Below are 57449 nucleotides of genomic sequence, written 5' to 3'. Positions count from 1 at the left end.
GGCGCGCTGGCGCCGGACGCCTCGGTGCGGGACCTGCTGGTCTCGGTCGCCCCGCCGCGGATCGCGGTGGCCGCCAAGGCGGTGGACGCCGCGGAACTCGCGATGATGGCCCAGGACGACGAGAAGTCGCAGATGGCCTATGCCCAGGCGCTCTCCGACTGGGCGGACGCCGGCGGCTACGACTACGAGACCGACTGGGACGTCTGCACCACGGCGGCCCTCGGGATGCCCTTCGACCGGGCCCAGTTCCGCGGTCTGAACACGCTCTCCGGCGGTGAGCAGAAGCGGCTGGTGCTGGAGAGCTTGCTGCGCGGCCCGGACGAGGTGCTGCTGCTCGACGAGCCGGACAACTACCTCGACGTGCCGGGCAAGCGCTGGCTGGAGGAGGCCATCAAGGCCACCTCCAAGACCGTGCTGTACATCTCGCACGACCGCGAGCTGCTCTCCCGCACCGCCGACAAGATCATCAGCGTCGAGTCGGGCTTCGGTGGCGGCGGCAGCACCGTCTGGGTGCACGGCGGCGGCTTCGACTCCTTCCACGAGGCCCGCAAGGAGCGCTTCGCCCGGTTCGAGGAGCTCGGCCGCCGCTGGGACGAGGAGCACGCCAAGCTGAAGAAGCTGGTGGTCACGCTGCGCCAGGCGGCCTCGGTCAGCCACGCGCTGGCCACCCGCTACGCCGCCGCGCAGACCCGCCTGAAGAAGTTCGAGGAGGCCGGCCGGCCGGAGGAGCCGCCGCGCGAGCAGAACATCACCATGCGGCTCAAGGGCGGCCGCACCGGCGTGCGGGCGCTCACCATCGAGCAGTTGGAGCTCACCGGCCTGATGAAGCCCTTCGACCTGGAGGTCTTCTACGGCCAGCGGGTCGCGGTGCTCGGCTCCAACGGCTCCGGCAAGTCGCACTTCCTGCGGCTGCTCGCGGGCGACGAGTCGGTCAAGCACGGCGGCGGCTTCAAGCTCGGCGCCCGGGTGGTGCCCGGCCACTTCCGGCAGACCCACGCCCACCCCGAGCTGTTCGGGCGCACGGTCCGCTCGATCATCGAGCAGGAGCACGCGCTCAGCCGCGGCGCCGCGATGGGCGCGCTGCGCCGGTACGAGCTGGACCGGCAGGAGGAGCAGAAGTTCGAGTCGCTCTCCGGCGGCCAGCAGGCCCGGCTGATGATCCTCAAACTGGAGCTGGACGGGGTGACGGCGCTGCTGCTCGACGAGCCCACCGACAACCTGGACCTGGACAGCGCCGAGGCCCTGCAGGAGGGGCTGGAGGCCTTCGACGGCACGGTGCTCTGCGTCACCCACGACCGCTGGTTCGCCAAGACCTTCGACCGCTTCCTGGTCTTCGGCGCCGACGGCCGGGTCTACGAGTCGCCCGAGCCGGTCTGGGACGAGGAACGGGTGCGGCGCGAGCGCTGACCGGAGCGCTGACGGGAGCTCCGGGCGGCACGGGTTTGGAGCTGGCAGCCGGTAGCGGGTAGTGTGGGCCCTTGTTGTGCGTATTGGCTCGCTCCATCTCACGTGAGAGGTCGGTACGCCGGAGATACCAGGCCGATGACCAGCGGCTCCCCTTGAATTGCGTCCAAGTGGACCAGGCTGATCTCTCGTCCAGGTGCTCCTGTCAGGACTCACTCACTGAAAAGCGAAGGCTACGACCGTGCGTACGTACAGCCCCAAGCCCGGCGACGTCCAGCGTCAGTGGCACGTCATCGACGCGACCGACGTCGTGCTCGGCCGCCTGGCCTCTCAGGCCGCCAACCTCCTGCGGGGCAAGCACAAGGCGATCTACGCGCCGCACGTTGACACTGGTGACTTCGTCATCATCATCAACGCCGACAAGGTGCACCTGTCCGGTAACAAGAAGACCCAGAAGCTGGCCTACCGCCACTCGGGCTTCCCGGGTGGTCTGCGCTCGGTGCGCTACGACGACCTGCTGGACAAGAACCCGGAGAAGGCCGTCGAGAAGGCCATCAAGGGCATGATCCCCAAGAACAGCCTGGGCCGTCAGATGATCTCGAAGCTGAAGGTCTACTCGGGCGACCAGCACCCGCACACTGCCCAGCAGCCGGTGCCGTTCGAGATCACCCAGGTCGCGCAGTAATTCCGGCCACCAAGCCCCTTAACTAAGAAAAGCTGAGGAACATCGTGGCCGAGAACGCTGCCATCGAGACCCCCCTGGACATCGAGGTCGACGAGGAGTACACCGAGTACACCTCCGAGGACACCGAGTCGTACTCCACCGAGTCGCTGGCCGGCCGCTTCGCCGAGGCCGTCCCCGGCGCCGGCCTCGGCCGTCGCAAGGAGGCGATCGCCCGCGTGCGCATCGTCCCCGGCACCGGCGTGTGGAAGATCAACGGTCGCACCCTGGAGAACTACTTCCCCAACAAGGTGCACCAGCAGACCGTGAACGAGCCCTTCAAGCTCCTTGAGCTGGACGGCCGTTACGACGTCATCGCGCGCATCGCGGGCGGCGGCGTCTCCGGTCAGGCCTACGCGCTGCGCCTCGGCGTGGCCCGCGCCCTGAACGAGGCCGACGTGGACAACAACCGCGGCGCCCTCAAGAAGGCCGGCTTCCTGACCCGTGACTCGCGCGCCGTCGAGCGCAAGAAGGCCGGTCTCAAGAAGGCCCGCAAGGCCCCGCAGTACAGCAAGCGCTAGTCACCCCCGGGGGTGCGTACCGCCCTTGGTGCGCACCCCGCAGGCGGGACCCACGCCCCGGGGCACTTCATGTGCCCCGGGGCGTTGTGCTCCCTGGGCCGGTCAGGCGGCCAGGGATTCCTCCCCACCGGTCGGCCCCTCCCCAGGCCGTCCGGTGGCCGGCAACGAAGGACGGGAACGTGGCACGACTCTTCGGTACGGACGGCGTACGCGGTGTGGCGAACATCGGACTGACCGCCGAACTGGCACTGGGCCTGTCGATGGCCGCCGCGCACGTGCTCGGCGACGCGGGCGACCTGGGCGGCCGGCGCCCGGTGGCGGTGGTCGGCCGCGACCCGCGCGCCTCCGGCGAGTTCCTGGAGGCGGCCGTGATCGCCGGGCTGGCCGGCTCCGGGGTGGACGTGCTGCGGGTCGGCGTGCTGCCCACCCCCGCGGTGGCGTACCTGACCGGTGTGCTCGGTGCCGACTTCGGCGTGATGCTCTCGGCCAGCCACAACGCCATGCCCGACAACGGCATCAAGTTCCTGGCCCGCGGCGGGCACAAGCTGGACGACGCGATCGAGGACGCGATCGAGGCCGACTACCGCCACTACCTCTCCGGCGACGAGCCGATCCGGCAGCGTCCCACCGGCAGCGTGGTCGGCCGGGTGCACGAGTACACCGAGGGCCTCGACAAGTACGTCGCGCACCTGATCGGCGTGCTGCCCAACCGGCTGGACGGCATCAGGGTGGTCATCGACGGCGCGCACGGCGCGGCCGCCCGGGTGGCTCCCGAGGCCTTCGCCCGGGCCGGCGCCGAGGTGGTCTACACGCTGGGCGCCGAGCCGACCGGGCTGAACATCAACGACGGCGTCGGCTCCACCCACCTGGGCGGGCTGTGCCAGGCGATGCGCGAGCACCAGGCGGACCTCGGCATCGCGCTGGACGGCGACGCCGACCGCTGCCTGGCCGCCGACACCGAGGGCAACGAGGTGGACGGCGACCAGATCATCGCGATCCTGGCGGTGGCCATGCGCGAGGCCGGCACGCTGCGCGGCAACACCGCGGTCGGCACCGTGATGGCCAACCTGGGCTTCAAGCTGGCCATGGAGCGCGAGGGCATCGACCTGGTCGAGACGGCGGTCGGCGACCGCTACGTGCTGGAGGCGATGAAGGAGCACGGCTACGCGCTGGGCGGCGAGCAGTCCGGCCACGTGATCCTGCTGGACCACGCGACCACCGGCGACGGCACCCTGACCGGCCTGATGCTGGGCGCCCGGCTGGCGGCCACCAAGCAGCCGCTGGCCGACCTGGCCGCCGTGATGACCCGGCTGCCGCAGGTGCTGATCAACGTCAAGGGCGTGGACAAGGCCCGGGTGGCCGACTGCGCCGAGCTGACCGCGGCCGTGGCCGCGGCCGAGGCCGAACTCGGCGGCACCGGACGGGTGTTGCTGCGTCCGTCCGGCACCGAGCCGCTGGTTCGGGTGATGGTCGAGGCCGCCGACCACGACCAGGCCGAGGCGGTGGCCGAGAAGCTGGCCGCCGTGGTCAGCGAGCACCTGGCGATCTGACGACGGCTCAGGCCGACCGGCGATCGCCGGTCGGCCTCAAGTCGCGGCAGGGCTCAGAGCTTGCGCAGCAGGGCGCGGCGGACCTTGTGGTCGGCGCCCTTCTGCAGGATCAGGGTGGCCCGGCCCCGGGTCGGCAGTACGTTCTCCAGCAGGTTGGGCTTGTTGATGGTGCGCCAGACCTGACGGCCGTACTCCATCGCCTCCTCCTGCGGCACCTCGGTGAACCGGCGGAAGTAGGAGCTGGGGTCGAGGAAGGCGGTGTCCCGCAGCTTCTTGAAGCGGGACAGGTACCAGTTCTCGATGTCGTCGGTCCGGGCGTCCACGTAGATCGAGAAGTCGAAGTAGTCGGCCACCGCGAGCCGGGTGCGGCCGTCGGTGCCGGGCAGCGCGGGCTGCAGCACGTTGAGGCCCTCGACGATCAGGATGTCCGGGCGCTGCACCACCAGTCGCTCGCCCGGCACGATGTCGTAGACCAGGTGCGAGTAGACCGGGGCCGAGACCTGCTGCTTGCCCGCCTTGACGTCCGCCACGAAGCGCATCAGGGCCCGGCGGTCGTAGGACTCCGGGAAGCCCTTGCGGGCCATCAGGCCGCGCCGGCGCAGCTCCGCGTTGGGCAGCAGGAAGCCGTCGGTGGTGACCAGTTCGACCCGCGGGTGTTCGGGCCAGCGGGCCAGCAGCGCCTGCAGCAGCCGGGCGGTGGTGGACTTGCCGACCGCCACCGAGCCGGCCACCCCGATGATGAACGGGGTGCGGGTGCGCTCGGTGTCCGGGGTGTCCAGGAAGGTGCCCAGCGCCCCGCGCAGCTCGTGGGTGGCGTGGATGTAGAGGTTGAGCAGCCGGGACAGCGGCAGGTAGACGTCACGGACCTCGTCCAGGTCCAATGCTGTGCCGAGGCCGCGCAGTTGCTCCACCTCGGCCGCGCTCAGCGGCAGCGGGGTGCGGTCGCGCAGGGCGCTCCACTCGGCCCGGGACAGATCGACGTACGGCGACGGCGACGGGCTGGGCGCCGAGGAGGCGCCCTGGCTACAGAGTTCGGTCAGCACATGGTCCATTGTGAGCCGTCCGAGGGCGCACGGGCGCTGTGGTGTCGGTCACCAGCTGTCGCCCCGAGGGCGGCCCTAGGGAAACCCGAGCACGGCTTTCGCCCAGGAAGCGCCCTTATGCTGATCCCTATGTGCGGAATTGTTGGTTATGTGGGCTCCCAGCCCGCGCTCGACGTAGTGATCGCAGGGCTGCAGCGCCTGGAGTACCGAGGGTACGACTCGGCCGGTGTGGCCATCCAGACGGCGGACTCCTCAGGGCAGTGGAGTCTCGCCACCGACAAGCGGGCCGGAAAGCTCGCCAATCTCGAGAAGTCGCTCGCCGAGACCCCTCTTCCCGGCGGCACCACCGGAATCGGCCACACCCGCTGGGCCACCCACGGCGGACCCACCGACGCCAACGCCCACCCTCATGTGGACGACCACTGCAAGGTCGCGGTGGTCCACAACGGCATCATCGAGAACTTCGCCCAGCTGCGGGCCGAGCTGGCCGAGCGCGGCCACACGCTGCGCTCGGAGACCGACACCGAGGTGGTCGCGCACCTGCTGGCCGAGGCCTACGACGGCGATCTGGCCGAGGCGATGCGCACCGTGTGCCGCCGGCTGGACGGCGCCTTCACCCTGGTGGCGGTGCACGCGGACGCGCCCGGCACGGTGGTCGGCGCGCGCCGCAACTCGCCGCTGGTGGTCGGGCGCGGGGTGGGCGAGAACTTCCTCGCCTCCGACGTGTCCGCCTTCATCGCGCACACCCGCGAGGCGATCGAGCTGGGCCAGGACCAGGTGGTCGAGCTGCGCGCCGACGCCGTCACCGTGACGGACTTTCACGGCGCGCCGGTCGAGGTCCGCGAGTACCACGTGGACTGGGACGCCTCGGCTGCCGAGAAGGGCGGCTACGACTACTTCATGCTCAAGGAGATCGCCGAGCAGCCGAAGGCGGTCGCCGACACCCTGCTCGGCCGGATCGGCACCGACGGGCGCCTGACCCTGGACGAGGTGCGGATACCGGACTCGGTGCTGCGCGAGGTCGACAAGGTCGTCATCGTGGCCTGCGGCACCGCCTTCCACGCGGGCATGATCGCCAAGTACGCGATCGAGCACTGGACCCGGATCCCCTGCGAGGTCGAGGTCGCCTCCGAGTTCCGCTACCGGGACCCGATCCTGGACGACCGCACGCTGGTGATCGCGATCTCGCAGTCCGGCGAGACCATGGACACCCTGATGGCGCTGCGGCACGCCCGCGAGCAGGGCGCCCGGGTGCTGGCGATCTGCAACACCAACGGCTCGACCATCCCGCGCGAGTCCGACGCGGTGCTCTACACCCACGCCGGACCCGAGGTGGCGGTCGCCTCCACCAAGGCCTTCCTCACCCAGCTGGTCGCCTGCTACCTGGTCGCGCTCTACCTGGGTCAGGTGCGCGGCACCAAGTGGGGCGACGAGATCACCGCGGTGATCAAGGAGCTGTCCGACGCGCCGAAGCAGCTCGAGCAGGTGCTGCGGACCATGGAGCCGGTGCGCGAGCTGGCCCGCTCGCTGGCCGACGCCAAGTCGGTGCTCTTCCTCGGCCGGCACGTCGGCTTCCCGGTGGCCCTGGAGGGCGCGCTCAAGCTCAAGGAGCTGGCGTACATGCACGCCGAGGGCTTCGCGGCCGGCGAGCTGAAGCACGGCCCGATCGCGCTGATCGAGGAGGGGCTGCCGGTCGTCGTGGTGGTGCCCTCGCCGCGCGGGCGGTCGATCCTGCACGACAAGATCGTCTCCAACATCCAGGAGATCCGGGCGCGCGGCGCGCGGACCATCGTGATCGCCGAGGAGGGCGACGAGGCGGTGGTCCCGTACGCCGACCACCTGATCTCGATCCCGGTCACCCCGACGCTGCTCCAGCCGCTGGTCTCCACCGTGCCGCTGCAGGTCTTCGCCTGCGAGCTGGCCACCGCCAAGGGCCACGAGGTGGACCAGCCGCGCAACCTGGCGAAGTCGGTGACGGTGGAGTGAGCGGAGCCGGCGCCGACCATCAAGCGCCGTGGTGACGGTGGAGTAGCCACCGGTTATGGTCGGCGGGTGATCATCGGAGTTGGTATCGACGTCGCCTCGATCGACCGTTTCGCCGAGGCGCTGGCACGTACGCCGGCCCTCGGCGACCGCCTCTTCACCGCGGCCGAGCGCGTGCTGCCTTCGGGCCAGCAGCGCTCGGCCGCCTCGTTGGCGGCGCGTTTCGCGGCCAAGGAGGCGCTGGCCAAGGCGCTCGGCGCGCCCGGGGGCCTGGAGTGGCACGACGCCGAGGTGCGCAGCGAGCCCTCGGGCCGCCCGACCCTGCACGTCACCGGCACGGTGGCGGCCCTCGCGGCGCGGCTCGAGGTGCGCTCCTGGCACCTGTCGCTGAGCCACGACGCGGGCGTGGCCTCGGCGGTGGTCATCGCCGAGGGGTAGTTTCACTGGCATGCGCCTAGCTCACACCGTCGCCCAGGTCCGGGCCGCCGAGGCGGAACTCGCCGGCCAGCCGCTGATGGACCGGGCGGTGGCCGGCCTCGCCGCCACCTGCGCCCGGCTGCTGACCCGCCGTCGCGGCCGGGTCTACGGCAGCCGGGTGCTGGTGCTCGCGGGCAGCGGCGACAACGGTGGCGACGCGCTCTTCGCCGGCGCCCGCCTGGCCCGGCGCGGGGCGGCGGTGACCGCGGTGCTGCTCAGCCCCGAGCGTGCGCACCGGGCCGCGCTGGCCGCGCTGCGGGCGGCGGGTGGTCGGCTGACGGTCGATCAGCGGGCGGGCCTGGCCGAGTTCCGCCGCGCCGACCTGATCCTGGACGGCATCGTCGGGATCGGCGGCACCGGCGGGCTGCGGCCGGCCGCCGAGCCGTACGCGCGCGAGCCGCGCCGCGGCGTGCTCGTCGCGGTCGACCTGCCGAGCGGGGTGGACGCCGACACCGGGGAGGTCGCCGGGGCGGCGCTGCGCGCCGATCTCACGGTGACCTTCGGCACGCACAAGCCCGGCCTGCTGATCGATCCGGGGGCCGGGTACGCGGGGCCGGTGCAGCTGGTGCCGATCGGCCTGCGCCCGCCCGCCGCGCCCGTCGAAGCCCTGCAGCACGCCGAGGTGGGCGCGCTGCTGCCGCGGCCCGGCGCCGAGAGCGACAAGTACCGGCGCGGCGTGGTCGGCCTGCTGGCCGGCTCCGAGCGCTACCCGGGCGCGGCGCTGCTCGCCGTCGCGGGGGCGCTGCACGGTGGTGCCGGCGCCGTCCGCTACCAGGGCCGACCCGCCGAGGAGGTGGTCCGCCGCCACCCCGAGGTGCTGCTGACCACGGGGCGGGTGCAGTCCTGGGTGGTCGGCCCCGGCTCGGGCGAGGACACCGCCGAGGCGCTGGACGACGCGCTGGCGAGCGAGGTGCCGGTGCTGGTGGACGCCGACGGCCTGACCGAGCTGGCCCGTCGGGGTCCGCGCGAGCTGGCCGGGCGCACCGCGCCCACCCTGCTCACCCCGCACGCGGGCGAGGCCGCCCGGTTGCTCGGCGCGGGGGTGACGGCCGACCAGGTGGCCGCCGCCCGGCTGCGGCACGCCCGCGAGCTGGCCGACCGGTACGGCGCGACGGTGCTGCTCAAGGGCTCGACCACGGTGGTCGCCCGCCCGGACGGCACCGCCCGGGTGAACTCCACCGGCAGCTCCTGGCTGGCCACCGCCGGCAGCGGCGACGTGCTGGCGGGCCTGGCGGGCGCGCTGCTCGCGGCCGGTCTGCCGCCCTTCGACGCCGCGCCGGCCGCCGCCTACCTGCACGGCCTGGCCGGGCGGCTGGCGGCGGGCGAACCGCACGGCGCGCCGATCACCGCGAGCGAGGTCGCCGCCGCCCTGCCGGCCGCCTGGCGCGACGTGGCGCAGGGGGGTCGGGCGGCCGACGCAGCAGGTCTGGGAGACTGAACCCGATGACAACTGCGAAGACGACCGGGACCGCCATGCTCGCCGAGGGACTGCGTGCCGAGGCGGCCATCGACCTGGCCGCGCTGCGCGGCAACCTCGCCTCGCTGCGCGAGCGCGCGCCGGGCGCGGACCTGATGGCCGTGGTGAAGGCCGATGCCTACGGGCACGGTGCGCTGCCCTGTGCCCTGGAGGCGCTGGCCGCCGGGGTGCGGTGGATCGGCACCGCCACGCCCGAGGAGGCGCTGGCGCTGCGCGCTGCCGGGATCGCGCCGGAGCAGGCCCGGATCCTGTGCTGGCTGTGGACGCCCGGCGGCCCGTGGGCGCAGGCGGTGCGGGCTCGGATCGACGTCTCGATCAGCGGTCAGTGGGCGCTCGACGAGCTGCTCGACGCGGTCCGGGCCACCGGCCTGCCGGCCCGGGTCCATCTGAAGGCCGACACCGGTCTCGGCCGCAACGGCTGCCAGCCGCAGGCCTGGCCCGACCTGGTGGACGCCGCGCTGCGGGCCCAGGCCCAGGGCCTGCTCCAGGTGGTCGGCCTCTGGTCGCACTTCGCCGCCGCCGACGAGCCCGGCCACCCGTCGATCCAGGCCCAGCTGGACGCCTTCGCCTCGATGCTGGCCTACGCCGAGCGGGCCGGGGTGCGTCCGGAGGTGCGGCACCTGGCCAACTCGCCCGCCACCCTGCTGCTCCCCGAGGCGCACTACGACCTGGTGCGCACCGGCCTGGCGATGTACGGGGTGTCGCCGGTGCCCGAGGTGGGCGCCCCCGCCGACTTCGGGCTGCGCCCGGTGATGTCGCTCAGCGCCCGGCTCGCCCTGGTCAAGGACGTTCCCGGCGGACACGGCGTCAGCTACGGCCACCAGTACCACACGCCGGGGGAGACCACGCTGGGCCTGGTCCCGGTCGGCTACGCCGACGGCATCCCGCGGCACGCCAGCGGCACCGGGCCGGTCCAGATCGCCGGCAAGTGGCACACGGTGGCCGGGCGGGTCGCGATGGACCAGTTCGTGGTGGACCTGGGCGGTGGCACCCCGCCGGTCGGCGAGGAGGTGCTGATCTTCGGCAGCGGCGAGCGCGGCGAGCCGACCGCCGAGGACTGGGCCCGGGCCTGCGGGACGATCGCGTACGAGATCGTCACCCGGATCGGCGCCCGGGTGCCGCGCCGCTACCTGGGCGGGACCGGAGCGCGGCTGTGAGCGAGGAGCCCGGCGGGGGGTCGGTGAGCCGGGCCGGGCTGATCGGCCTGTCGCTCGGCATGGCCGCCGCCGGGGCCGCGGCCGGCATCGCGATCGAGCGCCTGACGCTGGGCCGGGCGCGCCAGCGGGCCCGCGAGCGGCTGGACGCGGTCGCGCCGTTCGGCTCGCTGCGCGGGCGGCCGCGCACGGTGGCGGCCGAGGACGGCACCGAGCTGTACGTCGAGCTGGACGGCCTTGAGGACGCGCCGCTGACCGTGGTGTTCTGCCACGGCTACTGCCTCAACCAGGACGTCTTCCACTTCCAGCGGGCGGCGTTCCGCGGCGACCTGCGGCTGGTCTTCTGGGACCAGCGCAGCCACGGCCGGTCCGAGCGCTCCCGCTCCTACCTGGCCGGGCGGCCCGCCTCGATCGACCAGCTGGGCGGCGACCTCGGGGCGGTGCTCGACGCGGTGGTCCCGAGCGGGCCGATCGTGCTGGTCGGCCACTCGATGGGCGGCATGAGCGTGATGGCGCTGGCCGAGCAGCGCCCGCGGCTGTTCCGCGACCGGGTGGCCGGGGTGGCGCTGATCGGCACCACGGCCGGCCAGTGGGAGACGGTGACCCTCGGGCTGTCCCCGGTCGGCACCAGACTCTGGCGCCGGCTGGGCCCCGGGGTGGTCCGGCTCCTGGGCAGCCAGGTCGGCCTGGTGGAGACCACCCGGCGCCTCGGCGCCGACGTCAGCGCCGTCTTCTACCGGCGCTTCTCCTTCGGTGGCGACGGCAAGGACGTCGACCCGGCGGTCGCCCGGTTCGCCGACCAGTTGCTGGACAGCACCCCGATCGACGTGGTCGCCGAGTTCTACCCCGCCTTCGCCGCGCACGAGAAGACGGCGGCGCTCACCGCGCTGGCCGAGCTGCCGGTGCTGGTGCTGGCCGGCACCGAGGACCTGCTCACCCCGGTCGCGCACAGCGAGGCCATCGCCCGGGCGCTGCCGCGAGCCGAACTGGCGCTGCTCCCCGGCGCCGGGCACCTGGTGCTGCTGGAACGCCCGGAGGAGGTCAACGCCCGCCTGGCGGAGCTGATCCAGCGGGCGGGCGGCCCCGAGGTCTGACGACAGGACCTGGGACCGTGCGCGATGTGGCACGGTTGGCTCAACGTCCGTGCGGCAGAACAAGAGGAAGCCATGGCCCCCCAGACCACACTCACCGTCCGTACCCCCGAGCGGATGACCGGGCTCGGCCGGCGGCTGGCCGGTGTGCTGCGGCCCGGCGATCTGGTGCTGCTCTCCGGGGAGTTGGGAGCGGGCAAGACCACGCTCACCCGGGGGCTCGGCGAGGGGCTCGGGGTGCGCGGGGCGGTGACCTCGCCGACCTTCGTGATCGCGCGGGTGCACCCCTCGCTCGTCGGCGGGCCCGCGCTGGTGCACGTGGACGCGTACCGGCTGGGCGGCGGGCTGGACGAGATGGAGGACCTCGACCTGGACGTTTCGCTGCCGGAGTCGGTGGTGGTGGTCGAGTGGGGCGAGGGCAAGGTCGAGCAGCTCTCGGCGGACCGGCTGGAGGTGCGGATCGAGCGGGCGCTCGGGGGCGGCGAGCGGCCGGAGGCCGACGAGGACCCGCGCCGGGTCACGCTGACCGGTCTCGGCGGCCGCTGGGACGGGGTCGACCTGGCCGCGCTGGACGGCTGAGGTTTTTTCCGACAGCGTGTCGGCATCATGTTGCAGCCGGAGGTGGCGCCATGATGGGATGGGCTTTGCAGTTAGGTGTACCTAACTAGGGAGTCCGCCATGCAGAGCAGCACCCCCGTGACCAGGAAAGCCCCGGAGCCGGCCGAGCGGGTCCCGATGGACCGGCTGCTGGCCGCCACCGCCGCGGCGGTGGCCCTCTGCACGCCGCCGAAGCCCGGCGAGGCGGCTCAGCCGACGACCTGTACCCGGGTGCCGTCGGGGGCGAAGTCCCAGAGCGTCTGACCGTCGGCCCGGTCGAAGCGGATCCCGCCGGTCTTGACCTTCGGATCGGCAGGCGCGGTGGAGCCGTCGAGCGCCGCACTGAACCCGAAGACGACACCACCCTGCTGAGTGAACCGGACCACGTGCTCGATCTGCTTGCCGTCGGTCCCGGCCCCGGCGGGCGCCCGGCTGTAGACGGTGTAGCTGCCCGGCGCCGGGTTGACCGAGCCGGGCACCACCGGGAAGGCGGCCTGGATCTCGGGGGTCTTCTTCGGGTCGACCAGCCAGACCTCCTTGGCGCTCAGCGAGTAGACCACCCGCAGGGTGCTGCCCTCCGCCGACTTGGGCAGCGGCGGAGCGCTCGGGGAGGCGTCGGCGCTCGGGGTCGGCGAGCCGGCCGGTGCGGTGCCGGCGTTGGGCGGCGGCTGGGCGGCCGAGGCGCGGCCGGCGGTGCCGTCGGCCTGGACGGCCAGCAGGGCGACCAGCGCCATGGCGCTCAGGGTCAGACCGGCGACCGCGACTGCAGGACCCTTCATCGCCACCGCGCACTCCCGTCGTTCGTAGGGCCGTGAGCCCCATCGTGCCAGGTTCCGGGCGGGGCCCAGGGACCTGGAGAACGTGTGTTCCGTACGGGGACAGAGGGTCGACTCCGGCGACCCTCTAACCTGGACCCGTGCTGCTGCTCGCGTTCGACACCGCTACCCCCGCCGTCACCGCCGCCGTCCATGACGGCGCGACCGTCCTGGCGCAGACCTACCAGGTCGACGCCCGGCGCCACGGCGAACTGCTGCTGCCCACCATCGCGCGGGTGCTCGCCGAGGCCGGCGTGGACAAGCGCGAGCTGACCGCGCTCGCGGTCGGCGTCGGCCCGGGCCCGTACACCGGGCTGCGGGTGGGTCTGGCCACGGCCGCCGCGCTCGGGCACGCGCTCGACCTGCCGGTGCACGGTGTCTGCACGCTGGACGCGATCGCCCGGCAGGCGCGCGCCGAAGGCCTGAGCGGCCCGTTCACGGCGGCCACTGACGCGCGTCGCAAGGAGGTCTACTGGGCCGACTACGACGCGGCGGGGCGCCGGATCGAGGGCCCGGCGGTGGACCGGCCCGGCGACCTGACGGTCCGTCAGGTCTCGGTGGGCGCCGGCGCGCTGCTCTACCCCGAGACCTTCCCGGGCGGGCGCGGGCCCGAGCACCTGTCGGCCGGCGCGCTGGCCGACTTCGCGGTCGCCGAACTGGCCGCCGGACGCGAGCTGTTGCCGCCGCTGCCGCTCTACCTGCGCCGCCCTGACGCGCAGGTCCCCGCCGGCTACAAGGCGGTGCTGCCGGCGTGACCGCGGGCACGCGCACGACGAGGATCACGCTGCGCCCGATGCGCTGGTGGGACATCGCGCCGGTGCTGGATCTCGAGCACACGCTCTTCCCCGAGGACGCCTGGTCGGCCGGGATGTACTGGTCGGAGCTGGCCGACGCGCACCCCGGCGGCAGCCGCCACTACACGGTGGCCACCACCGAGGACGGCACCATCGTGGGCTACGCCGGACTGATGGCGGGGCCCGGCGAGGCGGACGTGCAGACCATCGCCGTCGACGACCGCTACCAGGGCCGGGGCCTGGGCGCGGCGCTGCTCACCGACCTGGTCGACGAGTCCGTCCGGCGCGGCTGCACCGAGCTGCTGCTGGAGGTGCGGATCGACAACTTCCGCGCGCAGCGCCTGTACGAGCGGTTCGGCTTCGCGCCGGTCGGCATCCGGCGCGGCTACTACCAGCCGGCCAACGTGGACGCGCTGGTGATGCGCCGCGACCACCGAAACGAGAACGAGACCGAGGAAGACCATGGCTGACGAACCGCTCGTCCTGGGCATCGAGACCTCCTGCGACGAGACCGGCGTCGGCATCGTGCGCGGCACCACCCTGCTGGCCGACGCGGTGGCCTCCAGCGTCAACGACCACGCCCGGTTCGGCGGCGTGGTCCCGGAGATCGCCAGCCGCGCGCACCTGGAGGCGATGGTCCCCACCATCCAGCGCGCGCTGGACACCGCCGGGATCAAGGCGAGCGACCTGGACGGCATCGCGGTCACCGCGGGGCCCGGCCTGGCCGGCGCGCTGCTGGTCGGGGTCAGCGCCGCCAAGGCCTACGCCTGGGCGCTGGACAAGCCGCTCTACGGCGTCAACCACCTCGCCTCGCACATCTGCGTGGACCAGCTGGAGCACGGCCGGCTGCCCGAGCCGACGATGGCCCTGCTGGTCTCCGGCGGCCACTCCTCGCTGCTGCTCACCGGCGACATCACCAGTGACGTGCGCCCGCTCGGCGCCACCATCGACGACGCGGCCGGCGAGGCGTTCGACAAGGTGGCCCGGGTGCTCGGCCTGGGCTTCCCCGGCGGCCCGGTGGTGGACCGGATGGCCCGCGAGGGCGACCGCAAGGCGATCCACTTCCCGCGCGGCCTGAGCGGCCCCAAGGACCCCGAGTTCGACTTCTCCTTCTCCGGCCTGAAGACGGCGGTGGCCCGCTGGGTGGAGGCCAAGCGGCGGGCCGGCGAGGAGGTGCCGGTGGCGGACGTCGCGGCCTCCTTCCAGGAGGCGGTCACCGATGTGCTGACCCGCAAGGCGATCAAGGCCTGCCAGGAGCACGACGTGGACCACCTGATGATCGGCGGCGGGGTGGCGGCCAACTCCCGGCTGCGCGCGATGGCCGAGCAGCGCTGCGAGCGGGCCGGCATCCGGCTGCGGGTGCCGCGCCCGGGCCTGTGCACCGACAACGGCGCGATGGTCGCCGCGCTCGGCGCGGAGATGGTCTGGCGCGACCGGCCGACCTCGGCCTTCGACCTCTCGGCCGACTCCTCGCTGCCGGTCACCGAGGTCTCGGTGCCGGCCGCCCTGCTCGGGCACGGCGACGTGCACGGCGAGGCCTACCGCGCGCTGGACGGCGGGCAGGCGTGACCGAGGCGGTGATGTGGGAGGCCAAGGCGGTCGACGGTCGCGGGGCCGAGCTGCTGGGGTGGGCGCGCGAGCACCTGGCCCCCGCGCTCGCGGCGGCCGAGCGGCTGGAGCTGTTCAGCGCGCCCGGTGGGAGGGTGCTGGCGATCAGCTGGTGGCCGGCCCCGGTCGAGCCGGTGACGCCGCCTGAGCCGCCGTCAGAGCTGCTGGCGCGACCAGTGCATCGCTGGTCCTTCCACCGTGAGTACGTGGCCGAAGCACGGTAGCGTTCCGGGACGAGAGCGCTGGTCGAACACACAACAGCAGGGGGAGCGGGACGCCGTGAAGACCTACCAGAGGAGCCGGCTGACGGCGTGCACGGCGGGCTCGCTCGCCCTGGTCGCCGCCGTCGCGGTCAGCGGCTGCGGCAGCAGTGGCGGGGAGCAGAAGAACGCGGTCGCACCGCAGAGCACCCCGGCGGCCGGGCCGCCGTCGAGCGCCGCGCCGTCGACCGCGGCCACGCCGCCGCCGGCGGCCGGCGACGGTCAGGTGTCGGCCGCGGCCTGGGCCAAGTGGCACCTGCAGCCGCTGCCCGCCGCGCCCGCGCCGCCCGCCGACAAGCCGGTCAAGCTCGGCAGGACCGGCCAGGTCCCGGTGATCAGCGCCATTCCCACCAGCGACAAGGTGGTCTTCGTGACCATCGACGACGGCGAGGAGAAGGACCCCAAGTTCATCGAGATGATGAACGACCTGAAGATCCCGGTCACCATGTTCCTGATGGACGACGCGATCAAGAACGACTACGGCTACTTCAAGCCGCTGCAGGCCGCCGGCAACCACATCCAGAACCACACGCTGCACCACCCGGCGATGAGCACCAAGTCCGCCGTCGTGCAGAAGAACGAGGTCTGCGGCGACCAGCAGGTGCTCAGCCAGCAGTACGGGGCGGCGCCGTTCCTGTTCCGCCCGCCCTACGGCGACGGCGCCAACACCGCCACGCTCAACTCCGCGGTCCAGCAGTGCGGTCCGCGGGCGGTGGTGCTGTGGCGCGAGACGATGCAGATCCACGACATGCAGTACCAGGCCGGCGACAAGAAGTTGAAGCCCGGCGACATCATCCTGGCCCACTTCCGCGGTCCCAAGGACCTCAAGGGCGAGACGATGACCGAGATGTTCGGCGAGTTGCTCAGCCGGATCCAGGAGCAGGGCTTCTCGGTGGCGCGGCTGGAGGACTACATCCAGCCGCCGGCCGGCTGAGCCACCGGCTGAGCCAGCAGCATGGTCGGGGTGTCGGCGACCCGGGTCAGGAAGACCGTCGCCGTGTTCGGCCCCTCGGGCTTCAGCTGCCGGCGCAGCTCCTCCGGGGTCAGCCCGATGCCGCGCTTCTTGATCACCACGGTGCCCACCGCCCGCTGCCGCAACAGGATCTTGAGCTTCTTCACGTTGAACGGCAGCAGGTCGGTGATCTCGTACGCGTGCGCGAACGGCGTCGCGAGCAGCTGATCCGAGGTCAGGTAGGCGATCATCGGGTCGATCAGGGTGGCGCCGAGCCGTGCGGCGACCTCGGCGACCAGGTGGGCGCGGATCACCGCGCCGTCCGGCTCGTAGAGGTAACGGCGCACCGGGCCGGCCGGCGGGTCGGGGAGCCGGCCGCCGGTCAGGGTGTGCGGTCCCGGCAGCAGGGTGGCCCGGTGCGGCGCGCCGGCGGCCGGGGCGGTGCCGAACCAGAGCACCGCCTCCTTGACCTCGCCGTGGTCGGAGACCCACTCCGCCTCCGCGTCCTGGGGCACCGCCTCGTGCGGGATGCCCGGGGCCACCTTGAGCGCGCCCAGCGGGGTGCGGCGGCCGGCCTCGATCGCCCAGGAGAGCGGCGGGGAGTAGGCGGCGGGGTCGAAGACCCGGCCCTTGGCGGTGCGGCGTGCCGGGTCGGTGAAGACGGCGTCGAATCCGTCGACCGCCACCTCGGTCACGTCCGCGCAGCGCACCTCGATCAGCTCGGACAGGCCCAGCGCGGCCGCGTTGGCCGCCGCGACCGCGCAGGTCAGCGGGTCCCGGTCGACCGCGAGCACCGAGATCCCGGCCCGTGCCAGGGCGATCGCGTCACCGCCGTTGCCCGCGCACAGGTCGGCCAGCCGCGCCACCCCGAGCCGGCTGAACCGGGCGGCCCGCCACTCGGCCACGCTGCGCCGGGTGGACTGCTCGACCCCGTTGGGCGTGAAGTACATCCGCGCCGCGTCGTCCCCGAACTTCGGCTGGGCCCGCTGCCGCAGCCGCGCCTGCCCCAGCGCCGCGGAGACCAGCTCCGCCGGGTGCTCCCGCCGCAGCCGGGTGGCCAGCGCCAACTCCTCCTCGGGGGCGTACTCGCGCAGTTCGGTCAGCAGCCGCTGTCCCTGGTCGGTCAGCAGCCGCGCAAAGGTCTCGGTCTCCACCCGCCCATTGTCCAGGTCCGGCGATTCGCCCTGCGCGCCGCTGGCACTCTGGTTGACTGAGTGCTAACCGCGTCCTATGGTCGTTCCTGGCACTCCCCCCAGGGAGAGTGCTAACGCGACAGTATCGGCCTGACCCCCGCGACGGCAGGCCGTCCCTGTCGCTCACCTACCTGTTAGACAACCCCGTAATCTCCGAAGGGGAACTCGGACGTGACCACCGCCAGCAGCAAGGTTGCCATCAAGCCGCTTGAGGACCGCATCGTGGTCCAGCCGCTCGACGCCGAGACCACCACGGCCTCCGGCCTGGTTATCCCGGACACCGCCAAGGAGAAGCCCCAGGAGGGCGTTGTCCTGGCCGTCGGCCCGGGCCGCTTCGAGGAGGGCAACCGTCTTCCGCTCGACGTCACCGTCGGCGACGTCGTCCTGTACTCGAAGTACGGCGGCACCGAGGTGAAGTACAACGGCGAGGAGTACCTCGTCCTCTCGGCTCGCGACGTTCTCGCCATCATCGAGAAGTAAGCAGTCCGGCGGACCTCACGGTCCGCCATCTGGCCCGCCCCGGATCCGTGTCAGTTGTGACAGGGGCCCGGGGCGCGGTTGTTGCTACACCTGACGTCACGTACGCAGATATCCCGAGGAAACGGAATCATGGCGAAGATCCTGCAGTTCGACGAGGACGCCCGCCGCTCGCTCGAGCGCGGTGTCAACAAGCTGGCCGACACGGTCAAGGTGACCATCGGCCCCAAGGGCCGCAACGTCGTCATCGACAAGAAGTTCGGCGCCCCGACCATCACCAACGACGGTGTCACCATCGCCCGCGAGGTCGAGCTGGACGACCCGTACGAGAACCTCGGCGCGCAGCTGGTCAAGGAGGTCGCCACCAAGACCAACGACGTCGCGGGTGACGGCACCACCACCGCCACCGTGCTGGCCCAGGCCCTGGTCAACGAGGGTCTGCGCAACGTCGCCGCCGGCGCGGGCCCGGCCGCCCTGAAGAAGGGCATCGACAAGGCCGTCGCCGCCGTCTCCGAGCACCTGCTCTCCATCGCCCGCGAGATCGAGGGCAAGGACGACATCGCCGCCGTCGCCTCGCTCTCCGCGCAGGACCCGCAGGTCGGCGAGCTGATCGCCGAGGCGATCGACAAGGTCGGCAAGGACGGTGTGATCACCGTCGAGGAGTCCAACACCTTCGGCGTGGAGCTGGACTTCACCGAGGGCATGCAGTTCGACAAGGGCTACCTGTCGCCGTACTTCGTCACCGACCAGGAGCGTCAGGAGGCGGTCCTGGAGGACCCGTACATCCTGATCAACCAGGGCAAGATCTCCTCGATCCAGGAGCTGCTCCCGCTGCTCGAGAAGATCCTGCAGGGCGGTGCCTCCAAGCCGCTGCTGATCATCGCCGAGGACGTGGACGGCGAGGCGCTCTCCACCCTCGTGGTGAACAAGATCCGCGGCACCTTCAACGCGGTGGCCGTCAAGGCCCCGGGCTTCGGCGACCGCCGCAAGGCCATCCTGGGCGACCTGGCCACCCTGACCGGTGCCACCGTCATCTCCGAGGAGGTCGGCCTCAAGCTCGACCAGGCCGGCCTGGACGTGCTGGGCTCGGCCCGCCGCGTCACCATCACCAAGGACGACACCACGGTCGTCGACGGTGCGGGCGACTCCGAGGCCGTCGCCGGCCGCGTCGCCCAGATCAAGGCCGAGATCGCCAACACCGACTCGGACTGGGACCGCGAGAAGCTGCAGGAGCGCCTGGCCAAGCTGGCCGGCGGGGTCTGCGTGATCAAGGTCGGCGCCGCCACCGAGGTGGAGCTCAAGGAGCGCAAGCACCGCCTGGAGGACGCCATCTCGGCGACCCGCGCCGCGGTCGAGGAGGGCATCGTCGCCGGCGGCGGCGCCTCCCTGGTGCACGCGCAGAAGGTGCTGGACGGCGGCCTGGGCCTGTCGGGCGACGAGGCCACCGGTGTCGCCGTGGTCCGCAAGGCGCTCGCCGAGCCGCTGCGCTGGATCGCCCAGAACGCCGGCCTCGAGGGCTACGTCATCACCTCCAAGGTCGCCGAGCTGGACGGCAACCAGGGCTTCAACGCCGCCACCGGCGAGTACGGCGACCTGATGAAGGCCGGCGTCATCGACCCGGTCAAGGTCACCCGCTCCGCCCTGGAGAACGCCGCCTCGATCGCCTCGCTGCTGCTCACCACCGAGACCCTCGTGGTGGAGAAGCCCGCCGAGGAGGAGGCCGCTGCTGGTCACTCGCACGGCGGCCACGGTCACTCGCACTGACCCCTGGTAGCGCGCTGAACCGACGGCCCGGCACCCCCGCTCGAGCGGGGGTGCCGGGCCGTCGGTCTACGCTTGGCGCATGATCGAGGCTCGTCATCTGCGTGTGTTGCGCGCGGTCGCCCGTACCGGGTCGTTCTCCGCCGCTTCGCGGGAGCTGGGGTGCACCCAGCCGGCGGTCAGCCAGCAGATGAAGGCGCTCGAGAAGTCGGTGGGCCTGCCACTGGTGGCCCGCTCCGGGCGCGGGGTGCAGCTGAGCGAGGCCGGCGAGGTGCTGCTGAAGCACGCCTCGGGGATCCTGGCAGGCCTCTCGGCGGCCGAGCAGGAGGTGGCCGCGATCGCGGGGCTGCGGGCTGGGCGGGTCCGCCTGGTCTCCTTCCCCACCGCGAGTTCCACCCTGGTGCCGCCCGCGGTCGCCCGACTGCGCGACGCCCATCCGGGGGTGCGCGTGTCGCTGGTGGAGGCCGAGCCGCCGGAGTCGCTGGCGATGCTGCGCGGCGGCGAGTGCGACATCGCCCTGGCCTTCCGCTACCCGGGCGAGCACCCGAGCAGCACTCCCGCGCACGGTGTGTCGCGTTCGGCCCGGGCCGCCGCGGTGCTGGCCGCCGCCGAGACGGCCGCCGCGGGCGACTGGTCCGAACTGGTGGTGCGTCCGCTGCTCGACGACCCGCTGGTCGGCCTGCTCCCGGTCGGCCACCCGCTGGCCGACCGCACCGCCGAGCAGCCGGTGCGGCTCGCCGAGCTGGCCGAGGAGCAGTGGATCGCGGGCTGCCCGCAGTGTCGCGGACAACTGGTCGAGCTGTGCGCCGAGGCCGGTTTCGCGCCCCGGATCGACTTCGCCACCGACGACTACCCGGCGGTGGTCGGCCTGGTGGCGGCCGGCCTGGGGGTCGCGGTGCTGCCGCGCCTGGCGCTGGACGCGGTGCGCCACGACGCGGTGGCGGCGGTGCCGGTGCACGCGGCCGACGGCCGGTCCGCGCTGCGCGAGGTGGTGGCGCTGACCCTGCCGGACCTGGCCGAGGTGCCGGCGGTGCGGCTCATGCTCGACCGGCTCGCCACGGTGGCGGCCGGTCGTCGAGGGTCGGGCTCTTCGGAAATGTCCGTTCGCTGACCGACGGACGTCGAGCAAACGTTTCTGCTACCGGTGGGCGGCCCCTACCGGACGGTCAGTGCCGGACGGTCACCGGCACCTCGGCCAGCCGGTTGCGGGCGCGACCCTGCAACTCCTCGCGCTCGTCCTCGGTCAGGCCGCCCCAGACGCCGTAGGGCTCGCGGACCGCCAGCGCGTGGGCCGCGCACTGGGTGCGCACCGGGCAGCGCATGCAGACCTCCTTCGCGCTCTGCTCCCGCGAGCTGCGCGCCGCGCCACGCTCGCCTTCGGGATGGAAGAAGAGCGAACTGTCCACACCGCGGCAGGCGGCGGAGAGCTGCCAGTCCCACAGGTCCGCGTTCGGACCGGGGAGTCGGGAGAAATCGGCCATGGCTCATTCCCTTCGAGTCGTCCGACAGCCGTTCGGCGAGGCTTCGAGGCGCCGGGATGGACACCTGGAAATATGACTTACAGCACGCTTCCCGACAAGTCACCCACAGAGTTACCCAACAGTCAATGATCGTACAAAAGCCATGAAAACGGACTAAACGGGCATGAAGTGGGTCGGATGAGTCGTGGCAATCGGGTGGCCCGGTGTGTCGGCGCCCCCCGCCCCGCGCTGCCGTCGGGCCGTACTCCGGCGTGCGCGGCGCGCGCCGATCGGGTGTCGGACGCGCGCTACGAGCACAAAAGAGCGGTGTCCGCCCCGCGATGCGGCTGATCAGTAATGGGTTGGCCACGTACAGTGGTGGAGATGGCCCTGAAGGCCGTAACTCATTCGAGTGACGGTCGTTGGAAGTGCGGAGAGAGTTCGTACCAGCCAGGAGGCTCAACGTGACGCGGATCAGCTGCGGAGGACGGTCATGACTTCCGTTCTCGTTTGCGACGATTCACCGCTTGCCCGGGAGGCGCTGCGCCGTGCGGTGGCCACCGTGCCGGGTGTCGACCGGGTGACCACGGCGACGAACGGTGAGGAGGTCCTCCGCCGCTGGGTGGCCGACCGCTCCGATCTCGTCCTGATGGATGTCCGGATGCCCGGACTGGGCGGCGTGGAGACGGTTCGGCGGCTGCTGTCCGCCGACCCGGGCGCCCGGATCATCATGCTCACCGTCGCCGAGGACCTGGACGGCGTGGCGCTCGCCGTGGCCGCCGGGGCTCGCGGCTACCTGCACAAGGACGCCTCGCGGGCCGAGCTGCGGGCCACCGTCACCCAGGCGCTGGCCGATCCGACCTGGCGTCTGGCGCCACGCCGGCTGCGCAGCCCCGACATGGGAGCGGCGCCCACGCTGACGGCCCGTGAGATCCAGGTGCTGGAGGGGATGAGCCACGGCCGGAGCAACGCGGAGATCGGCCGCGAGCTCTTCCTCTCCGAGGACACCGTGAAGACGCACGCCAGGCGGCTCTTCAAGAAGCTCGGCGCCTCCGACCGCGCACACGCGGTGGCGCTCGGTTTCCGCTGGGGCCTGGTCCGCTGAAGCTGCGCCGACTTCCGGTGCGCCCCTTCCTCCGTTGGACGGAGGAAGGGGCGCGGTCGCTTTTCCTCGGGCGCGGCATAGGCCGTGGGGCCGGTCAGGCTGCACCATGGAGGGGTGGAGCGCGGCGACGGTGGGAACGGGGGTGGGTCGGTGGCGGATAACGTTCCGGTGCACAAGTCCGGACGCGGTGCGAGGTTTTCCGACGCGACCAGGCACCATGGACCGATGCGCGACGACGAGGCCGCCGAAACCGGCGAGGTAGCACCGGCCGATGCCGTCCCCAGCAACTCCGGGGCCCGCGGCCGGAGGTCGCCGTCTGCCGCGGGCACCTCGCCGCTGGTCGCCGAGCTGGTGGCGGCGGCGGTTCGGGGCGAGGGCCCGGCCACTGACGCCCTGTTGGCCTACGTCCACCCGCTGGTGCTGCGCTACTGCCGGGGCCGGCTGGTCCGGTTGCCCGGCGGCGCGCGGCACCATGTGGACGACGTGGCCCAGGAGGTCTGCGTCGCGGTGCTCTGCGCGCTGCCCCGCTACCGGGACGAGGGGCGGCCGTTCGAGGCCTTCGTCTACAGCATCGCCGCCCACAAGATCGCCGATCTGCAGCGGGCCGCGATGCGCGGGCCCGGCTCGACGGTGATCCCGCCGGACGACCTGCCCGAGGTGCCGGACGAGGCGCTCGGCCCGGAGGAGCGCGCGTTGCTCAGCAGCGACGCCGCCTGGATGCGCGAGCTGCTGTCGAATCTGCCGGCCCGTCAGCGCGAGCTGGTGCTGCTGCGGATCGCGGCCGGGCTTTCGGCGGAGGAGACCGGGGAGATGCTCGGCATGTCGCCGGGGGCGGTGCGGGTCGCCCAGCACCGAGCGCTCAGCCGGCTGCGCGCGCTGGCGGAGGAGTCCGCGTAGCTCGCCCTGTGGCCTCGCTCACGGTTGTCAAGAGGGCGCGACGTGGCTTCTCCCGATGCCAGTACGATGGGGTATCGGCGCCTGGACAGGTCGCCAAAGATCCGTGCGGGCGAGTGACGTCACCTCGTAGATTCGTCCAATAGCGGTTTGGTGTCCTTCCACTGCCGGTGCGCGCCCCGACCCTCACAGGGCGCATCCGATCGACCGGCCGGCCACGGGAAGGTAGCCCCCACCATGTCTCTTAACGCCGCAGGCGTACCCGAGAAGTTCGCGATGCTCGGACTCACGTACGACGACGTCCTGCTGCTGCCCGGGGCGTCCCACGTGCTGCCGAACCAGGTGGACACCTCCTCGCGCGTGTCGCGCAACGTCCGGGTGAACATCCCGCTGCTCTCCGCCGCGATGGACAAGGTCACCGAGGCCCGGATGGCCATCGCGATGGCCCGTCAGGGCGGGGTCGGCGTGTTGCACCGCAACCTGTCGATCGAGGACCAGGCCAACCAGGTCGACCTGGTCAAGCGCTCCGAGTCGGGCATGGTCACCGACCCGATCACGGTCGGCCCCGAGACCACGCTGGCCGAGGCTGACGCGCTCTGTGCCAAGTTCCGGATCAGCGGCGTGCCGATCGCCGACCCGGACGGCAAGCTGCTGGGCATCGTCACCAACCGCGACATGGCCTTCGAGACCGACCGCAGCCGCCAGGTCCGCGAGATCATGACCCCGATGCCGCTGATCACCGGCAAGGTCGGGATCTCCGGTGAGGACGCGATCGGCCTGCTGCGCCGGCACAAGATCGAGAAGCTCCCGCTGGTCGACGACGAGGGCCGGATCAAGGGCCTGATCACGGTCAAGGACTTCGTCAAGGCCGAGAAGTACCCGAACGCCGCCAAGGACGCCGAGGGACGGCTGCTGGTCGGCGCCGCCGTCGGTGCCAGCGCCGAGGCCTTCGACCGGGCCCAGGCCCTGGTCGCGGCGGGCGTGGACTTCCTGGTGGTGGACACCTCGCACGGCCACAGCCACAACGCGCTGGAGTGGATCGCCAAGATCAAGTCGGCCGTCGCGGTGGACGTGATCGGCGGCAACGTGGCCACCCGGGACGGCGCCCAGGCGCTGATCGACGCGGGCGTGGACGGCGTGAAGGTCGGGGTGGGCCCCGGCTCGATCTGCACCACCCGCGTGGTGGCCGGCATCGGCGTCCCGCAGGTGACCGCGATCTACGAGGCCGCGGTGGCCTGCCAGGCGGCCGGGGTGCCGGTGATCGGCGACGGCGGTCTGCAGTACTCCGGCGACATCGGCAAGGCGCTGGCCGCCGGTGCCGACACGGTGATGCTCGGCTCGCTGCTGGCGGGCTGTGAGGAGTCGCCGGGTGAGCTGCTGTTCATCAACGGCAAGCAGTTCAAGTCCTACCGCGGCATGGGTTCGCTGGGCGCCATGCAGTCGCGCGGGCAGGGCCGCTCGTACTCCAAGGACCGCTACTTCCAGGCCGAGGTCGCCTCGGACGACAAGCTGGTTCCCGAGGGCATCGAGGGTCAGGTGCCCTACCGCGGCCCGCTGTCGGCCGTGCTGCACCAGCTGGTCGGTGGCCTGCGGCAGACCATGGGCTACGTGGGTGCGGCCACCGTCGCGGAGATGGAGAGCAAGGGCCGGTTCGTCCGGATCACCTCGGCGGGGCTCAAGGAGAGCCACCCGCACGACATCCAGATGACGGTCGAGGCCCCGAACTACACCAGCCGGTAAGCAGTGCTCGAAGGCCCGCCACCGTCCGCGTGGCGGGCCTTTGTGCGTCCGGTGCCGGGTGTCCGGGATACTAGGGGGCGATCGTGAGCAGCAAGCAGCAGAGAGGCTCGAAGTGACTGAGATCGAGATCGGGCGGGGCAAGCGCGGCCGGCGGGCGTACTCCTTCGACGACATCGCCGTCGTCCCCAGCCGCCGTACCCGGGACCCGAAGGAGGTCTCGATCGCCTGGCAGATCGACGCCTACCGCTTCGAGCTGCCGTTCCTGGCGGCCCCGATGGACAGCGTGGTCTCACCCGCGCAGGCCATCGCGATCGGCCGCCTCGGCGGCCTCGGGGTGCTCAACCTCGAGGGCCTGTGGACCCGCTACGAGGACCCGCAGCCGCTGCTGGACGAGATCGCCGGGCTCACCGACGAGGCCGCCGCGACCCGCCGCCTGCAGGAGATCTACGCCGCGCCGATCCAGGCCGAGCTGATCGGCAAGCGGATCCGGGAGGTGCGCGACTCCGGTGTGGTCACCGCGGCCGCGCTCTCCCCGCAGCGCACCGCCGAGTTCTCCAAGGCGGTGGTCGACGCGGGTGTGGACGTCTTCGTGATCCGCGGCACCACGGTCTCCGCCGAGCACGTCTCGGGCGCGGCCGAGCCGCTCAACCTCAAGCAGTTCATCTACGAGCTGGACGTCCCGGTGATCGTCGGCGGCTGCGCCACCTACACCGCCGCGCTGCACCTGATGCGCACCGGTGCGGCCGGCGTGCTGGTCGGCTTCGGCGGCGGCGCCGCCCACACCACCCGCAACGTGCTGGGCATCCAGGTCCCGATGGCCACCGCCGTCGCGGACGTGGCCGCCGCCCGCCGCGACTACATGGACGAGTCCGGCGGCCGCTACGTGCACGTGATCGCGGACGGCGGTGTCGGCTACAGCGGCGACATCGCCAAGGCGGTCGCCTGCGGCGCGGACGCGGTGATGATCGGTGCCGCGCTGGCCCGGGCCACCGACGCGCCGGGCCAGGGCTTCCACTGGGGCATGGAGGCGGTGCACGAGGAGCTGCCGCGCGGCAAGCGGGTCGACCTCGGCACGGTGGGCACGACCGAGGAGATCCTGGCCGGTCCCTCGCACACCCCCGACGGCACGATGAACCTGTTCGGCGCGCTGCGCCGGGCGATGGCCACCACCGGCTACTCGGAGCTCAAGGAGTTCCAGCGGGTCGAGGTGACGGTCAGCCACCGCTGACGGTCCGTCAGCGAAGGGGTCGGGGCGAGCAGCCCCGGCCCCTTCGGGCGTTCATCGGGCGCCGAAGCGCCTGGTGAAGATGAAGCCTTCGGCGGCCGCGAACAGGTAGAACAGGATGTCCTTGGCGTCGAGCATGCTCCGCCAGCCCTGCATCGTGTCGCCGAGTTCCGAGCCGAAGACGTCGGTGGGCCCCAGGCCGTACTGCTGGTGCAGCACCAGGTAGATGTAGAAGAGCTGGCCGAGGAAGACGCCGAGCACCGAGAGGAGCAGGCCGAGCACCGGCAGCACCGGGTGGCGGCCGCCGACCTTGCCCAGGCCGATCGAGACCAGCAGCGCGAGCGCGATGGCGAAGTAGCTCCACTGCGAGTTGCTGGCCTTCATGATGAAGCCGTAGAGCACCGCGCCGGCCAGCATCGCGAGCAGGCCGACCGCGATGCCGCCGCCGACGTTGCCGCGTCGCGGCGCGGGCGCGGCGAGCTGGGCGTAGCCGTAGGGCGCGGGCTGGCCGAAAGGCGCCGGTGGCCCGAAGGCGGGCGGTTGCGGCTGTGACTGCTGAGGCGGCTGGGGCTGCGGATAGGACGGTGGCACGGGCCCGGACATGGAGCTTCCCCCGACGTGGAGCGGATGCGACGGGGGCGAACGCTAGCAGCGGCGCCCTGTCCGGGGACAGCGGTTTCGGGTCACGACTCGACTATTCCAGGGGTCGAGTGAACAGCCGCCGTGGGCACAGGGGATGATGGAGGCTTGACCGTCGGCCTGGTGCGCGCAGCGACCCGACGGTACGTCACCTGACCGGCAGCAGCACATGGGGGAACGCCCGAATGACCCAGCCGCAGGGCACTTCCGGACGCGTCCTGGCCGACCGGTATCGGCTCGATTCGGTCCTCGGCAGCGGTGGCATGGGGACCGTCTGGCGGGCCGAGGACGAGATGCTCGGCCGGATCGTGGCGGTCAAGGAACTGCGGATGCACGGCAGCGTCGACGACGACGAGCGGCACCGCCTGATCGTCCGTACGCTGCGCGAGGCCAAGGCCACCGCGCGGATCCGGCACACCGCCGCCGTCACCGTCTTCGACGTGGTCGAGGAGGACGACCGGCCGTGGATCGTGATGGAACTGGTCGACGGCCGCTCGCTGGCCGAAGTGGTCAAGGAGGACGGGCCGGTGACGCCGACCCGGGCCGCGGAGATCGCGCTGGAGCTGCTCGGCGTGCTCGGGGCCGCGCACAGCCAGGGGATCCTGCACCGGGACGTCAAGCCGTCCAACGTGCTGATCGGCGAGGACGGCCGGGTGGTGCTGACCGACTTCGGCATCGCCAGCGTGGAGGGGGACACCTCGGTCACCTCGACCGGGATGCTGGTCGGGGCGCCCTCGTACATATCCCCGGAGCGGGCCCGCGGGCAGAAGCCGGGGCCGCCGGCCGACCTGTGGTCGCTGGGCGGCACGCTCTACGCGATGTTGGAGGGCAAGCCGCCCTACGACCGGGGCTCGGCGCTGGCCACGCTCACCGCGGTGATGACCGAGGACCTGCCCGCCCCCGAGAACGCCGGGCCGCTGCGCCCGGTGATCGAGGGGCTGCTGGAGCGGGACCCGGAGAAGCGGCTGGACGCCTCGACCACCCGCTCGATGCTCAAGCGGATCGTCGCGGAGTCCACCGCGCGCGCCGAGTCGACCACCAGGGTGGCGTTGCCGGCCGCCGAGTCGACCAAGCTCGATCTGGCGTCGGGCGGGCCGGCGGAGAAGTCGGCTGACCCGGCACCGGAAGTCGGATCCGCCGACGTTGCGCGCAAGTCGGCGAGGCTGAGCGTGCCCGGGCTGAGCACGGTGCGGGTGGGCAGCAAGCGGGCCGCGGCCGCAGCCGCTGCCACGGCGGCGGGGACGCCGGCGGAGGACCCGGCGCAGGCGGAGACCGGTGTCTGGTCGCGCAGCGGCACGCTGGGGACCGCCGCGCGCTGGTCGGGCCGGCGGCGCCGGCTGCTGGCCGTGCTGGCGGTCGTGCTGCTGGTGCTGGTGGCCGGCGTGATCTGGCTGGTGGCGGGCACGGGCGGGGCGACGAAGAAGGGGGCGGGGCCAGCGGCGCTGCCCGGCGCGGTCGGGGTGGCCTCGACCGTCACGACCGGATCGCCCTCGGCCGCGTCGGCTTCTGCCCCGAGCAGTGCCGCTCCGAGCGGTGTCGCCCCGAGCAGCGCCGCCCCGAGCAGCGCGGCGCAGGGCACCCCCGCCGCGAGCGCGGTGGCACCGGCCACCGGCGCTGCCCCCACCAGTGCCGTCCCGAGCAGTGCCGCGCCGAGCAGCGCAGCGCCGTCGGGCAACCCGGCGCCGGCCGTGCCGACCGGCTACTACCAGTACACCGACTCCTCCGGCTTCTCCATCCAGCTCCCCAACGGGCTGAACCTGGACGCCAGTTCCTCGAAGGACGGCAGTCACGTCTTCCGGGGCGGCGGCATCACCCTGCAGGTCGACTGGACCACCACCCCCGGCGCCAGTGCCCTCGCCGCCTGGCAGTCGGAGGAGCAGCAGGTTTCCCCCACCCTGAGCAACTACCAGCGGGTCCAGCTGCAGGCCCTGTCCGGCTGGCGCTGGTCGAACGCCGCCGACTGGGAGTGGACCTTCGGCTCCAGCACCCGCCAACACTCGCTCAACCGTGGTTTCGTGCTGGACAACCGTAAGTACGGTTATGCGCTCTACTGGACCACGAGCGACAGCGACTGGAGCACCCCCGCGATCAGCCAGGCCCGGGCCATCGGCTTCCAGAGCTTCCAGCCCGCGCCATAGCGAGAGAGGGGGCGGCCATGCGAGCTGGCCCTGGCCAGACGATGGCCGGCCACTATCAGGTGGTAGCCAGTCACGTGACGGACCGTCAGCCGTCGGAGGCGGACGCGGCCGGACCACGCCGCCTCGCGGTGGACCTGCACGGCGACACCCCGGTGCTGCTGGAGGGACTGGAGCTGCCCGAACTGCTGGTGCCCGAACTGACCGGCAGCGCGGACTTCGAGGGCAGCCGCTGGCTGGACCCGGCTGAGATCCTCGCCGCCGTCCGCGCGGTGCTCGCGGACACCCCCGAGCACCCCAGGCTGCGGCAGTCCTTCGAGGTCTTCGCGGCGGACGGCGTGGTCTGGGCCGCGGTCGAGCGGCCGCCCGCGCGGGCACTGCCCGAGCTGCTCGCGGCCGGCCCGCTGGACCCGTACCGGGCCGCCGAGCTGGCCGCCGACCTGTGCGGCGCGCTGGCCGCGCTGCACCTGGACGGTCACCCGCACGGGAACCTGGCCGTCGAGCAGGTGCTGGTCTGCGAGGACGGCGCCGCGCTGCTCGGTGGCCAGGCGATCGGCGCCGCCCAGGAGGCGCTGGCCAGGGCGCTGGGCGGCGCGGACGGGCGGCGCTGGGCACAGGCGCGGACCGGCCTGGTCGGGGCCAGGGCGGAGCGCTGGCCCCCCGAGCTGCTGGCGGCCGAGGCGGCGGGGCCCGCGGCGGACCTGTGGGCGCTGGGCGTGCTGCTGCACCGGGTGCTGACCGGATACGGTCCGTTCCCCGAGCAGAGCCCGACCGCGCTCTTCGCCGCCGTCCGGGCCGCGCAGCGGGCCGACAGCGCCGGGTGCGGACCGCTGCGCCCGCTGGTGGACCGGCTGCTCGCGGGCGACCCCGCCGAGCGGCCGTCGGCCGTCGAGGCCCGGCAGTGCCTGACCGAGCTGCTGGCGCAGGCGCCGGAGCCGTACCGGGCCGAGGAGGTCGAATCGGCGCTGCCGGTGCTGCGGCCGGCCGGACCGCTGGTGCCGCGCCCGCGCCGGTGGCGCCCGGTGGCGGTGGTGCCCGAGCACGCCCGGCACGCCAGGGCGCAGCGGCCGTCCAGGCTGCTGCCGGCGCTGCTGGTCGGCGGGGTCATGGTGGCCATGGTGCTGGCGATCGCGGCGGTGGCCGTGTTCGCCGGGTGACACGCGTAGCGCGGCGGACATCACAGCCCGGTCACGTGGCCGGGTCCCGGTGAAGCATCGTGGATCGGACGCCTAGGCTGGGGCCGGAACATTGTCCGAGCGGTGATCAGATGCGTGCTGCACCGAAGATGGGGGGAGTGGTCGCCGTGAGTGGACAGGAGCAGGCGGGGGCCGCCGGCGCGCCCGTGCCGATCCAGGCCGAGCCGAGCGAGGTCGCGGCGGGCCCGGGGGAGTCGAGCCGCGTGGAGTCGGGCCCAGTGGAGTCGAGCCGCGTGGAGTCGAGCCGCGCGGAGTCGAACTGGGCCGAGCCGATCGGCAGAGCCGAGACCCGTCGGATGCTCGCCGGGCGCTACGAGCTGGGTGAGCGGCTGGGCCGAGGCGGCATGGGGACCGTCTGGCGGGCCAGGGACCTGATGCTGGACCGCGAGGTGGCGGTCAAGGAGCTGACCGTCAACCACCTGCCCGAGGAGGATCTGGCGATCCTGCAGTCCCGGATGAAGCAGGAGGCCAGGGCGGCGGCCCGGATCAAGCACAGCGGCGTGATCACCATCCACGACGTGCTGGAGCAGGACGGCCGCCCGTGGATCGTGATGGAGCTGATCGACGGCCGTTCGCTGGCCGACGTGGTCGCCCAGGACGGCACGCTCTCGCCGCGCGAGGCCGCCGAGGTCGGCACCCAGGTGCTGGCCGCGCTGCACCGGGGCCACCAGCTCGGGGTGCTGCACCGGGACGTGAAGCCGGCCAACGTGCTGCTCGAACACGGCACCGGGCGGGTGGTGCTGCTGGACTTCGGGATCGCCAAGTTCGAGGGCTCGTCCGAGCTGACCCGGCCCGGCGACCTGGTCGGCTCGCCGGACTACCTGGCGCCCGAGCGGGCCCAGGGCGAGCGTCCCGGCCCGGCCTCCGACCTGTGGGGGTTGGGGGCCACGCTGTGGGCGGCGGTGGAGGGCCAGTCGCCGTTCCGCCGGCACGACCCGCTGAGCACGCTGGCCGCCGTGGTCGCCGAACCGCTGCCGGAGCCGCGCAAGGCGGGTGCGCTCGGGCCGGTCCTGGCCGCGCTGCTGGCCAAGCCGGTGGAGCAGCGGCCGAGCGCCGACGAGGCGCAGCGGATGCTGCGCGAAGTGACCGCCGGACACACCATGGCGATCACCGCTCGCCCGGCGGCGATCCACCGCACGCCCACCCAGGTGGTGCCGGTGGTGGACCGCCCGGCGCTGGCCGAGCCGGGCAGCCCCGCCGAGCCGCCGTCCGCCACGTCCGCCGGGCCGACCGGTCCCACCGCCGCGCTCGCGCCCGCCCCGGCGCCGGCACCGGCCGGGCCGACCCCCACCGGGCCGCTGCCGGCGGCCCGCGGCTCCCGCCGGCGCGGGGGCCTGCGGCTGGCGCTGCTCGGACTGACCGCCGCCTTGGTGAGCGGTGCGGTGGCCTTCGGCGTGGTCCGCTACGACCACCGCAGCCAGCCGCCGGTGGCCGACACGTCGCCCTCGGCTTCGCCCAGCACCGCCCCGCCGACCGCCGTGCCCAGCTCCGCGCCGTCCACACCCAGCGCCGCCGCGCCGGCCGGCCCGGCACCGTCCGGCTTCAAGTGGGTCACGGACCCGCTCGGCTTCCGCTTCCCGGAGCCACAGGACGGCGGCACCTGGACCCGGCTGTACCGGAACAACAACGTCTACTACAGCCCGGACGGCCAGCGGCACCTGATCCAGTTCGCCGTCCAGGTCGGCCAGTCGCTCTCGCCGCTGGACCATCTCCAGCAGCTGTCCGACGGGTGGAACAAGCAGGCGCAGCTGGGGACCACGGACTACAAGCAGGAGTACCTCGCCAGCGCGGAGGTGCACGGCTACGAGGCGGCCAAGTGGATCTTCACCTACACCAACACCACCGGCGGCCCGAACGCCGGACCGCGCCGGGCGATCGAGGAGGAGTACCGGGACAGCCAGGGCACCTCGTACGCGATGCTGGTCTCCGGCCCGGTCACCGGTGACGACCACACGCTGACCGAGAGCCGTTTCACCGCGCTGCTGAACGGCTTCACCCCGGTGACTCCGTAGCGCCTTTCGCTGTTACCGACGGGTACACAACGGGCCGTTCAAGGCCTAGGCTGCGCCCATGACGGACATCACGGCAGAAAACCGCGGCGGCGGCCGCAATCCGGCGGCCCCGGGCGCCGGCCGTACGGTCGCCTCGGCGGTCCCGCAGTCCCTGGTCGCCCGGCTGGCCCGCGGTGTCACCGCTGCCGGTGACGCCGACCTCACGCGGACCCTCGCGCCGCTCACCGGTGAGCCGCTGGCCGAGCTGCCGCAGTCGACCCCGCAGGACGTCACGGTGGCCTACGAGCTGGCCCGGCGCGCCCAGCAGGCGTGGGCCGCCCAGCCGGTGCGGCGCCGGGCGGCGGTGCTGCTGCGCTTCCACGACCTGCTGCTGAAGCGGCAGGACGAGGTGCTCGACCTGATCCAGGCGGAGACCGGCAAGTCCCGGCTGCACGCGTTCGAAGAAGTGCTGGGCGCCGCGCTGGCCGCCCGCCACTACGGTCGCGCCGCGGTCGGCTACCTGAAGGACCGCCGCCGCGGCGGGGCGCTGCCGGTGCTCACCCACACCGTGGAGGGGCGTCGCCCCAAGGGCGTGATCGGCCAGATCTCGCCGTGGAACTACCCACTGGAGCTGTCGGTCAGCGATGCGCTGCCGGCCTTCGTGGCGGGCAACGCGGTGGTCAACAAGCCCGACACGCAGACCGCGCTCACCGCGCTCTGGGCCCGCGAGCTGCTGATCGAGGCCGGGCTGCCGGCCGACCTGTGGCAGATCGTGATCGGCGACGGCCCGGTGATCGGCCCGGCCGTGGTCGAGCACGCGGACTACGTCTCGTTCACCGGCTCCACCCCCACCGGCCGGGACGTGGCCCAGCGGGCCGCCGCCCGACTGGTCGGTGCCTCGCTCGAACTCGGTGGCAAGAACGCGCTGCTGGTGCTGGCCGATGCCGACCTGGACAAGGCGGCCGAGGGCGCGGTGCGGGCCTGCTTCTCCTCGGCCGGGCAGCTGTGCATCTCGATCGAGCGGCTCTTCGTGCACCGCTCGGTGGCCGACGCCTTCCTGGAGCGGTTCGTCGCGCGGACCCGGGCGATGCGGTTGGGCGGCGGCCTGGCCTACGGCGCCGACATGGGCTCGCTGGTCTCGACGCGACAGCTGGAGACGGTCACCCGGCACGTCGAGGAGGCCGTCAAGGCCGGCGCCACCGTGCTGACCGGCGGCCAGGCCCGCCCCGAGCTCGGCCCGCTCTTCTACGAGCCCACCATCCTGGACGGTGTCACCCCCGAGATGACGGTCTGCGGCCAGGAGACCTTCGGCCCGGTGGTCTCGATCTACCGTTTCGACACCGACGAGGAAGCCGTCGAGCAGGCCAACGCCACGCCGTACGGCCTGAATTCGAGTGTCTGGACCAAGGATCGGCGGCGCGGCCGGGCGATCGCGACCCGGCTGCGGACCGGCACCGTCAACGTCAACGAGGCCTACGCGGCCGCCTACGGCTCGGTGGGCTCGCCGATGGGTGGCATGGGCGACTCCGGACTCGGCCGGCGCCACGGCGCCGAGGGCATCCTGCGCTTCACCGAGGCGCAGACCGTCGCCACCCAGCGGCTGCTGCCGATCGCGCCCTCGCTGGGCCTGACCGACGAGAAGTTCGCGGCCCTGATGACCACCGGCCTGCGGGCGTTGAAGGCGCTGGGGCTCAAGTGACCGAGGAGAACGGTGTGGCGGACTTCGACTATGACGTGATCGTGGTGGGCTCGGGCTTCGGCGGCTCGGTCAGCGCGCTGCGGCTGACCGAGAAGGGCTACCGGGTCGCCGTGCTGGAGGCCGGGCGGCGCTTCGCACGGGACGAACTGCCGGAGAACTCCTGGGACGTGAAGAACTACCTGTGGGCGCCGGCGCTCGGCCTCTACGGGATCCAGCGGATCCACCTGCTGGCCAACGTCCTGGTGCTCGGCGGGGCCGGCGTGGGCGGCGGCTCGCTCAACTACGCCAACACCCTCTACGTGCCGCCGAAGGCCTTCTTCGAGGACCGGCAGTGGCAGCACATCACCGACTGGGAGGAGGAGTTGGCCCCCTTCTACGACCAGGCACAGCGGATGCTCGGGGTGCGGACCAACCCCACCACCACCCCCTCCGACGTCCACCTGCAGGCGGCCGCCGAGCAGTTGGGCGTCGGCGACACCTTCCACCTGGCGCCGGTCGGGGTCTTCTTCGGCGACGGCCGGGACGCCGACGGATCCTCCAAGACGGTGCCCGGCGCGGAGGTCGAGGACCCGTACTTCGGCGGTGTCGGGCCGCGCCGCAAGGCCTGCGTGGAGTGCGGCGAGTGCATGACCGGCTGCCGGCACGGGGCCAAGAACACCCTCACCGAGAACTACCTGTACCTGGCCGAGGCCAACGGCGCCGAGATCCACCCGCTCACCACGGTGGCCCGGATCCGCCCGCTGGACCGGGCCGACGGCGAGCCGGCCGACGGGGAGCATGGCTTTGCCGTCGACGTGCGGCGCACCAACGCCCGGGGCGCGTCGGCCGAGCGGTCCGGCGCCCGGACCCTGACGGCCGCCAGGGTGGTGGTGGCGGCCGGCACCTACGGCACCCAGACGCTGCTGCACCGGATGCGCGACCAGGGCCGGCTGCCCGGCATCTCGGCCACCCTCGGCGAGCTGACCCGGACCAACTCCGAGGCGCTGGTCGGCGCGCAGACCACGCCCCGGCGCTACGGCGGTCCGGTGGACTTCACCAAGGGGGTGGCGATCACCTCCTCGATCCACCCCGACGAGAACACCCACATCGAGCCGGTGCGCTACGGCAAGGGTTCGAACGCGATGGGCTTCCTGTCGATCATGCAGGTGCCCGGCGGCGGGCGCGGCCCGCGCTGGCTGCGGGCCGGGGCCACCGCGCTCAAGCACCCGACGGTGTTCGCCCGCTCGCTGAGCAACTACCGGTGGTCGGAGCGGACCATCATCGGTCTGGTGATGCAGTCGCTGGACAATTCGATCACCGTCTCGCTGAAGCAGAAGGGCCTGGGGAAGGGGAAGTTGACCTCCCGGCAGGGCCACGGTGAGCCGAACCCGAGCTGGATCCCGGCCGCCGAGCGGGGCGCCCAGGCGCTCGCCGCCTCGATCAACGGCTTCGCCGGCAGCACGGTCGGCGAGGTCTTCGACATCCCGATGACGGCGCACTTCATCGGCGGCTGCCCGATCGCGGACAGCCCCGAGCGCGGCGTGGTCGACCCGTACCAGCGGCTCTACGGGTACCCGGGGATCAGCGTGGTGGACGGCTCGACCATCTCCGCCAACCTCGGTGTCAACCCGTCGCTGACGATCACCGCGCAGGCCGAGCGGGCGATGTCGATGTGGCCCAACAAGGGCGAGACCGACCCGCGGCCGGCCCAGGACCAGGGCTACCGCCGGGTCCCGGCGGTAGCGCCGCTGCGCCCCGCGGTGCCGGGCGGGGCCTTCGGTGAGCTGCGGCTGCCGCTGCTGGCGGTGCCGAAGGTGCCCAGGAAGCAGGACTGACCGGGACGGCGCGCTGCCGCCGGACAAGGGTTGCCGCCGGACAAGGCAAAGGGCCCCGCGGGGGAACGGGGCCCTTTGTCGCTCAGCACGCGGCGTCAGGGCAGCGCCGGTGCTGGGTCGACGGCGCCGGGGGATGAGCGCCGTCTATTCGGTTGGCTTCGAGTTCGCGCCGGGCGCGAGCCGGCGCGTGCGCTCCTTGGTGCGCGCCCCGGCCTGGGTCGGGCCGGGCGGCACACCGCTCTCACGGAGCGTGATGAGATACGCACTGTGACCGCCGATGGGCAGGTGCAGCGCGACAGGTGACCCGCCGGCCCACGTCGGCCGCCGGAAACCCCCTCCCAGCATCGTGCTGGACGCGGGCCATGCTCTGCAACCGATTCGGCCGACTTCGGCACATTCCATTTTCGCCGGTGGTCTCGCCGGCGGCGCTCCTGACGGCCTGTCAGCAGCCTGCCCGGACCCGTCCAGGGCATGGTGGCCTGGCACATATCGGTGACGCTCAGTAGTCGAAGCGTCGGCGACCGGGCGGCGCGACGGCGGTCCGGGCGTCCCCGAAACCCGCCGCCGCGCCTCCTGGCGCAGTCGTGAGCCGGCCGCTGTCCCCTGCTGCCGGTTCACCGCACCCGCGCGCGGTCCCACGGCGCCGCCACCGACCGATGCCTCCGGCGGTGCGGCGCCACGCGAGCGGGCGGACTGTGAAGAACTCCACGCGTGGTCCTGCCGGCCGTACAGGCGCGGGCCCAGGCGCCGGTGCGGCGCACCTGGCGGGTGCGGCGCGGTCGTACGGTCGCCGGGAGAACGAGCGCGCGCCGGGGTCGGACACGGGCAATCGACAAAGGTCGGCAAAGGGGTGAACGGGGCGGCCGGTAGACTCGGGGGTGACACCCCCACATCGCTGCCGGAAGGCCGTCTGTGTCCTCTGCTACCCCCGACCAGTCCGCATCGCCGGTCGACACCGTCCTGGTGGTCGACTTCGGCGCCCAGTACGCCCAGCTCATCGCCCGTCGGGTGCGTGAGGCGCGGGTCTACAGCGAGATCGTGCCGAGCACCATGCCGGTCGCCGAGATGCTCGCCAAGGACCCGAAGGCGATCATCCTCTCCGGCGGTCCGTCCTCGGTCTACGAGGAGGGCGCGCCGCGGCTCGACCGTGCGATCTTCGAGGCCGGGGTGCCGGTCTTCGGCATGTGCTACGGCTTCCAGCTGATGGCGATCACGCTCGGCGGCACCGTCGACGACAACGGCGCGCGCGAGTACGGCCGCACCCCGCTGCACGTCAGCAAGACCGGCTCGACGCTCTTCGAGGGCACTCCGGCCGAGCAGTCGGTGTGGATGTCGCACGGCGACGCCTGCTCCGCCGCGCCCGAGGGCTTCACCGTGACGGCGTCCACCGACGTGGTCCCGGTCGCCGCCTTCGAGAACGACGCGGCCAAGCTCTACGGCGTCCAGTACCACCCCGAGGTGCTGCACTCCACCCACGGCCAGCAGATCCTGGAGCACTTCCTCTACCGCGGCGCGGGCATCGCCCCGTCCTGGACCACCCACAACGTGGTGGACGAGCAGATCGCGCTGATCAAGGAGCAGGTCGGCGACAAGCGCGCGATCTGCGGCCTCTCCGGCGGTGTGGACTCCGCGGTCGCGGCCGCCCTGGTGGCCAAGGCCATCGGCGACCAGCTGACCTGCGTCTACGTCGACCACGGCCTGATGCGCCAGGGCGAGACCGAGCAGGTCGAGAAGGACTTCGTGGCCGCCACCGGCGTCAAGCTCAAGGTGGTCGACGCCGAGGAGCGGTTCCTGACGGCCCTCAAGGGTGTCAGTGACCCGGAGGAGAAGCGCAAGATCATCGGCCGGGAGTTCATCCGGGTCTTCGAGCAGGCGCAGGCCGAGATCGTGGCCGAGGCCGGCGAGCACGGCGAGTCGGTCGACTTCCTGGTCCAGGGCACCCTCTACCCGGACGTGGTGGAGTCCGGTGGCGGCACCGGCACCGCGAACATCAAGTCGCACCACAACGTCGGCGGCCTGCCCGAGGACCTGCAGTTCTCGCTGGTCGAGCCGCTGCGCAAGCTGTTCAAGGACGAGGTCCGGATGGTCGGCCAGGAGCTCGGCCTGCCCGAGGAGATCGTCCAGCGCCAGCCGTTCCCCGGCCCGGGCCTGGGCATCCGGATCGTCGGCGAGGTCACCAAGGAGCGCCTGGACCTGCTGCGCGAGGCCGACGCGATCGCCCGCGAGGAGCTGACCCTGGCGGGCCTGGACCGCGAGATCTGGCAGTGCCCGGTGGTGCTGCTGGCCGACGTGCGCAGCGTGGGCGTGCAGGGCGACGGCCGCACCTACGGCCACCCGATCGTGCTGCGCCCGGTCTCCTCCGAGGACGCCATGACCGCCGACTGGTCGCGGCTGCCCTACGAGGTGCTGGCCAAGATCTCCACCCGGATCACCAACGAGGTGCGCGACGTCAACCGCGTGGTGCTGGACGTGACCAGCAAGCCGCCGGGCACCATCGAGTGGGAGTGAGTCTTTCCGGCTCTCCCGTTGAACGGCCGCACCGCCATCCGCGTATCCGTGGTTGGCGGTGCGGCCGTTCGCGTCAGATCCGGCCAGGTCGCGGGTGCGGTCGGATCTGACGCCCGGCGGTCGGGATACCGTCAAAAACGGGCAGAATGCCGATCGAAAACGTCTGGAAGTGATGGAGGGTGACGCGATGATGGAGGGCACCAGAGACTCGGTCGAGCCCGCCGGCTCCGGCGCGCAGCCGGTGGCCACCGGGCCGGTGCCCCCGGGCGGGGTGGGCCGAGCCGCTCGCGCCGCCCAGCGCCGAGCCCTCGCCGGCCGCTACGCGCTGCTGCCGCTGCGCCTCTTCCTCGGCGTCACCTACAGCTACGCGGGCCTCGACAAGCTGGCCGACAGCCACTACCTGGCCGGCGCCGGTGACCCGCAGTCCTTCTACGCGCAGACCCTGGCCGCCAAGCCGCACAGTCCGGTCGGCTGGGCGCTGGCCCCGGCGCTGCACGAGCCCACCTTCTTCGGCCTGCTGATCGCCTTCGGCGAACTGGCGGTCGGGCTCGGCACCCTGTTCGGCCTCTGGGGCCGCCTGGCCGCGCTCGGCGGTGCGCTGCTGAGCCTGACCCTCTTCCTCACCGTCAGTTTCAACATCACGCCCTACTACCTGGGCAACGACCTGCCCTACCTGATGGCCTGGACCGCCGTGCTGCTGACCGGGACGCCGTACCTGTCGGTCGACGGGTACCTGACGGGCCGGGCCGAGCGCGACCGCCGGCGCGGTCTGGACGAGGACGCGGTGCGCCGCCGGATCGTGCTGGACGGCTCGATCGCGGCGGTCGCGCTCGGCGGTGCGGGGCTGCTGGTCGGCTCGCTGACCGCGACCTTCGTGCGCCGCAAGCCGAAGGCCACCACCGCTGCCACTGCCAGCACTGCCGGCACTGCCGCGCCCAGCACGCCCAAGCCGGTGGCCGGCGGCGGGTCGGCGCCCTCGGTCGCCGTCGCGGACGTCCCCGTCGGCGGCTCGGCCACCGTCACCGACCCCGGCAGCGGCGACGCGGTCTACATCGTGCAGCCCAAGGCGGGCCAGTACTGCGGCTTCTCCTCGATCTGCACGCACGCCGGCTGCGGCGTCAATCCGCCGAAGAACGGGAAGCTCAGCTGCCCCTGCCACGGCTCGGTGTTCGACGCCGCGACCGGCGCGGTGCTGAACGGGCCCGCGACCAAGCCGCTGCCGAAGTACACCGTCACCAAGGACGGCGACCGGCTGGGCCTGGGGCCGCTGCAGTCCTGACGGATCGTCAGCTGCCGGGCGCCTGAGCGGCGCCGCTCACGCGTCCGGCCCTCGGCCGCGTCGGGACATCGCCGCCACCGCGCCGGCCAGGCCGGCCGCGCCGAGCACGATGAAGGTGATCGGCATGACGATCCGTCCGCTCACCGAGAAGCCGTTCAGCGAGGCCACCAGGTAGAGCACGGCGATCACCGTGAAGAGGCCGCCGGCCATGAACGAGAAGAGGTCGAACCGATGCCGCTTCATCCCTGCACCACCTGAATGTCGCCGAGTCCGACCTGCACGGTCACGTTGATGGTTCCCTTGCTCGCGCCGCCCCCCACCGGGCCGAGGTGCACCGTGGTGTGCGCGCCCACGTTGCCGTTCAGCCTCCGGTCGGGGAGTTGGATGTTGCCGACCGCGGTCCGCGCGGTCAGGTTCACGTCCACGCCGGTGGGCAGGGTCAGGGTCGCGTTGCCGGCGCCGAGCCGCGCCGTGGTGGCCACCGTACCGCCGGCCGGGTCGACCGAGGACAGGTCGAGCCGGACGTCGCCAGCCCCGAGCCGGTAGCTGTGGTGCAGCTCGGCCGCGGTGGCCGGGGCCCACGTGCGGTTGCCGATCCCGGTGCCCACGGTGCCGACGCTGCTGCCCACGGCCGCCAGCAGCAGGGTGAGCAGCAGGGCCGGGATGGTCAGTACCCGGGCCCGGCCGTACCTGGCGCCCACCAGGATGGTCAGCCCGAGCCCGAGCAGTCCGGTGGCCAGCGTGGTGGAGAGCAGCACGGTGGTCGCCAGGTGGCCGTTGAGCGCCCAGACCAGCCAGGCCACGCCCACCGAGAGCAGCAGGCCGAACGGGGCGAGCGCCGAGCGCGGGCGGCGCTCCCGGCGGGCCGGCCGCAGCGGTGGTGGCGGCGCGGTGGCGGCGGTCTTGCGCAGCGGGTCGCCGGCGGGCAGGTCGGTGCGCTGCCACCAGGGCTGGGCCGGCGCGCCGGGGTGCGGGCCCGAGCCGTACGGGTTGCGCTCGGGGTGCCGCGGGTCCCACAGATAACCGCTGCGGTTCGGCGGCGCGGCGTCCGAGGGGGCGTCCGCTGACAGGGCGTCGGATGCCGTGGTGCCGCGCTCCTTGGTCAGGTCGACCCGCTCGCGCAGCTCCTCGGCGCGGTTCGCCCACTCCTCGCGCCACTGCTCCTTCTGCTCGGCCCACTCCTCGTGCAGCTCGGCCTTGCGATTGGCCCACTCCTCGTGGAAGTCGCGCCGCCAGGTCTTCCAGTCGCTCAGCGGCGAGGCGGTGCCGCCGTCGGTGCGGCCGCCGAGACCGAAGCGGCTGCCCGTCCCGGTCGGCCGGTCGTACGGGCCACCGGGGCGCGGCGGCCGCCCGAACCCGTGGGCCCGACGGCGTCGCTCGGGGTCGTAGCGCACCGCGAAGAAGATCATCGCGCCGAGCAGCAGCAGCGGGAAGACCGAATCGCCGCTGCCCATCCAGGAGAAGAACACCCCGGTGCCGATCACGGTGAGCAGCACCGCGCCGATCGACTGGCCGTCCACCCGGCCGGTGAGCACCCGCTGCAGCTCGGTGCGCCCGTGCTTGCCGTCCGGGTGCTCCATCGGCACGATCAGCCAGGCCAGCCCGTACAGGAACAGCCCGAGGCCGCCGGTCAGGCAGAGCACCGCGGTCACCACCCGGAAGACCACCGGGTCGATGTCCAGGTGCCGGCCGAGTCCGCCGCAGACTCCGGCCACCACCTGGCGGTTCTCGTCCCGGGTGAGCGGCGGCCGACCGCCCTCGGGCTGCTCCTCGGCGGTCGGCTCGTCCTCGGCCGCGCTCTGCTCCTGCGTCATGGCTCCATCCTGCGGGCTGGCGGCGCCCGGTGGGAGCAGGATGGGCCCTGGACGGACCCTGATCTCTCCCTGAGACCGAGGTCAGGGAGGACGGTGGCGCCGCCGCGGCCCGGGCGGCTTCAGTGGGCCTTGGCGGTGGCCTTGGGGGAGTCGGTGGAGAGCCAGCCGGCCTTGACGTCGTTGTCCAGCGCGCCGAAGAAGCTGTTGGCCATCCTGGCGTAGCCGAGGTCGTCGGGGTGCAGCCGGTCGTAGAACTCGGCCGCGGTGAGGGCCGGCGGGTCGACGTAGTTCAGGTGCCGGCCGAGCTGCAGCTCGCCCGGCACCAGGTCCTGCGCCTGCTGGTTGAACTGCTTGACCAGGTCCTGCAGGCCGCCGGTGGTCGGGATCAGCCCCATCACCGCGACGGTGGCCCCGGGGCGGTCGTCGAAGATCTGGTCGATCAGTGCCGCGAGCCGGTCGGCCGCGTGCGGCTTGTCGTCGCCGCGGTCCAGGTCGTTGATGCCGATGTGCAGCAGGATCACGTCCGGTTCGGAGTCGGCCAGCCAGTCGTCCGCATTGGCCCGGAGGTCGTCGATCATCCAGCCGCTGTGGCCCTCGTGCCACGGCTGCTCGAAGTTGCCGTCGCGCTGCGAGCCGACGAAGCTCGCGGTGAAGTCGGACTGCTGGGTGATCAGGTTCCACAGCGGCAGCCGGTAACCGTTGCTGTCGGTGCTGCCCACGCCCACGGTGATCGAGTCACCGAGCGGCATCACCCGCAGTGCCGGCGGGTCGGTCCGGGCCGCCACCGGTGCCGCGCCGGCCGGCGAGGCGCCGGCGACCAGCGTGGCACCCGCGCAGAGTGCCGCGGCCAGCAGCGTGGAGATGATCCGTTTCATGAGCTACCTCCCGATTGGTGACGTTCTGTCAGTCACGGTGAGATAGGAAGTTCATAAGATCAACCAGCGCGGCCTCGACACGCCACGCTCTCCATCCGGACGGCAGCCGACGCTCTGCGCACACCTCTGCGCACACCTGTCCGCACACCTAGGGGACGGACCCTGATGCGCCGAGGCTCGCCCGCGTGTGACCATCGGTGGCGTGGCAGCCCCCGGTACCGAACCCGATCCGAGCACGACCGCCCCCGCCGGCCCACCGTCCGGGGGTGCCGAGCCGACCCCGGGCCCGGCCGGACCGTCGTACCGCAAGCTCTACCGCAGCCCGCACTCGCGGATGCTGGGTGGCGTCGCGCACGGGCTCGCGGTGCACCTGGGACTGCCGGTCACCTGGGTGCGGGCCGCCTTCGTGCTGCTCTTCTTCGCCAACGGCATCGGGGTGCTGCTCTACGCGGCGTTCTGGTTCGTGGTGCCGATCGGCATCGGCGAGCCGGCCCCGCAGGGCCTGGGTCCGCGCTACGTCTGGACGAACGGGGAGTTCGTCCCGGCCGATGCGGCCGGCGCGGCCCCCGAGCCGCTGCTCAAGGGGGAGCGCGGGCGGCTGGCGCGGCTGCGCGACCTGCTGCAGGGCACCTTCCAGGGCGAGCCGCTGGTCGCCGGGCAGGCGCCGGCCGCCGGGCCCGGTGGTGCGGCCAGCCGGCAGAACCTCGGACAACTGGCCGCGCTGCTGATGCTGGTGATCGGCGTGATGGCGCTGCTCAACGTGCTCGGCATCCAGTCCGCCCAGCCGTACGCCTGGCCGCTGCTGGCGATCGGGGTCGGCGTCGCGCTGGTCTGGCGGCAGGCCGACGACTCCCGCTGGCAGCGCTGGTTCGGGCTGGAGGGCGGCGGCAAGCGGCGGATCGCCTTCGCCCGGGTCGGCGCCGGCGTGCTGCTGGTCACCGTCGGCATCATCACCTTCCTGATCCTGCAGGGCACCGGCTCCACCCTCGCCTCGGTGATCGAGGCCTCGCTCGCGGTGCTGGCCGGGGTGCTGGTGCTGACCGGCCCCTACGCGCTGCGGATGTGGCAGGACCTGGGCGCCGAGCGGACCGCCCGGATCCGGGCCCAGGAGCGGGCCGAGATCGCCGCGCACATCCACGACTCGGTGCTGCACACGCTCACCCTGATCCAGCGCAGGTCCGAGGACCCCAAGGAGGTCCAGCGGCTGGCCCGGGCCCAGGAGCGCGAACTGCGACTCTGGCTCTACCGCCCCGAGGCCGCCGCCGAGGCCGCGCCCGACACCCTCGCCGAGCGGCTGCGCGCGGTGGTCGCCGAGGTCGAGGACCGGCACGGCGTCCCGGTCGAACTGGTCTGCGTCGGCGACTGCCCGATGGACGAGCGGCTCACGGCCCAGATGCAGGCCGCGCGTGAAGCGATGGTCAATGCCGCCAAGTACGGTGGCGGAGGACCGGTGCAGGTCTACGCCGAGGTGGAGGGGAGGACGGTGTCGGTGTTCGTGCGCGACCACGGCCCCGGCTTCGACCCCGACACCGTGCCGGAGGACCGGATGGGCGTCCGTGAGTCGATCATCGGCCGGATGAAGCGCAACGGCGGCACCGCACGGGTGCGCCCCGCGCCGGACGGCGGCACCGAGGTCGAGCTGGAGATGGAGAGAGCCGCAGATGACTGACGCTGTTTCAGGAGTGCCGGGTTCGGCCGGCGAGGGCGGCCCAGGGCGGGTGGCCCGGGTGGTGCTGGTCGACGACCACCGGATGTTCCGCACCGGCGTGCGCGCCGAGATCGGCCGCACCGAGACCACCGGGATCGACGTGGTGGGCGAGGCCGACGACGTCGAGTCGGCGGTCCGGGTGGTCGCCGAGACCCGCCCCGACGTGGTGCTGCTCGATGTCCATCTGCCCGGCGGCGGTGGCGTGGAGGTGCTGCGCCGCTCGGCCGGGGTCATGGGCGAGCCGGGCGGGGTGAAGTTCATCGCGCTCTCCGTCTCGGACGCCGCCGAGGACGTGATTGGCGTGATCCGCGGCGGTGCCCGCGGCTACGTGACCAAGACGATCACCGGCACCGACCTGGTCAACGCGATCTTCCGGATCGCCGACGGCGACGCGGTCTTCTCGCCGCGGCTGGCCGGCTTCGTGCTGGACGCCTTCGCCGCCACCGACACCCCGCCGGTGGACGAGGACCTGGACCGCCTCACCCAGCGCGAGCGCGAGGTGCTGCGGCTGATCGCGCGCGGTTACGCGTACAAGGAGATCGCCAAGCAGTTGTTCATCTCGGTGAAGACGGTGGAGAGCCACGTCTCGGCGGTGTTGCGCAAGCTCCAGCTGAGTAACCGTCACGAGTTGACTCGGTGGGCCACCGCGCGCCGGCTGGTCTGACCGGCTGACCTGCGGCGGCGGTCCGGGAGGCCGCTCCGGGCAGCGGCCCGGAGGCCTCCGGGCGGGCGGGAGCGGGCATCGGCCTGGGGTATGGTGCCAGGTGCACAAATGGGGCGTCGCGGTCTTTCACGGCGTACCCCTTCCCCACATGTGAGGGTAAATCGCATGCGCCTGATGCCAGAGTCTCCGCACCAGACCGGTGTTGAGCCGACCGGCCTGTCCGCACCGAGCGACGGTCGCACCCATGGGAAACGGGGAGGCAGGCCGCGTCTCTACGTGCTCGACGGGCTGCGTCTGTTAGCCGCGCTGGCGGTCGTGTTCTGGCACTACGCCGGCTACCAGCAGCACCCGCAGATGTGGGGTGGCAACTCCACCAAGTTGGTGCCCGAGCTCAGCTCCTGGGCCGCCTACGGGTGGTCGGGAGTCGAACTGTTCTTCCTGATCAGTGGTTTCGTGATCTGCATGTCGGCCTGGGGCCGGACGGTCGGCGAGTTCTTCGTCTCCCGGGTGGTGCGCCTCTTCCCCGCGTACTGGGTCTGCCTGCTGATCACCTCGGCGATCGTCCTCACCGCACGTCCGACCTGGATGTGGAACATCGACAAGTTCCACTACTCGGACGTGCTGACCAACCTGACGATGATGCAGAACGGCGTGGGCGGGGCGATGGACATCGACCCGGTCTACTGGACGCTCTGGATCGAGCTGCGGTTCTACATCATGTTCGCCGTGCTGGTGGCGCTGGGTGCGCTGACCTACCGCAGGGTCGTGATGTTCTGCGCGGTCTGGACCCTCGGCGCGGTCGCGACGGCCGCCTCCGGCTGGGCCGTCCTCGACCTGGTCTTCGACCCCGAGTACGCGCCGCTCTTCATCGCGGGCATCGCGATGTACCTGATCCACCGCTTCGGTTCCGATCTGCTGCTCTGGAGCATCGTCGGCTTCAACTGGCTGCTCGCCCAGCACCGGATGCTGCAGATCATGTCCGGCTACCGGAACGACGCGGGGCACCCGCTCAGCTTCAGCGTGGGCCTGCTCATCGTCACGGCCTGCTTCCTGGTGATGATCGCCGCGGCGCTGGGCCGGCTGGACTGGATCCGCGGCAGGTGGATCGTCACCGCGGGCGCGCTCACCTATCCGCTCTACCTGCTGCACGAGGAGATCGGTTGGTATCTGATCTCCAAGCTGCACCGGCACCTGAACCCGTACGTCCTGGTGTTCTCCCTGGTCGGGGCGATGCTGCTGGCGTCCTGGCTGGTGCACCGGCTGGTGGAGCGGCCGCTCTCCAAGGTGCTCAAGCGGCGGCTGACCGCAGCCCTGGAGCGGGCCCGCCGGATCGACGCCGCGGAGCGTGACCGGCTCTGGGCGACGGCGGCCGCCACCGCCGGCGAACCGGGCGCGGACCAGCGCCACGGCGGTTCCCAGTAGTCCCAGCGCGGAGTCCGCGAGGAAGAGGAGAGCATGTCGGACACGTCCACCGACATCGGCGCGCACCCCGATGACGCGGCGCGAGCACCGGGCCCGCGCCGTGCATCCACCGGCCCATCGCTGTGGGCGCCCGACACCTGGCCGGTCAGGCTGCTGGCCCCGCTGGGCTACTGGGCCTGCACCCGGTTGCTGATGATCACACTGCTCTTCTCACTGAAGATCAACGCGACCGGCGAGCTGCACATGCTCTACGAGAAGTGGGGTCACCAACTGGCCCAGGGCAGTTACCCGATCGGTGATCCGACCTGGCAGTACCCGCCGGGCGCCGCCTTCGTGATGCTGGCCCCCCGCCTCATCCCGGGGGTGAACTTCGTCCAGGGCTTCGTCATCGTGATGTTCCTCGCGGACCTCACGGTCATGGCGAGCCTGGTGCTGGTCGGCCGCAGCCGTGAGCGCAGCCTGGCCGGGGCCTGGGTCTGGGTGCTCGGCCTGCCGTTGCTGCTCTACATCCCCTACGCGCGCTACGACATGCTGGTGACCGCCTTCGCCGTGTTCGCGCTGCTCGCGGTGCGACGTCGGCCCCGGCTGGGCGGGGCGCTGGCCGCGGTGGGCGCGATGGTCAAGGTCTGGCCGGCCTTCGCGGTGTTCGGCGCTCCGCGCGGGCGCGGCCTGTGGTCGATCTGCCTGGGCTTCGCCGCCTCGGCGCTGGCCCTCACCGCGATCGCGGTCGGCTTCTTCCACGGGCCCTTCGACTTCCTGAACGCGCAGGGCAGTCGGGGCGTGGAGTTCGAGTCCCTCGGTGGGACCGTGCTGCTGGTGGCCCGGTTCTTCGGCTACTCGGGGACCATCCAGTACCACTTCGGTTCGATGGAGTTCCTCGGTCCGTACGTCACCGAGATCTCCGACGGGCTGCTGGTATTGAGCGTGCTGGCGTTCTGCTGGCTGCTGCTGTGGCGCCTGCGCGCCCGGGTCTGGAACGCGGCCACGACCGCGGACGCCGCGCTGGCCGCGGTGCTGGTCTTCACCACCACCAGCCGGGTCATCAGCCCGCAGTACTTCGTTTGGGTGATTGGCCTCGGCGCGGTCTGCCTGACCTTCCGGGAGACGACCCAACGCGCGGTGGTGGTGCTGCTGGTCGGCGCCACCGCGCTGACCTCGGTCGAATACCCGCTCTTCTTCGACAACGTGGTCCAGGGCTCGGCCGGTTTCACCCTCGTACTGGTGCTGCGCAACGTGCTGCTGCTGCTGGCCATGGTGCAGTCCTGCGTCAGACTGTGGCGGTCGACCGTACCGAGGTGCTGACCCGGGCGGCGCGGTGCGGACGGGCCAAGGCGGCTGTCCGGCACGGTGATCGACCACGGTCGACACGCCGAACACTGATGTGGCCCACGCGGGGTCGGACGTCTCGGTCGATCCGCGCCCGACGGCCTTTCACCACGACCATCGGGAGTGCGCCAGTGAGCACCCAGCTTGCGGGTCCGGATGCCGACGAGGGTACGGGGGTCCGCCGGGCGAGCCGTCTCGGCGTTGCGGGCCTGAGGCGTGGGCTCGGCGACTACCGGGCCCGGCTGCTGACTTCGGGCCGGTACGCAGGACCGGCGCTGCTGGGTTACGCGGCGGTCCGCGCGATCGGCGTCATCATCGTGCTGCTCTGGCACCACAAGCACGGCGAGTCCGGTCTGCACCGGCTCAGCACCATGTGGGACGCCTACTGGTACGCCGACATCGCGAAGCACGGCTACGCCGGGTCGAAGCCGGTGCCCGGACCGCACGGCCCCTACCAGGCCTACGCGTTCTTCCCGATCTACCCGATGGTGATCAGGGCGTGCCACCTGCTGCTGCCCCTGTCGGTCAGTCAGGCCGCGCTGCTGGTGGCCTGGTTCGCCTCGCTGGTCGCGGCCTGGGGGATCTTCGCGGTCGGCGACCACCTGTACGGGCGCCGGGTCGGCACCATCGCGGCGGTCCTCTGGGGGGTCACGCCCTACTCCCTGGTCGAGAGCCTGGCCTACTCGGAGTTGCTGTTCACCGCCTTCACCACCTGGGCGATGTACGCGGCGGTCAGGCGGCGGTGGATCCTGGCCGGTCTGCTCAGCACGCTGGCGGGCCTCACCCGGCCGACCGCCGTCGCGGTCGCCGGCGCGGTCTGCCTCGGTGCGCTGGTCGCGCTGGTGTCGCAGTGGTGGCGGACCCGGCACGGCACCATGCCGCAGGAAGCGCGGGTCGCCTGGTGGCGCCCGGTCGTCGGTGGGCTGATCGCGCCGCTGGGCTTCGTCTCGTTCATCCTCTGGGTCGGTCTGCAGAAGCACAGCCTGACCGGCTACTTCAAGGTGCAGGAGGCGTGGCAGTCGCAGTTCGACTACGGCAGCTCGACCCTGCAGTCGGTCCGGGACATGCTGGCGACCAGCAACACGCTCTGGATGTCCGACGTGGTGGTGGCGATCACCCTGATGGCCTCGGTCATGCTCTTCGCCCTCTCGATCCTGCAGCGGCAGCCGATCGTGCTGGTGGCGCTCAGCGCGCTCGTGCTGCTGCTGGCGCTCGGTGACGCGTCCTACTTCAACTCGCGGGCCCGCTTCCTGATCCCGGCGTTCGCGCTGCTCTTCCCGCTGGCCGGCGCGCTCGCCCGGGTGCGGACCAGGGGGGCGGTGGCGACCGTCATGGCCTTCGCCGCGGTCACCTCGGGGCTCTTCGGGGGGTACCTCGCCTTCGTCTACACCAACTCTCCGTGATCATTCGGTAGCATGGCGTGCCCGATGGAGCGCGTCATGAGCAACGCGGTAGGGGACTGAGCAGTGAGCACCAGTGCTGATGTCGGCACCGCCGACTCGATGACGGCAGAACCTGACGGCGTGGCGACCTCCGGCCGGCGGTCGTGGCGACGTGACGAACGGTGGAGACGGCTGCTCGCCCGCACCAGCTGGCTCTGGCCGGCGCTGCTCACCCTCGCCTTCGGCCTGCGCGGCAGTTCCCGCCCGCAGATGTGGCGCGACGAGCTGGCGACCTGGAGCGCGGCCACCCGCAGCACCGGTGAGCTGCTGGCCATGCTTCGGCACGTGGACGCGGTCTCCGGGTTCTACTACCTGCTGATGCACTTCTGGGCAGCCGCGTTCGGGGACTCGCCGATGGCCTTCCGGCTTCCCTCGGCGCTCGCGATGACCGCCGCCTCGGTCTTCGTGGTGCTGACCGGGCGCAAGGTGTTCGGGACGCGGGCCGGCCTGGCGGCGGGCCTGCTGTTCGCGGTCCTGCCCAGCGTGTCGAAGTACGCGCAGGAGGCGCGCTCGTACGCCTTCGTGGTGCTCGCGGTGGCCGCCGCGAACTGGCTGCTGCTGCGGGCGCTGGAGCGGCCGACGGTGCGGCGCTGGCTGCCGTACTCGGTGAGCATCGCGCTGGCCGGGCTGTTCCACGTGGTCTCGCTGGCCGTGCTGGTACCGCACGCCGTGGTCGTCCTGCTGCGGTGGCGCGAGCGTGGCAGGTCCCGGCTGCCACTCGGCTTCGCGGCGGCCGTCGTGCTGGCCGTGCTGCCGGTGATCCCGCTGGTGCTGCTCGGTCGGCGGCAGGTGAAGCGCCAGATCTCCTGGCTGTCGATGCCCGACCTGCAGAACTTCGTCGATCTCTGGCACAACCTGTTCAGCTCGCAGCTGGTGAGCGGCTGCGTGCTCGCGCTCTGCGTGCTGCCGGCCGCGTGGCCGCGCGGCCGCCGGCGCGCGGTGGAGATCGGGCTGATCGCCTCGCTGCCGATCCTGCTGGTCTGGTTCGTCTCGCAGGGCAGCGTCTCCTACTTCCTCGACCGCTACCTGCTGTTCACCGTGCCGGCCTGGGCCGTGCTCGCGGCCGGCGGACTGACCGCGCTGCGCCCGCGGCCGCTGATCGTGCTCGGGCTGGTCGGCACCGCGCTGCTGGGCATCCAGGACCAGTACGCCCTCAGGACGGCCAACGTCAAGGAGTGGGCCGACGAGAAGGGTGCCGCCCAGATCGTGGCCAGCGGGTACCGGCCCGGCGACGGGATCGTTCCGGTCCGCGGCGACAAGCGGTTCATGATGCTGGACTTCGCGATGGACGTCTACCTGCCGAGGAGCGTCCGGCCGACGGACGTCTTCCAGGCCGAGACGCCCGCCCGGGCGCACGATCTCTATCCGGTGGACTGCGCGCAGCCGGCCGTCTGCGCCCGGGGTTTCCAGCGGATCTGGGTGCTCACCTACGGCGGGGTCAAGGATCCCTACCAGGAGATCCCGAAGGCCCAGGCGGCGGTGCTGAAAGCCGAGTTCACCGCGGTGCGGATCGACACGGCGGCCCACGGGCTGGCCGTCTCGCTGCTGGAGCGCAAGCCCGACGCCCCCTAGGGCCTGTACGGCGGATCTTTCCGGGCCCGTCAGTTCTGTCGGTGCCGGGCCATAGACTCGGAGGGCCATGAGTAGCCTCTTTGACGACCTCCCGTTGCCCGGCTTCGAGCCCTTCGAGGCGAAGCCCGCCGCCGCCGCGCTGCCCGTCGACTTCGCCGAGGAGCCTCCGCCGGAGGGCTACCACGGCCACGAGGGCGGCTACCCCGAAGAGGAGGAGATCCCCACCGATCTCTTCCGGACCGACTACGCCGCGCAGGCCGAGCGCGACGCCTACTACCGCAACGGCGCGCACCGCACCGTGGTCGACCCGGCCCAGCTGCTCGAAGGCATGAACGACCCGCAGCGCGAGGCCGTGCTGCACGCCGGGTCGCCGCTGCTGATCGTGGCCGGTGCCGGGTCCGGCAAGACCCGGGTGCTGACCCACCGGATCGCCTACCTGCTGGGCGCCCGCGGTGTGCAGCCCGGCGAGATCCTGGCGATCACCTTCACCAACAAGGCGGCCGGCGAGATGCGCGAGCGCGTCGAGCAGCTGGTCGGCCCGCGGGCCCGGGCGATGTGGGTCTCCACCTTCCACAGCGCGTGCGTGCGGATCCTGCGCCGGGAGAGCAAGCGGCTCGGTTTCACCTCCAGCTTCTCGATCTACGACTCGGCGGACTCGCAGCGCCTGATGGCCCTGGTCTGCCGCGATCTGGACCTGGACCCCAAGCAGTTCCCGCCGAAGTCCTTCACCGCCAAGGTCTCCAACCTCAAGAACGAGCTGATCGACGAGGAGACCTACGCGGCGCAGGCCGCCAACCCGATGGAGCGCAAGCTCGCCGAGGCCTACGCGCTCTACCAGGCCCGGCTGCGCGAGGCCAACGCGCTGGACTTCGACGACATCATCATGACCACGGTCAACCTGCTGCAGGCCTTCCCGGACGCGGCCGAGCACTACCGGCGGCGGTTCCGGCACATCCTGGTCGACGAGTACCAGGACACCAACCACGCCCAGTACATGCTGGTGCGCGAGCTGACCGGCGGCGCGGCCGGTTCGGCGCCCAAGCGCACCGTGGACGGCGACCTGGTCAACCCCGCTGCCGCCGGGCTGGTGGACCTGCCGCCCGCCGAGCTCTGCGTGGTGGGTGACGCGGACCAGTCGATCTACGCCTTCCGCGGCGCCACCATCCGCAACATCCTCCAGTTCGAGGAGGACTACCCGGACGCCGTCACGATCCTGCTGGAGCAGAACTACCGCTCCACCCAGACCATCCTGAGCGCCGCCAACTCGGTGATCGAGCGCAACGCCAACCGCCGTGCGAAGAAGCTCTGGACGGCCGGCGAGCACGGCGAGAAGGTGGTCGGCTACGTCGCCGACGACGAGCACGGCGAGGCGCAGTTCATCGCCGAGGAGATCGACCGGCTCACCGACGCGGGCGACGCCCGGCCCGGTGACGTGGCGATCTTCTACCGGACCAACGCGCAGTCCCGGGTCTTCGAAGAGGTGTTCATCCGGGTCGGCCTGCCGTACAAGGTGGTCGGCGGGGTGCGCTTCTACGAGCGCAGGGAGGTCCGCGACATCCTCGCGTACCTGCGGGTGCTCTCCAACCCCGAGGACACCGTGCCGCTGCGCCGGATCCTCAACGTGCCCAAGCGCGGCATCGGCGACCGCGCCGAGGCGATGATCGAGGCGCTCGCCGCGCGCGAGCGGATCTCCTTCGCGCAGGCGCTGCTGCGGGTGGACGAGGCGTACGGGATGGCCGCGCGCTCGGCCAACGCGGTGCGCAAGTTCAACGAGCTGCTGGCCGGTCTGCGCCAGGTGGTCGAGTCGGGGGCCGGTCCGGCCGCCGTGCTGGAGGCCGTCCTGGAGGAGACCGGGTACCTGGCCGAGCTGCAGTCCTCCACCGACCCGCAGGACGAGACCCGGGTGGAGAACCTCCAGGAGCTCGCCTCGGTAGCCCTGGAGTACGAGCAGGATCCCGGTGAGCGGCCGGACGCGGGCGAGGACGGCGCGCCGCCGGTCGGCTCGCTGGCCGACTTCCTGGAGCGGGTCGCGCTGGTCGCCGACTCCGACCAGATCCCGGATGACGACGAGGGCCAGGGCGTCATCACGATGATGACCCTGCACACCGCCAAGGGCCTGGAGTTCCCGGTGGTCTTCCTGACCGGCATGGAGGACGGGATCTTCCCGCACATGCGGGCGCTCAGCCAGGTCAAGGAGCTGGAGGAGGAGCGCCGGCTGGCCTACGTCGGGCTGACCCGGGCCCGGCAGCGGCTCTACCTGACCCGCAGCGTGCTGCGCAGTGCCTGGGGGCAGCCGGCCTACAACCCGGCCTCGCGGTTCCTGGAGGAGATCCCGGCCGAGCTGGTCGAGTGGAAGCGCACCGGGGCGGCCGCCGTGCCGCCCTCGCGCGGGCTGTCGATGAGCGGCTCGCGCGGGTCGGGTTCGGGCTCGGGGTCCGGTGCTGGCTCCGGCGCGGGTGCCGCCTCGCCGAAGGCGGGCTGGGGCAAGTCGGCGCGCAAGGTCACCGAGCGCGAGGTGGTCGCGCTGGCGGTCGGCGACCGGGTCAGCCACGACAGCTTCGGTCTGGGCACGGTGGCCGCGGTCGAGGGCGTGGGTGACCGGGCGAAGGCGACCGTCGACTTCGGCTCGGCGGGGCGCAAGCAGCTGCTGCTGCGCTACGCACCGGTCGAGAAGTTGTAGCCGCTCGAACGGCTGTCGCGCTAACCTCCCCTCAGGCAGTTAGTGCTGGTTAACGTGGAGGCAGTGATGGGTGTGTCAGGCCCGATCCGGGTGGTGGTCGCCAAGCCGGGGCTCGACGGCCACGACCGCGGCGCCAAGGTGATCGCGCGTGCGCTGCGCGACGCCGGCATGGAGGTGATCTACACGGGCCTGCACCAGACGCCCGAGCAGGTGGTCGACACCGCGATCCAGGAGGACGCGGACGGCATCGGCCTGTCGATCCTCTCCGGCGCCCACATGACGCTCTGCGCCCGGGTGATCGAGCTGCTCAAGGAGCGGGACGCGGCGGACATCAAGGTGTTCTGCGGCGGCATCGTCCCGGCCGAGGACATCGCCGAGCTCAAGGCGATGGGCGTGGCCGACATCTTCACCCCCGGCACGCCCACCCGGGACGTGGTGGCCTGGGTCGAGGCCAACCTGCGCGCGGCGGGCTGAGCCGGGCTCGGCTCGCGGCCTACGGTTCGAGCTCGGCCAGCATCTCCGCGCGGAAGCGCAGGGTGCCGGCCAGCCGGCCGAAGGTCTCGGCCCACGCGGTGTCCGGCGCCGCGTCGGCCGCCAGCGCCGCCACCGCCGGTGCGGTGGCGGGCGCCAGCGAGCGTTCCGTCAGGCCCAGGACGCCGCTGTGGTTCCACGGGTACGAGCCGGCCGCCGCCGCCCGCTCCAGCGCGGCCACCACGGCGGTGCTGAGCGGCGGGGTCCACGGGGTGGCGCAGGCGCCGAGCAGTTGGAAGGCCTCGCCGGGGCCGTTGACCCGCAGGAAGGCGGCCGTCCAGGCGGCCCGCTCGGCCGGCGGCAACACCGCGAGCAGCTTGGCCGGCGACCCGGCGATCCCGGCCGACCTGGCCCTGCGCGGTGCCGGGCCGAGCAGCACCCGGGCCCAGTCGGCATCGCCCTGGCGGACGGCGGCCCGGGCCCAGGCCTCGCGCAGCTCGTCGCGCCACTGATCGCCGCCGGAGGCGGCGTCGACCACCGGCAGCGCGAGCAGTTGGGCGGGGGAGCGGCCGAAGGCCGTGGTCCAGGCGGTGAGCGGGGTGGCGGCCAGGATCTCGCCCAGCCACCAGGCCTGCTCGCCGCGCCCGGTGGGCGACTTGGGGGGTATCCCGTCCCGTTGCAGGCTCGCGTCGCAGCTGGTGGGCGGCTCGACCAGCAGGGTGCCGTCCGGAGTGAGGCGTACGGCGGCCAGCGCGCGCTCCGCCATCCGGTGGCCGAGTGCGGAGCCGGGCAGCGTGGAGAGCAACTCGGCGGCGGTGGCCCGGACGTTCTTGCTGCGGTCGCCGAGCGCGGCCTCCAGGAACGGCTCGTCGGCCGGGCCCAGTCCCTCCTGCAAGGCGTCCAGGAAGAGCAGCCGGTCCTCGGCCCGCTCGGCCGGCCAGGTCCCGGCGAGCAGCGCGAGCCCGGCGGCCGGATCCCGGCGGCGCAGCCTGGTCAGCTGGGTGACCCGTTCGGCGAACAGCCCCTCCTGCCAGACGCGGTCCGCGCCGGCCGGCCCGTCCACGCCCGTGGTGCGCATCAGATAGCGCCAGTCCGGGTTCTGCTCGGCCAGCCGGCGGCCGAGCGGGCCGACCAGCACGACCACGTCACCGCGCAGCTCGCTGCGGGCCCGGGCGGCCTCCAGCAGGGCCGGCACCTGGGCGGCGGGCGGGCGGTAGCCGCGCTCGCGGGCGGTGGCCAGCCACTGCGGGAGCAACTCGGTGAGGTTGGCCAGGGCGCCGCCGCCAGCTCGTCCGGCTAGCAGCGCGGTCAGCCGGCGGGCGGCGGGCTCGGGCAGCTCGGGGCGCGGGTCGGCGGGCGGCGGCTGTTCGGGGCGCGCGGCGGGCAGTGGCAGCAGCCCGGCGCGGCGCCGCACCACCGTCAGCGCGGCCAGCTCGAGCAGCGCGGTGGCCGGATCGCTGCGGTCGACGGTGTCGGCAGCGGCCACCGCCGCGGCCGAGCCGTCCGCTTGGGGCAGCGCGCGCCGGTCGGTGCCGAGCAGCGCGGTGCTCTGCAGGTCGGCCCAGTAGTCGCCGGTCATGCCGCTGTTCAGGCCGCTGTTCATGCCGCACCTCGCAGACTCAGGTCGATCGCCCGGCCGGTCCGGTCCCAGACCGTCACGGGGGTGAACCCGCGATGTCCGCACTCGCCGAAGACCGTCAGCGGACGCCCTTCGGCGACGGCCACCAGCCGCCAGAGCGCGGTGCTGTCCACCTCGCCCACTGGTAGCGCACCCTGATCGTCCGTCAGCAGCCAGCCGTCGGGTCCTCGGACCGGGACCACCTCGGCCAGTGGCACCGGCCAGGCGTCCGTCCACGGGTCCTCGGCGACCGCCTCGCCGTAGTCGGCCACCGCCTCGGCGACGGTCCGCCCGCGGGGCGGGCCGGGGGCCGGGACGGGAGTGTCCTGCCGGGGGCCGAGGACGGCGCGCAGCGGGCGGACACCGGGGTGGAAGGCCAGCTCTGCCTCCATCGAGTGGCCGACGGGCAGCGCGAGTTCGGCCGGCTGCCCGGGGCGGTCGTAGTCGAGCAGCAGCGCCTGGCGGCCACTGCGGGCGCCGCGGAGCCAGAGCCGGCGGCTGGTCAGTGGGCCCTCGACGCGCTCCCGGCAGCCGAGTGCGAGCCAGCGGTCGCGCACCGTGGGGCCGGCCAGCAGCTCGGCGCTGTCGATGCTGAAGCCGACCCTGGACCGGACCGTGGCGGCCAGCGCTCCGGGCAGCTCGTCGACCCGCTGGTAGGCGGCGGCGAGCAGGTCGAGCAGCGCGTACCGGGCCAGCTGCTCCTCGCTCGGCAGCGTGGCCAACTCCCGTACCCGGGCGGCGAGTCCGGGAGCCTGGGCGTCCACCATCCGGGCCGCTACCTCATCCCAGTCGCCGGCCGCGCCGGCCAGCCCCTGGCGCACCCGGTCGGCCAGCCGCAGCCGCAGCTCCCGGGCCCCGTCCGCGACCCGCGCCGCCCGCCGCTCGGCCCGCCGGCGCGCGGCCACCGGATCCGCCGGCCCCCGCGCCGCCCGCTGTCGCCCCGCCGCCCCGTTGGCTGCCCAGTCGGCCGACGCGCCCCCGTCCGGCACCGCCTGCGGTTGCCTGCTCCACAGCAGCAGCAACCCCAGCGCGTGCTTGCACGGAGACTTCCGGCTGGGGCAACTGCACTGGTACGCGGGCCCGGTGAGCTCGACCACCGTCCGGTACGGCGCACCCCCGCTGCCGGCGCACAGCCCCCACACCGTCCCGTCCGCGCTCCCGGCCGCCGACCACGCGGCGGGCGCGGAGAACGGGCCGGCGGCGGCCCGTGAGGCGGCGTCAGGTGCGAGGGACAGGATGTGCTCGGTGCTCCAGCGTTCCTCCATGGATCGAACGTAGAGCGGGGGACTGACAGTGCCTCAGAAGCGTCTTGGCGGGTAGACCTTGAAGGTCTTGGTGGAGAGGGGGAAGGAAAAGGGCTCGGGGAGCTCGATGTCCTCGCCGAACTCGCTGGACGCGACGGTGCGGTAGTCGCTGCCACGCGGTTGCGAGTGCAGCTCGCAGATTCCCTCGTTCGGGTCAACGATCAGGTAGAGCGGGATCTCGCTGGCGGCATACCAGGCCCGCTTCTTCGCGTAGTCGCTGTCCCGGTCCGAGGACACGATCTCAACGGCGAGGTCGGCGCGTTGAGCGGGGAACGGGTTCGCGTTGTCGGACGTCTGCTCATGGGTCGTCGCGACGATGTCCGGCTTCGGCTCGAAGCTTCTTACTCCGGGAGCTTCTCGAGCAGGCGCATCAGGTCGTGTGCGGTCTCCGGCACGGTCGCGGTCATCACGGCACCTCCTCGTTCTCTGCGCCCAGGCTAGCGAGAGCGCACGGTCGGTGACCGCCCGATTGTCAGTGCCGGGGTGCAGAGTGGTTCTCGCAGGCGGGCCGGAGCCCTTGGCCCGGGCCTGTCGTCCGTGTGCTGATGCTTCCCGATCATGTCAACCGTCCCGGGCATCGCCATGCCCGTCGGCGGTCGGTCCGAAGGAGCCCTCCATGACCACCATCGACGTTCTGCGGCCGCATGCCGAGGACGCGTTCGCCGCCGAGCTGGCCGCGCTGGCCGAGCAGGACGAGCGGCCGCGGCCCGAGCGGTGGCGGTTGTCGCCGTGGGCGGTGGCGACCTATCTGCTGGGTGGCGAGCTGCCGGACGGCACCGTGATCACGCCCAAGTACGTGGGGCCGCGACGGATCGTGGAGGTGGCGGTGAGCACCCTGGCCACCGATCGGGCGCTGCTGCTGCTCGGGGTGCCGGGGACGGCCAAGACCTGGGTGTCGGAGCATCTGGCGGCGGCCGTCAGCGGGGATTCGACGCTGCTGGTGCAGGGCACCGCGGGGACCTCCGAAGAGGCCGTGCGATACGGCTGGAA

Annotated in this window: 50 protein-coding genes and 1 pseudogene (2 of these 51 only partly in view); 40 read left to right on the top strand and 11 right to left on the bottom strand. The window is 72.6% G+C overall.

Annotation, left to right across the window (positions count from 1 at the left end):
* From ABH937_RS13540 to glmM, 4 genes are all read left to right on the top strand, one after another.
* Positions 1-1407 carry the 3' portion of an ABC-F family ATP-binding cassette domain-containing protein gene (locus ABH937_RS13540; protein WP_280692225.1) on the top strand. Its footprint begins 258 nt before the window's first position, so the window shows 1407 of its 1665 coding nt (coding positions 259-1665); the start codon falls outside the window, past its left edge; its stop codon occupies positions 1405-1407.
* 238 nt (positions 1408-1645) lie between these two features.
* The gene (gene rplM / locus ABH937_RS13535; RefSeq protein ID WP_280692227.1) at positions 1646-2089 is read left to right on the top strand and encodes a 50S ribosomal protein L13; all 444 of its coding nucleotides are present in this window, start codon (positions 1646-1648) and stop codon (positions 2087-2089) included.
* Between the two features lie 74 nt (positions 2090-2163).
* Positions 2164-2646: a 30S ribosomal protein S9 gene (gene rpsI / locus ABH937_RS13530; protein ID WP_370146406.1), complete on the top strand. Its 483-nt coding sequence runs from the start codon at positions 2164-2166 to the stop codon at positions 2644-2646.
* A 179-nt stretch (positions 2647-2825) separates the two neighbouring features.
* Positions 2826-4196: a phosphoglucosamine mutase gene (gene glmM / locus ABH937_RS13525; protein WP_280692231.1), complete on the top strand. Its 1371-nt coding sequence runs from the start codon at positions 2826-2828 to the stop codon at positions 4194-4196.
* A gap of 53 nt (positions 4197-4249) precedes the next feature.
* On the opposite strand, the gene coaA is transcribed toward glmM, so the two are convergent.
* A complete protein-coding gene (coaA, locus tag ABH937_RS13520; RefSeq protein ID WP_280692233.1) occupies positions 4250-5248 on the bottom strand; it encodes a type I pantothenate kinase in 999 nt (332 codons plus the stop codon).
* 120 nt (positions 5249-5368) lie between these two features.
* Here coaA and glmS point away from each other — a divergent pair, with 120 nt between their 5' ends.
* The 7 genes from glmS (at position 5369) to ABH937_RS13485 (ending at position 12282) form a co-directional block, all read left to right on the top strand.
* The gene (glmS, locus tag ABH937_RS13515) at positions 5369-7225 is read left to right on the top strand and encodes a glutamine--fructose-6-phosphate transaminase (isomerizing) (protein ID WP_280692234.1); all 1857 of its coding nucleotides are present in this window, start codon (positions 5369-5371) and stop codon (positions 7223-7225) included.
* A 66-nt stretch (positions 7226-7291) separates the two neighbouring features.
* Positions 7292-7660: a holo-ACP synthase gene (locus ABH937_RS13510; RefSeq protein WP_280692236.1), complete on the top strand. Its 369-nt coding sequence runs from the start codon at positions 7292-7294 to the stop codon at positions 7658-7660.
* A 10-nt stretch (positions 7661-7670) separates the two neighbouring features.
* Entirely contained in the window at positions 7671-9137 is a 1467-nt protein-coding gene (locus ABH937_RS13505) for an NAD(P)H-hydrate dehydratase (RefSeq protein ID WP_280692237.1), read from the top strand.
* A 5-nt stretch (positions 9138-9142) separates the two neighbouring features.
* Positions 9143-10333 (top strand): alanine racemase, encoded by a 1191-nt coding sequence (alr, locus tag ABH937_RS13500; RefSeq protein WP_370218302.1) that lies wholly within the window; start codon positions 9143-9145, stop codon positions 10331-10333.
* Positions 10330-11424 carry an alpha/beta fold hydrolase gene (locus ABH937_RS13495; protein ID WP_370218300.1) on the top strand — a complete coding sequence of 365 codons (1095 nt, stop codon included), beginning with the start codon at positions 10330-10332 and terminating at the stop codon, positions 11422-11424. The genes alr and ABH937_RS13495 overlap by 4 nt, the downstream gene beginning before the upstream one ends.
* Before the next feature lie 72 nt (positions 11425-11496).
* Positions 11497-12000, top strand: a complete 504-nt coding sequence (gene tsaE, locus ABH937_RS13490; protein WP_280692241.1) for a tRNA (adenosine(37)-N6)-threonylcarbamoyltransferase complex ATPase subunit type 1 TsaE — start codon at positions 11497-11499, stop codon at positions 11998-12000.
* A gap of 99 nt (positions 12001-12099) precedes the next feature.
* Complete coding sequence (locus tag ABH937_RS13485) at positions 12100-12282, top strand: hypothetical protein (protein WP_370218299.1); 183 nt, start codon at positions 12100-12102, stop codon at positions 12280-12282.
* On the opposite strand, the gene ABH937_RS13480 is transcribed toward ABH937_RS13485, so the two are convergent.
* Entirely contained in the window at positions 12228-12797 is a 570-nt protein-coding gene (locus tag ABH937_RS13480; protein WP_280692245.1) for a hypothetical protein, read from the bottom strand. The genes ABH937_RS13485 and ABH937_RS13480 overlap by 55 nt on opposite strands.
* 137 nt (positions 12798-12934) lie before the next feature.
* On the opposite strand from ABH937_RS13480, the gene tsaB reads away from it, so the two are divergent.
* From tsaB to ABH937_RS13455, 5 genes are read left to right on the top strand one after another with little or no spacing between them, the layout of a single operon-like run.
* On the top strand, positions 12935-13588 hold the full coding sequence (gene tsaB, locus ABH937_RS13475; protein WP_370218297.1) for a tRNA (adenosine(37)-N6)-threonylcarbamoyltransferase complex dimerization subunit type 1 TsaB: 654 nt from the start codon (positions 12935-12937) through the stop codon (positions 13586-13588).
* Positions 13585-14097, top strand: a complete 513-nt coding sequence (gene rimI, locus ABH937_RS13470; protein WP_280692249.1) for a ribosomal protein S18-alanine N-acetyltransferase — start codon at positions 13585-13587, stop codon at positions 14095-14097. Before tsaB ends, rimI begins: the two co-directional genes overlap by 4 nt.
* A complete protein-coding gene (tsaD, locus tag ABH937_RS13465; protein ID WP_280692251.1) occupies positions 14090-15196 on the top strand; it encodes a tRNA (adenosine(37)-N6)-threonylcarbamoyltransferase complex transferase subunit TsaD in 1107 nt (368 codons plus the stop codon). The genes rimI and tsaD overlap by 8 nt, the downstream gene beginning before the upstream one ends.
* The gene (locus ABH937_RS13460; protein WP_280692252.1) at positions 15193-15459 is read left to right on the top strand and encodes a hypothetical protein; all 267 of its coding nucleotides are present in this window, start codon (positions 15193-15195) and stop codon (positions 15457-15459) included. The genes tsaD and ABH937_RS13460 overlap by 4 nt, the downstream gene beginning before the upstream one ends.
* Positions 15460-15514: 55 nt before the next feature.
* Positions 15515-16429, top strand: coding sequence for a polysaccharide deacetylase family protein (locus ABH937_RS13455; protein ID WP_370218295.1), 915 nt, complete (start codon positions 15515-15517; stop codon positions 16427-16429).
* On the opposite strand, the gene ABH937_RS13450 is transcribed toward ABH937_RS13455, so the two are convergent.
* Positions 16405-17601 carry an SAM-dependent methyltransferase gene (locus ABH937_RS13450; RefSeq protein ID WP_370218293.1) on the bottom strand — a complete coding sequence of 399 codons (1197 nt, stop codon included), beginning with the start codon at positions 17599-17601 and terminating at the stop codon, positions 16405-16407. The two genes, ABH937_RS13455 and ABH937_RS13450, sit on opposite strands and share 25 nt — an antisense overlap.
* A 210-nt stretch (positions 17602-17811) precedes the next feature.
* Here ABH937_RS13450 and groES point away from each other — a divergent pair, with 210 nt between their 5' ends.
* The 3 genes from groES to ABH937_RS13435 all read left to right on the top strand — a co-directional run bounded on the left by groES (position 17812) and on the right by ABH937_RS13435 (position 20989).
* A complete protein-coding gene (gene groES / locus ABH937_RS13445) occupies positions 17812-18120 on the top strand; it encodes a co-chaperone GroES (RefSeq protein ID WP_280692257.1) in 309 nt (102 codons plus the stop codon).
* A gap of 129 nt (positions 18121-18249) precedes the next feature.
* A complete protein-coding gene (gene groL, locus ABH937_RS13440; RefSeq protein WP_280692258.1) occupies positions 18250-19881 on the top strand; it encodes a chaperonin GroEL in 1632 nt (543 codons plus the stop codon).
* Between the two features lie 79 nt (positions 19882-19960).
* Complete coding sequence (locus tag ABH937_RS13435) at positions 19961-20989, top strand: LysR family transcriptional regulator (protein WP_280692260.1); 1029 nt, start codon at positions 19961-19963, stop codon at positions 20987-20989.
* Between the two features lie 55 nt (positions 20990-21044).
* Here ABH937_RS13435 and ABH937_RS13430 read toward each other — a convergent pair whose 3' ends face one another.
* Positions 21045-21359, bottom strand: coding sequence for a WhiB family transcriptional regulator (locus ABH937_RS13430; RefSeq protein ID WP_280692262.1), 315 nt, complete (start codon positions 21357-21359; stop codon positions 21045-21047).
* 472 nt (positions 21360-21831) lie between these two features.
* On the opposite strand from ABH937_RS13430, the gene ABH937_RS13425 reads away from it, so the two are divergent.
* From ABH937_RS13425 to ABH937_RS13410, 4 genes are all read left to right on the top strand, one after another.
* Complete coding sequence (locus ABH937_RS13425; protein WP_014136228.1) at positions 21832-22443, top strand: response regulator transcription factor; 612 nt, start codon at positions 21832-21834, stop codon at positions 22441-22443.
* 225 nt (positions 22444-22668) lie between these two features.
* A complete protein-coding gene (gene shbA, locus ABH937_RS13420; protein WP_280692263.1) occupies positions 22669-23340 on the top strand; it encodes an RNA polymerase sigma factor ShbA in 672 nt (223 codons plus the stop codon).
* A gap of 234 nt (positions 23341-23574) precedes the next feature.
* Positions 23575-25077 carry an IMP dehydrogenase gene (gene guaB / locus ABH937_RS13415; protein ID WP_280692265.1) on the top strand — a complete coding sequence of 501 codons (1503 nt, stop codon included), beginning with the start codon at positions 23575-23577 and terminating at the stop codon, positions 25075-25077.
* 112 nt (positions 25078-25189) lie between these two features.
* Positions 25190-26305 (top strand): GuaB3 family IMP dehydrogenase-related protein, encoded by a 1116-nt coding sequence (locus ABH937_RS13410; RefSeq protein WP_280692267.1) that lies wholly within the window; start codon positions 25190-25192, stop codon positions 26303-26305.
* Between the two features lie 51 nt (positions 26306-26356).
* Here the strand turns inward: ABH937_RS13410 and ABH937_RS13405 are convergent, their stop codons facing one another.
* Positions 26357-26905: a hypothetical protein gene (locus ABH937_RS13405; RefSeq protein ID WP_280692269.1), complete on the bottom strand. Its 549-nt coding sequence runs from the start codon at positions 26903-26905 to the stop codon at positions 26357-26359.
* 221 nt (positions 26906-27126) lie between these two features.
* On the opposite strand from ABH937_RS13405, the gene ABH937_RS13400 reads away from it, so the two are divergent.
* The 8 genes and pseudogenes from ABH937_RS13400 (at position 27127) to ABH937_RS13365 (ending at position 39563) form a co-directional block, all read left to right on the top strand.
* Positions 27127-29079, top strand: a complete 1953-nt coding sequence (locus ABH937_RS13400; RefSeq protein WP_280692270.1) for a serine/threonine-protein kinase — start codon at positions 27127-27129, stop codon at positions 29077-29079.
* Positions 29080-29153: 74 nt separating this feature from the next.
* Entirely contained in the window at positions 29154-30233 is a 1080-nt protein-coding gene (locus tag ABH937_RS13395) for a protein kinase (protein WP_280692272.1), read from the top strand.
* 146 nt (positions 30234-30379) lie between these two features.
* Complete coding sequence (locus tag ABH937_RS13390; protein WP_280692273.1) at positions 30380-32284, top strand: serine/threonine-protein kinase; 1905 nt, start codon at positions 30380-30382, stop codon at positions 32282-32284.
* A 58-nt stretch (positions 32285-32342) separates the two neighbouring features.
* Positions 32343-33962 (top strand): succinic semialdehyde dehydrogenase, encoded by a 1620-nt coding sequence (locus ABH937_RS13385; protein WP_280692275.1) that lies wholly within the window; start codon positions 32343-32345, stop codon positions 33960-33962.
* 14 nt (positions 33963-33976) lie between these two features.
* Positions 33977-35776 (top strand): GMC family oxidoreductase, encoded by a 1800-nt coding sequence (locus ABH937_RS13380; protein ID WP_348533694.1) that lies wholly within the window; start codon positions 33977-33979, stop codon positions 35774-35776.
* A gap of 912 nt (positions 35777-36688) precedes the next feature.
* A complete protein-coding gene (gene guaA, locus ABH937_RS13375) occupies positions 36689-38284 on the top strand; it encodes a glutamine-hydrolyzing GMP synthase (RefSeq protein ID WP_280692278.1) in 1596 nt (531 codons plus the stop codon).
* A gap of 190 nt (positions 38285-38474) precedes the next feature.
* Positions 38475-39053, top strand: a pseudogene (locus ABH937_RS13370) (DoxX family protein); the annotation flags it as partial.
* A gap of 15 nt (positions 39054-39068) precedes the next feature.
* Positions 39069-39563 carry a ubiquinol-cytochrome c reductase iron-sulfur subunit gene (locus ABH937_RS13365; RefSeq protein WP_370218338.1) on the top strand — a complete coding sequence of 165 codons (495 nt, stop codon included), beginning with the start codon at positions 39069-39071 and terminating at the stop codon, positions 39561-39563.
* Positions 39564-39599: 36 nt separating this feature from the next.
* On the opposite strand, the gene ABH937_RS13360 is transcribed toward ABH937_RS13365, so the two are convergent.
* From ABH937_RS13360 to ABH937_RS13350, 3 genes are all read right to left on the bottom strand, one after another.
* A complete protein-coding gene (locus tag ABH937_RS13360) occupies positions 39600-39806 on the bottom strand; it encodes a hypothetical protein (RefSeq protein ID WP_280692282.1) in 207 nt (68 codons plus the stop codon).
* Positions 39803-41377, bottom strand: a complete 1575-nt coding sequence (locus ABH937_RS13355) for a PspC domain-containing protein (protein ID WP_370218290.1) — start codon at positions 41375-41377, stop codon at positions 39803-39805. Before ABH937_RS13355 ends, ABH937_RS13360 begins: the two co-directional genes overlap by 4 nt.
* Positions 41378-41496: 119 nt before the next feature.
* Positions 41497-42252, bottom strand: coding sequence for an SGNH/GDSL hydrolase family protein (locus tag ABH937_RS13350; protein WP_280692286.1), 756 nt, complete (start codon positions 42250-42252; stop codon positions 41497-41499).
* Positions 42253-42454: 202 nt separating this feature from the next.
* On the opposite strand from ABH937_RS13350, the gene ABH937_RS13345 reads away from it, so the two are divergent.
* The 8 genes from ABH937_RS13345 to ABH937_RS13310 all read left to right on the top strand — a co-directional run bounded on the left by ABH937_RS13345 (position 42455) and on the right by ABH937_RS13310 (position 53540).
* Positions 42455-43921: an ATP-binding protein gene (locus ABH937_RS13345; RefSeq protein WP_280692288.1), complete on the top strand. Its 1467-nt coding sequence runs from the start codon at positions 42455-42457 to the stop codon at positions 43919-43921.
* A complete protein-coding gene (locus tag ABH937_RS13340; RefSeq protein ID WP_280692290.1) occupies positions 43914-44624 on the top strand; it encodes a response regulator transcription factor in 711 nt (236 codons plus the stop codon). The genes ABH937_RS13345 and ABH937_RS13340 overlap by 8 nt, the downstream gene beginning before the upstream one ends.
* Before the next feature lie 216 nt (positions 44625-44840).
* Positions 44841-46046 carry an acyltransferase family protein gene (locus ABH937_RS13335; RefSeq protein ID WP_370218337.1) on the top strand — a complete coding sequence of 402 codons (1206 nt, stop codon included), beginning with the start codon at positions 44841-44843 and terminating at the stop codon, positions 46044-46046.
* A 33-nt stretch (positions 46047-46079) separates the two neighbouring features.
* A complete protein-coding gene (locus ABH937_RS13330; RefSeq protein ID WP_370218288.1) occupies positions 46080-47348 on the top strand; it encodes a glycosyltransferase 87 family protein in 1269 nt (422 codons plus the stop codon).
* A gap of 155 nt (positions 47349-47503) precedes the next feature.
* On the top strand, positions 47504-48775 hold the full coding sequence (locus ABH937_RS13325; RefSeq protein ID WP_370218286.1) for a glycosyltransferase family 39 protein: 1272 nt from the start codon (positions 47504-47506) through the stop codon (positions 48773-48775).
* Between the two features lie 63 nt (positions 48776-48838).
* Positions 48839-50386: a glycosyltransferase family 39 protein gene (locus ABH937_RS13320; RefSeq protein ID WP_370218285.1), complete on the top strand. Its 1548-nt coding sequence runs from the start codon at positions 48839-48841 to the stop codon at positions 50384-50386.
* Positions 50387-50453: 67 nt separating this feature from the next.
* A complete protein-coding gene (pcrA, locus tag ABH937_RS13315; protein ID WP_370218283.1) occupies positions 50454-53066 on the top strand; it encodes a DNA helicase PcrA in 2613 nt (870 codons plus the stop codon).
* A gap of 66 nt (positions 53067-53132) precedes the next feature.
* Positions 53133-53540, top strand: coding sequence for a cobalamin B12-binding domain-containing protein (locus ABH937_RS13310; RefSeq protein WP_280692299.1), 408 nt, complete (start codon positions 53133-53135; stop codon positions 53538-53540).
* Between the two features lie 19 nt (positions 53541-53559).
* Here ABH937_RS13310 and ABH937_RS13305 read toward each other — a convergent pair whose 3' ends face one another.
* Genes ABH937_RS13305 through ABH937_RS13295 form a run of 3 tightly spaced genes read right to left on the bottom strand, consistent with a single transcriptional unit; the run spans position 53560 to position 56948 of the window.
* A complete protein-coding gene (locus ABH937_RS13305; RefSeq protein ID WP_370218281.1) occupies positions 53560-55140 on the bottom strand; it encodes a DUF5691 domain-containing protein in 1581 nt (526 codons plus the stop codon).
* Complete coding sequence (locus tag ABH937_RS13300; RefSeq protein ID WP_370218279.1) at positions 55137-56420, bottom strand: SWIM zinc finger family protein; 1284 nt, start codon at positions 56418-56420, stop codon at positions 55137-55139. Before ABH937_RS13300 ends, ABH937_RS13305 begins: the two co-directional genes overlap by 4 nt.
* Positions 56421-56453: 33 nt before the next feature.
* Entirely contained in the window at positions 56454-56948 is a 495-nt protein-coding gene (locus ABH937_RS13295; RefSeq protein WP_280692467.1) for a Uma2 family endonuclease, read from the bottom strand.
* A 127-nt stretch (positions 56949-57075) separates the two neighbouring features.
* Here ABH937_RS13295 and ABH937_RS13290 point away from each other — a divergent pair, with 127 nt between their 5' ends.
* Positions 57076-57449, top strand: the 5' portion of a protein-coding gene (locus ABH937_RS13290) for an AAA family ATPase (protein ID WP_280692304.1). The gene runs 715 nt beyond the window's last position; the window shows 374 of its 1089 coding nt (coding positions 1-374); the start codon lies at positions 57076-57078; the stop codon falls past the right edge of the window.

Origin of the sequence: Kitasatospora sp. GAS1066B (genome assembly GCF_041262605.1) — a bacterium.
Lineage (GTDB): Bacteria > Actinomycetota > Actinomycetes > Streptomycetales > Streptomycetaceae > Kitasatospora.
This window is presented reverse-complemented; position numbering and strand designations above follow the sequence as displayed.

Bases quoted from the DNA above. Each gene is read 5' to 3' on its own strand.
- ABH937_RS13405 (WP_280692269.1), bottom strand. From the start codon at position 26,905: ATGTCCGGGCCCGTGCCACCGTCCTATCCGCAGCCCCAGCCGCCTCAG.
- ABH937_RS13425 (WP_014136228.1), top strand. From the start codon at position 21,832: ATGACTTCCGTTCTCGTTTGCGACGATTCACCGCTTGCCCGGGAGGCG.
- ABH937_RS13300 (WP_370218279.1), bottom strand. From the start codon at position 56,420: ATGGAGGAACGCTGGAGCACCGAGCACATCCTGTCCCTCGCACCTGAC.
- groL (WP_280692258.1), top strand. From the start codon at position 18,250: ATGGCGAAGATCCTGCAGTTCGACGAGGACGCCCGCCGCTCGCTCGAG.
- ABH937_RS13330 (WP_370218288.1), top strand. From the start codon at position 46,080: ATGTCGGACACGTCCACCGACATCGGCGCGCACCCCGATGACGCGGCG.
- alr (WP_370218302.1), top strand. From the start codon at position 9,143: ATGACAACTGCGAAGACGACCGGGACCGCCATGCTCGCCGAGGGACTG.
- shbA (WP_280692263.1), top strand. From the start codon at position 22,669: ATGCGCGACGACGAGGCCGCCGAAACCGGCGAGGTAGCACCGGCCGAT.
- ABH937_RS13355 (WP_370218290.1), bottom strand. From the start codon at position 41,377: ATGACGCAGGAGCAGAGCGCGGCCGAGGACGAGCCGACCGCCGAGGAG.
- ABH937_RS13480 (WP_280692245.1), bottom strand. From the start codon at position 12,797: ATGAAGGGTCCTGCAGTCGCGGTCGCCGGTCTGACCCTGAGCGCCATG.
- ABH937_RS13305 (WP_370218281.1), bottom strand. From the start codon at position 55,140: ATGAACAGCGGCCTGAACAGCGGCATGACCGGCGACTACTGGGCCGAC.
- coaA (WP_280692233.1), bottom strand. From the start codon at position 5,248: ATGGACCATGTGCTGACCGAACTCTGTAGCCAGGGCGCCTCCTCGGCG.
- ABH937_RS13385 (WP_280692275.1), top strand. From the start codon at position 32,343: ATGACGGACATCACGGCAGAAAACCGCGGCGGCGGCCGCAATCCGGCG.
- ABH937_RS13350 (WP_280692286.1), bottom strand. From the start codon at position 42,252: ATGAAACGGATCATCTCCACGCTGCTGGCCGCGGCACTCTGCGCGGGT.
- ABH937_RS13340 (WP_280692290.1), top strand. From the start codon at position 43,914: ATGACTGACGCTGTTTCAGGAGTGCCGGGTTCGGCCGGCGAGGGCGGC.
- ABH937_RS13310 (WP_280692299.1), top strand. From the start codon at position 53,133: ATGGGTGTGTCAGGCCCGATCCGGGTGGTGGTCGCCAAGCCGGGGCTC.
- pcrA (WP_370218283.1), top strand. From the start codon at position 50,454: ATGAGTAGCCTCTTTGACGACCTCCCGTTGCCCGGCTTCGAGCCCTTC.
- guaB (WP_280692265.1), top strand. From the start codon at position 23,575: ATGTCTCTTAACGCCGCAGGCGTACCCGAGAAGTTCGCGATGCTCGGA.
- tsaD (WP_280692251.1), top strand. From the start codon at position 14,090: ATGGCTGACGAACCGCTCGTCCTGGGCATCGAGACCTCCTGCGACGAG.
- ABH937_RS13435 (WP_280692260.1), top strand. From the start codon at position 19,961: ATGATCGAGGCTCGTCATCTGCGTGTGTTGCGCGCGGTCGCCCGTACC.
- ABH937_RS13505 (WP_280692237.1), top strand. From the start codon at position 7,671: ATGCGCCTAGCTCACACCGTCGCCCAGGTCCGGGCCGCCGAGGCGGAA.
- ABH937_RS13485 (WP_370218299.1), top strand. From the start codon at position 12,100: ATGCAGAGCAGCACCCCCGTGACCAGGAAAGCCCCGGAGCCGGCCGAG.
- ABH937_RS13360 (WP_280692282.1), bottom strand. From the start codon at position 39,806: ATGAAGCGGCATCGGTTCGACCTCTTCTCGTTCATGGCCGGCGGCCTC.
- tsaE (WP_280692241.1), top strand. From the start codon at position 11,497: ATGGCCCCCCAGACCACACTCACCGTCCGTACCCCCGAGCGGATGACC.
- ABH937_RS13430 (WP_280692262.1), bottom strand. From the start codon at position 21,359: ATGGCCGATTTCTCCCGACTCCCCGGTCCGAACGCGGACCTGTGGGAC.
- glmS (WP_280692234.1), top strand. From the start codon at position 5,369: ATGTGCGGAATTGTTGGTTATGTGGGCTCCCAGCCCGCGCTCGACGTA.
- ABH937_RS13400 (WP_280692270.1), top strand. From the start codon at position 27,127: ATGACCCAGCCGCAGGGCACTTCCGGACGCGTCCTGGCCGACCGGTAT.